The organism is Psychrobacter sp. ANT_WB68, assembly GCF_008369115.1.
GTDB lineage: Bacteria > Pseudomonadota > Gammaproteobacteria > Pseudomonadales > Moraxellaceae > Psychrobacter.
On record NZ_VOAZ01000005.1, the window covers coordinates 1 to 56,585 of the forward strand.

63 protein-coding genes (1 of these 63 running past the window's edge) are annotated in these 56,585 nt (G+C 42.1%); 15 read left to right on the forward strand and 48 right to left on the reverse strand.

Annotated features, from left to right (window positions below):
- Window positions 1–185: 185 nt before the first annotated feature.
- The 3 genes from FQ084_RS12020 to FQ084_RS12030 form a co-directional block, all read right to left on the reverse strand.
- Window positions 186–737 carry a hypothetical protein gene (locus tag FQ084_RS12020; protein ID WP_262880773.1) on the reverse strand — a complete coding sequence of 184 codons (552 nt, stop codon included), beginning with the start codon at window positions 735–737 and terminating at the stop codon, window positions 186–188.
- 289 nt (window positions 738–1,026) lie between these two features.
- Window positions 1,027–1,944 (reverse strand): CDP-diacylglycerol--serine O-phosphatidyltransferase, encoded by a 918-nt coding sequence (gene pssA / locus FQ084_RS12025; protein WP_149490882.1) that lies wholly within the window; start codon window positions 1,942–1,944, stop codon window positions 1,027–1,029.
- A gap of 10 nt (window positions 1,945–1,954) precedes the next feature.
- Window positions 1,955–2,830 carry a 23S rRNA (adenine(2030)-N(6))-methyltransferase RlmJ gene (locus tag FQ084_RS12030; protein WP_149490883.1) on the reverse strand — a complete coding sequence of 292 codons (876 nt, stop codon included), beginning with the start codon at window positions 2,828–2,830 and terminating at the stop codon, window positions 1,955–1,957.
- 140 nt (window positions 2,831–2,970) lie between these two features.
- Here FQ084_RS12030 and FQ084_RS12035 point away from each other — a divergent pair, with 140 nt between their 5' ends.
- The 3 genes from FQ084_RS12035 to dapE all read left to right on the forward strand — a co-directional run bounded on the left by FQ084_RS12035 (window position 2,971) and on the right by dapE (window position 5,555).
- Window positions 2,971–3,726 carry a 2OG-Fe(II) oxygenase gene (locus FQ084_RS12035; protein WP_149490884.1) on the forward strand — a complete coding sequence of 252 codons (756 nt, stop codon included), beginning with the start codon at window positions 2,971–2,973 and terminating at the stop codon, window positions 3,724–3,726.
- A 57-nt stretch (window positions 3,727–3,783) separates the two neighbouring features.
- Window positions 3,784–4,248 (forward strand): hypothetical protein, encoded by a 465-nt coding sequence (locus FQ084_RS12040; protein WP_149490885.1) that lies wholly within the window; start codon window positions 3,784–3,786, stop codon window positions 4,246–4,248.
- A 107-nt stretch (window positions 4,249–4,355) separates the two neighbouring features.
- A complete protein-coding gene (dapE, locus tag FQ084_RS12045; protein ID WP_149490886.1) occupies window positions 4,356–5,555 on the forward strand; it encodes a succinyl-diaminopimelate desuccinylase in 1,200 nt (399 codons plus the stop codon).
- A gap of 101 nt (window positions 5,556–5,656) precedes the next feature.
- Here dapE and FQ084_RS12050 read toward each other — a convergent pair whose 3' ends face one another.
- The 7 genes from FQ084_RS12050 to FQ084_RS12080 form a co-directional block, all read right to left on the reverse strand.
- The gene (locus tag FQ084_RS12050) at window positions 5,657–6,118 is read right to left on the reverse strand and encodes a GNAT family N-acetyltransferase (RefSeq protein WP_149490887.1); all 462 of its coding nucleotides are present in this window, start codon (window positions 6,116–6,118) and stop codon (window positions 5,657–5,659) included.
- A gap of 39 nt (window positions 6,119–6,157) precedes the next feature.
- Window positions 6,158–6,658 carry a GyrI-like domain-containing protein gene (locus FQ084_RS12055; protein WP_149490888.1) on the reverse strand — a complete coding sequence of 167 codons (501 nt, stop codon included), beginning with the start codon at window positions 6,656–6,658 and terminating at the stop codon, window positions 6,158–6,160.
- Between the two features lie 78 nt (window positions 6,659–6,736).
- Window positions 6,737–6,946 (reverse strand): Fe-S cluster assembly protein IscX, encoded by a 210-nt coding sequence (gene iscX / locus FQ084_RS12060; RefSeq protein WP_149490889.1) that lies wholly within the window; start codon window positions 6,944–6,946, stop codon window positions 6,737–6,739.
- 129 nt (window positions 6,947–7,075) lie between these two features.
- Window positions 7,076–7,648 carry an acyl-CoA thioesterase gene (locus tag FQ084_RS12065; RefSeq protein WP_149490890.1) on the reverse strand — a complete coding sequence of 191 codons (573 nt, stop codon included), beginning with the start codon at window positions 7,646–7,648 and terminating at the stop codon, window positions 7,076–7,078.
- A gap of 147 nt (window positions 7,649–7,795) precedes the next feature.
- Window positions 7,796–9,193 carry an NAD(P)(+) transhydrogenase (Re/Si-specific) subunit beta gene (locus FQ084_RS12070; protein ID WP_149490891.1) on the reverse strand — a complete coding sequence of 466 codons (1,398 nt, stop codon included), beginning with the start codon at window positions 9,191–9,193 and terminating at the stop codon, window positions 7,796–7,798.
- Window positions 9,190–9,537 (reverse strand): proton-translocating transhydrogenase family protein, encoded by a 348-nt coding sequence (locus tag FQ084_RS12075; RefSeq protein ID WP_149490999.1) that lies wholly within the window; start codon window positions 9,535–9,537, stop codon window positions 9,190–9,192. The genes FQ084_RS12070 and FQ084_RS12075 overlap by 4 nt, the downstream gene beginning before the upstream one ends.
- A 116-nt stretch (window positions 9,538–9,653) precedes the next feature.
- Window positions 9,654–10,811 carry a Re/Si-specific NAD(P)(+) transhydrogenase subunit alpha gene (locus FQ084_RS12080; RefSeq protein ID WP_149490892.1) on the reverse strand — a complete coding sequence of 386 codons (1,158 nt, stop codon included), beginning with the start codon at window positions 10,809–10,811 and terminating at the stop codon, window positions 9,654–9,656.
- Window positions 10,812–11,291: 480 nt separating this feature from the next.
- Here FQ084_RS12080 and yaaA point away from each other — a divergent pair, with 480 nt between their 5' ends.
- Window positions 11,292–12,092: a peroxide stress protein YaaA gene (gene yaaA / locus FQ084_RS12085; protein WP_149490893.1), complete on the forward strand. Its 801-nt coding sequence runs from the start codon at window positions 11,292–11,294 to the stop codon at window positions 12,090–12,092.
- Window positions 12,093–12,189: 97 nt separating this feature from the next.
- Here yaaA and groL read toward each other — a convergent pair whose 3' ends face one another.
- On the reverse strand, window positions 12,190–13,836 hold the full coding sequence (gene groL / locus FQ084_RS12090; RefSeq protein ID WP_149490894.1) for a chaperonin GroEL: 1,647 nt from the start codon (window positions 13,834–13,836) through the stop codon (window positions 12,190–12,192).
- Between the two features lie 111 nt (window positions 13,837–13,947).
- Window positions 13,948–14,241: a co-chaperone GroES gene (locus FQ084_RS12095; RefSeq protein ID WP_223144876.1), complete on the reverse strand. Its 294-nt coding sequence runs from the start codon at window positions 14,239–14,241 to the stop codon at window positions 13,948–13,950.
- A gap of 567 nt (window positions 14,242–14,808) precedes the next feature.
- Between FQ084_RS12095 and FQ084_RS12100 the strand changes: the two genes are divergently transcribed.
- On the forward strand, window positions 14,809–15,579 hold the full coding sequence (locus tag FQ084_RS12100; RefSeq protein WP_149490895.1) for a DUF3108 domain-containing protein: 771 nt from the start codon (window positions 14,809–14,811) through the stop codon (window positions 15,577–15,579).
- Window positions 15,580–15,689: 110 nt separating this feature from the next.
- Here FQ084_RS12100 and FQ084_RS12105 read toward each other — a convergent pair whose 3' ends face one another.
- Both FQ084_RS12105 and wrbA read right to left on the reverse strand, forming a co-directional pair.
- Window positions 15,690–16,181, reverse strand: coding sequence for a hypothetical protein (locus FQ084_RS12105; RefSeq protein WP_149490896.1), 492 nt, complete (start codon window positions 16,179–16,181; stop codon window positions 15,690–15,692).
- Between the two features lie 54 nt (window positions 16,182–16,235).
- Window positions 16,236–16,853 (reverse strand): NAD(P)H:quinone oxidoreductase, encoded by a 618-nt coding sequence (gene wrbA / locus FQ084_RS12110; protein ID WP_149490897.1) that lies wholly within the window; start codon window positions 16,851–16,853, stop codon window positions 16,236–16,238.
- A gap of 418 nt (window positions 16,854–17,271) precedes the next feature.
- On the opposite strand from wrbA, the gene FQ084_RS12115 reads away from it, so the two are divergent.
- From FQ084_RS12115 to FQ084_RS12130, 4 genes are all read left to right on the forward strand, one after another.
- Window positions 17,272–18,819: a YihY/virulence factor BrkB family protein gene (locus FQ084_RS12115; protein WP_149490898.1), complete on the forward strand. Its 1,548-nt coding sequence runs from the start codon at window positions 17,272–17,274 to the stop codon at window positions 18,817–18,819.
- Between the two features lie 220 nt (window positions 18,820–19,039).
- Entirely contained in the window at window positions 19,040–19,417 is a 378-nt protein-coding gene (locus tag FQ084_RS12120; RefSeq protein ID WP_410477345.1) for a ricin-type beta-trefoil lectin domain protein, read from the forward strand.
- A gap of 204 nt (window positions 19,418–19,621) precedes the next feature.
- Window positions 19,622–21,250: a DUF2254 domain-containing protein gene (locus FQ084_RS12125; protein ID WP_262880774.1), complete on the forward strand. Its 1,629-nt coding sequence runs from the start codon at window positions 19,622–19,624 to the stop codon at window positions 21,248–21,250.
- Window positions 21,251–21,395: 145 nt separating this feature from the next.
- Window positions 21,396–22,670 carry a cation:proton antiporter gene (locus tag FQ084_RS12130; protein WP_149490900.1) on the forward strand — a complete coding sequence of 425 codons (1,275 nt, stop codon included), beginning with the start codon at window positions 21,396–21,398 and terminating at the stop codon, window positions 22,668–22,670.
- Window positions 22,671–22,774: 104 nt separating this feature from the next.
- On the opposite strand, the gene FQ084_RS12135 is transcribed toward FQ084_RS12130, so the two are convergent.
- The 3 genes from FQ084_RS12135 to FQ084_RS12145 are packed head-to-tail and all read right to left on the reverse strand — an operon-like array spanning window position 22,775 to window position 25,670.
- Window positions 22,775–23,332, reverse strand: a complete 558-nt coding sequence (locus FQ084_RS12135) for a DUF2127 domain-containing protein (RefSeq protein WP_149490901.1) — start codon at window positions 23,330–23,332, stop codon at window positions 22,775–22,777.
- On the reverse strand, window positions 23,325–24,536 hold the full coding sequence (locus tag FQ084_RS12140) for a dihydroorotase (RefSeq protein ID WP_188032967.1): 1,212 nt from the start codon (window positions 24,534–24,536) through the stop codon (window positions 23,325–23,327). Before FQ084_RS12140 ends, FQ084_RS12135 begins: the two co-directional genes overlap by 8 nt.
- A 60-nt stretch (window positions 24,537–24,596) precedes the next feature.
- On the reverse strand, window positions 24,597–25,670 hold the full coding sequence (locus tag FQ084_RS12145) for an aspartate carbamoyltransferase catalytic subunit (protein ID WP_149490902.1): 1,074 nt from the start codon (window positions 25,668–25,670) through the stop codon (window positions 24,597–24,599).
- Between the two features lie 414 nt (window positions 25,671–26,084).
- Here FQ084_RS12145 and FQ084_RS12150 point away from each other — a divergent pair, with 414 nt between their 5' ends.
- Window positions 26,085–27,068 (forward strand): class 1 fructose-bisphosphatase, encoded by a 984-nt coding sequence (locus FQ084_RS12150; protein ID WP_149490903.1) that lies wholly within the window; start codon window positions 26,085–26,087, stop codon window positions 27,066–27,068.
- Window positions 27,069–27,167: 99 nt separating this feature from the next.
- Window positions 27,168–27,962, forward strand: coding sequence for a TrmH family RNA methyltransferase (locus tag FQ084_RS12155; RefSeq protein WP_149490904.1), 795 nt, complete (start codon window positions 27,168–27,170; stop codon window positions 27,960–27,962).
- Window positions 27,963–28,072: 110 nt separating this feature from the next.
- Here FQ084_RS12155 and FQ084_RS12160 read toward each other — a convergent pair whose 3' ends face one another.
- The 8 genes from FQ084_RS12160 to FQ084_RS12195 form a co-directional block, all read right to left on the reverse strand.
- Window positions 28,073–29,281 carry a cupin-like domain-containing protein gene (locus FQ084_RS12160; RefSeq protein WP_149490905.1) on the reverse strand — a complete coding sequence of 403 codons (1,209 nt, stop codon included), beginning with the start codon at window positions 29,279–29,281 and terminating at the stop codon, window positions 28,073–28,075.
- Between the two features lie 318 nt (window positions 29,282–29,599).
- Window positions 29,600–30,532: an electron transfer flavoprotein subunit alpha/FixB family protein gene (locus FQ084_RS12165; RefSeq protein WP_149490906.1), complete on the reverse strand. Its 933-nt coding sequence runs from the start codon at window positions 30,530–30,532 to the stop codon at window positions 29,600–29,602.
- 131 nt (window positions 30,533–30,663) lie between these two features.
- Window positions 30,664–31,413: an electron transfer flavoprotein subunit beta/FixA family protein gene (locus FQ084_RS12170; RefSeq protein ID WP_149490907.1), complete on the reverse strand. Its 750-nt coding sequence runs from the start codon at window positions 31,411–31,413 to the stop codon at window positions 30,664–30,666.
- A 707-nt stretch (window positions 31,414–32,120) separates the two neighbouring features.
- On the reverse strand, window positions 32,121–32,333 hold the full coding sequence (locus FQ084_RS12175) for a cold-shock protein (RefSeq protein ID WP_057758834.1): 213 nt from the start codon (window positions 32,331–32,333) through the stop codon (window positions 32,121–32,123).
- A 369-nt stretch (window positions 32,334–32,702) separates the two neighbouring features.
- Window positions 32,703–33,128, reverse strand: a complete 426-nt coding sequence (locus FQ084_RS12180) for a hypothetical protein (RefSeq protein WP_149490908.1) — start codon at window positions 33,126–33,128, stop codon at window positions 32,703–32,705.
- Between the two features lie 348 nt (window positions 33,129–33,476).
- Window positions 33,477–34,493 (reverse strand): ketol-acid reductoisomerase, encoded by a 1,017-nt coding sequence (gene ilvC, locus FQ084_RS12185; RefSeq protein ID WP_149490909.1) that lies wholly within the window; start codon window positions 34,491–34,493, stop codon window positions 33,477–33,479.
- A 178-nt stretch (window positions 34,494–34,671) separates the two neighbouring features.
- Window positions 34,672–35,169, reverse strand: a complete 498-nt coding sequence (gene ilvN, locus FQ084_RS12190) for an acetolactate synthase small subunit (protein WP_149490910.1) — start codon at window positions 35,167–35,169, stop codon at window positions 34,672–34,674.
- Complete coding sequence (locus FQ084_RS12195) at window positions 35,169–37,001, reverse strand: acetolactate synthase 3 large subunit (protein WP_188032971.1); 1,833 nt, start codon at window positions 36,999–37,001, stop codon at window positions 35,169–35,171. Before FQ084_RS12195 ends, ilvN begins: the two co-directional genes overlap by 1 nt.
- 847 nt (window positions 37,002–37,848) lie before the next feature.
- Between FQ084_RS12195 and FQ084_RS12200 the strand changes: the two genes are divergently transcribed.
- The gene (locus FQ084_RS12200) at window positions 37,849–38,349 is read left to right on the forward strand and encodes a DUF4124 domain-containing protein (RefSeq protein ID WP_149490912.1); all 501 of its coding nucleotides are present in this window, start codon (window positions 37,849–37,851) and stop codon (window positions 38,347–38,349) included.
- Between the two features lie 38 nt (window positions 38,350–38,387).
- On the opposite strand, the gene FQ084_RS12205 is transcribed toward FQ084_RS12200, so the two are convergent.
- The gene (locus FQ084_RS12205; protein WP_149490913.1) at window positions 38,388–40,163 is read right to left on the reverse strand and encodes an NAD(P)H-hydrate dehydratase; all 1,776 of its coding nucleotides are present in this window, start codon (window positions 40,161–40,163) and stop codon (window positions 38,388–38,390) included.
- 308 nt (window positions 40,164–40,471) lie between these two features.
- Here FQ084_RS12205 and queG point away from each other — a divergent pair, with 308 nt between their 5' ends.
- Window positions 40,472–41,635 (forward strand): tRNA epoxyqueuosine(34) reductase QueG, encoded by a 1,164-nt coding sequence (queG, locus tag FQ084_RS12210; RefSeq protein WP_410477346.1) that lies wholly within the window; start codon window positions 40,472–40,474, stop codon window positions 41,633–41,635.
- Between the two features lie 121 nt (window positions 41,636–41,756).
- Here queG and lysM read toward each other — a convergent pair whose 3' ends face one another.
- The 6 genes from lysM to FQ084_RS12240 all read right to left on the reverse strand — a co-directional run bounded on the left by lysM (window position 41,757) and on the right by FQ084_RS12240 (window position 46,377).
- Complete coding sequence (lysM, locus tag FQ084_RS12215) at window positions 41,757–42,266, reverse strand: peptidoglycan-binding protein LysM (protein ID WP_149490915.1); 510 nt, start codon at window positions 42,264–42,266, stop codon at window positions 41,757–41,759.
- A 355-nt stretch (window positions 42,267–42,621) separates the two neighbouring features.
- Window positions 42,622–42,858, reverse strand: coding sequence for an acyl carrier protein (gene acpP / locus FQ084_RS12220; RefSeq protein ID WP_025652201.1), 237 nt, complete (start codon window positions 42,856–42,858; stop codon window positions 42,622–42,624).
- A gap of 285 nt (window positions 42,859–43,143) precedes the next feature.
- Window positions 43,144–43,878 (reverse strand): 3-oxoacyl-ACP reductase FabG, encoded by a 735-nt coding sequence (gene fabG, locus FQ084_RS12225; RefSeq protein WP_262880790.1) that lies wholly within the window; start codon window positions 43,876–43,878, stop codon window positions 43,144–43,146.
- Window positions 43,869–44,837 (reverse strand): ACP S-malonyltransferase, encoded by a 969-nt coding sequence (gene fabD, locus FQ084_RS12230; protein ID WP_149490917.1) that lies wholly within the window; start codon window positions 44,835–44,837, stop codon window positions 43,869–43,871. The genes fabG and fabD overlap by 10 nt, the downstream gene beginning before the upstream one ends.
- A 380-nt stretch (window positions 44,838–45,217) precedes the next feature.
- On the reverse strand, window positions 45,218–45,400 hold the full coding sequence (gene rpmF, locus FQ084_RS12235; protein WP_079691010.1) for a 50S ribosomal protein L32: 183 nt from the start codon (window positions 45,398–45,400) through the stop codon (window positions 45,218–45,220).
- 383 nt (window positions 45,401–45,783) lie between these two features.
- A complete protein-coding gene (locus FQ084_RS12240; RefSeq protein ID WP_149490918.1) occupies window positions 45,784–46,377 on the reverse strand; it encodes a YceD family protein in 594 nt (197 codons plus the stop codon).
- Window positions 46,378–46,586: 209 nt separating this feature from the next.
- Here FQ084_RS12240 and FQ084_RS12245 point away from each other — a divergent pair, with 209 nt between their 5' ends.
- On the forward strand, window positions 46,587–47,333 hold the full coding sequence (locus FQ084_RS12245; protein ID WP_149490919.1) for an elongation factor P hydroxylase: 747 nt from the start codon (window positions 46,587–46,589) through the stop codon (window positions 47,331–47,333).
- 267 nt (window positions 47,334–47,600) lie between these two features.
- Window positions 47,601–48,221, forward strand: coding sequence for an L-threonylcarbamoyladenylate synthase (locus FQ084_RS12250; RefSeq protein ID WP_149490920.1), 621 nt, complete (start codon window positions 47,601–47,603; stop codon window positions 48,219–48,221).
- A 68-nt stretch (window positions 48,222–48,289) separates the two neighbouring features.
- Here the strand turns inward: FQ084_RS12250 and rplQ are convergent, their stop codons facing one another.
- The 16 genes from rplQ to rplX form a co-directional block, all read right to left on the reverse strand.
- Window positions 48,290–48,649 (reverse strand): 50S ribosomal protein L17, encoded by a 360-nt coding sequence (gene rplQ / locus FQ084_RS12255; protein WP_011279809.1) that lies wholly within the window; start codon window positions 48,647–48,649, stop codon window positions 48,290–48,292.
- A gap of 19 nt (window positions 48,650–48,668) precedes the next feature.
- On the reverse strand, window positions 48,669–49,676 hold the full coding sequence (locus tag FQ084_RS12260; RefSeq protein WP_068408445.1) for a DNA-directed RNA polymerase subunit alpha: 1,008 nt from the start codon (window positions 49,674–49,676) through the stop codon (window positions 48,669–48,671).
- An 81-nt stretch (window positions 49,677–49,757) separates the two neighbouring features.
- Window positions 49,758–50,399: a 30S ribosomal protein S4 gene (gene rpsD / locus FQ084_RS12265; RefSeq protein ID WP_011279807.1), complete on the reverse strand. Its 642-nt coding sequence runs from the start codon at window positions 50,397–50,399 to the stop codon at window positions 49,758–49,760.
- A gap of 48 nt (window positions 50,400–50,447) precedes the next feature.
- Entirely contained in the window at window positions 50,448–50,837 is a 390-nt protein-coding gene (gene rpsK / locus FQ084_RS12270; RefSeq protein WP_045454458.1) for a 30S ribosomal protein S11, read from the reverse strand.
- A 20-nt stretch (window positions 50,838–50,857) separates the two neighbouring features.
- Window positions 50,858–51,214, reverse strand: a complete 357-nt coding sequence (rpsM, locus tag FQ084_RS12275) for a 30S ribosomal protein S13 (protein WP_149490921.1) — start codon at window positions 51,212–51,214, stop codon at window positions 50,858–50,860.
- Between the two features lie 255 nt (window positions 51,215–51,469).
- Window positions 51,470–51,586 (reverse strand): 50S ribosomal protein L36, encoded by a 117-nt coding sequence (rpmJ, locus tag FQ084_RS12280; RefSeq protein WP_010196721.1) that lies wholly within the window; start codon window positions 51,584–51,586, stop codon window positions 51,470–51,472.
- Between the two features lie 31 nt (window positions 51,587–51,617).
- Window positions 51,618–52,949: a preprotein translocase subunit SecY gene (gene secY / locus FQ084_RS12285; protein WP_188032972.1), complete on the reverse strand. Its 1,332-nt coding sequence runs from the start codon at window positions 52,947–52,949 to the stop codon at window positions 51,618–51,620.
- A 19-nt stretch (window positions 52,950–52,968) separates the two neighbouring features.
- On the reverse strand, window positions 52,969–53,409 hold the full coding sequence (gene rplO / locus FQ084_RS12290) for a 50S ribosomal protein L15 (RefSeq protein WP_149490923.1): 441 nt from the start codon (window positions 53,407–53,409) through the stop codon (window positions 52,969–52,971).
- Complete coding sequence (gene rpmD, locus FQ084_RS12295) at window positions 53,409–53,588, reverse strand: 50S ribosomal protein L30 (RefSeq protein ID WP_068408453.1); 180 nt, start codon at window positions 53,586–53,588, stop codon at window positions 53,409–53,411. The genes rplO and rpmD overlap by 1 nt, the downstream gene beginning before the upstream one ends.
- Window positions 53,589–53,608: 20 nt before the next feature.
- A complete protein-coding gene (gene rpsE, locus FQ084_RS12300; RefSeq protein ID WP_010196711.1) occupies window positions 53,609–54,124 on the reverse strand; it encodes a 30S ribosomal protein S5 in 516 nt (171 codons plus the stop codon).
- 2 nt (window positions 54,125–54,126) lie between these two features.
- Window positions 54,127–54,477 (reverse strand): 50S ribosomal protein L18, encoded by a 351-nt coding sequence (rplR, locus tag FQ084_RS12305; RefSeq protein WP_149490924.1) that lies wholly within the window; start codon window positions 54,475–54,477, stop codon window positions 54,127–54,129.
- Window positions 54,478–54,488: 11 nt separating this feature from the next.
- Window positions 54,489–55,022 (reverse strand): 50S ribosomal protein L6, encoded by a 534-nt coding sequence (rplF, locus tag FQ084_RS12310; RefSeq protein ID WP_149490925.1) that lies wholly within the window; start codon window positions 55,020–55,022, stop codon window positions 54,489–54,491.
- Between the two features lie 175 nt (window positions 55,023–55,197).
- Complete coding sequence (gene rpsH / locus FQ084_RS12315) at window positions 55,198–55,596, reverse strand: 30S ribosomal protein S8 (RefSeq protein WP_149490926.1); 399 nt, start codon at window positions 55,594–55,596, stop codon at window positions 55,198–55,200.
- A gap of 11 nt (window positions 55,597–55,607) precedes the next feature.
- Window positions 55,608–55,913 carry a 30S ribosomal protein S14 gene (gene rpsN, locus FQ084_RS12320; protein WP_021813378.1) on the reverse strand — a complete coding sequence of 102 codons (306 nt, stop codon included), beginning with the start codon at window positions 55,911–55,913 and terminating at the stop codon, window positions 55,608–55,610.
- 12 nt (window positions 55,914–55,925) lie between these two features.
- Entirely contained in the window at window positions 55,926–56,462 is a 537-nt protein-coding gene (rplE, locus tag FQ084_RS12325) for a 50S ribosomal protein L5 (protein WP_102077550.1), read from the reverse strand.
- Between the two features lie 21 nt (window positions 56,463–56,483).
- On the reverse strand, window positions 56,484–56,585 hold the 3' portion of the coding sequence (gene rplX, locus FQ084_RS12330) for a 50S ribosomal protein L24 (protein WP_011279796.1). The gene runs 216 nt beyond the window's last position; 102 of the gene's 318 nt are visible here — the last part of the coding sequence; its start codon lies off the right edge, out of view; the stop codon is at window positions 56,484–56,486.

Genomic DNA, 56,585 nt, shown 5'->3' on the forward strand with positions numbered 1-56,585 from the left:
TTCATTGGTTGGATGATTTATTTAGTAGCTTAGCTATTAATAATCAGTGGTAAACCACTTTCCAATCCGCCTTCCCTTTCGACTGGGTGGCATTATACGCGGTTTAAGGTGGGGGTCAAGGGGGTTTGAAGATTTATTTTTAACTCTTTGATAATGCTAAATCTGTTTATCAATCTAAGACGCTATTAAGGGCAAAGATTCTTCGTCCATTTCCCTGCTTTGTTACCACGAACACATTGATATTGCACACCATACTGAACCCAGTGCCAACTTAATTCAGATGGCGTACCTTTCAAGGTAAAGCTAATACGATAACGTTCTGCGCTCACACTATCATCCATGAGACCAGAACGGGTAATGACAACAACTGCCGTCTTGGGCTCGGCTTTTGATGGAAAGAAGAAAGCTTGCGCCAAATCATAATCCGCAGACACTTCATTAATACTGCTATTGATGAGTTTGAGCTTTTCAAGACCACAAGCAATCACCCCTGTTTTAATAGGACACGGTGCTGATGCATAAGTCACTGCACGGCCATTAACGTTTAAATGCTTAAAGTTAGCTGGATTTGCAGCTTCAGCCCGGGATATTGGACTTATTGAGTTGCTAGTATTGGCATGTGAAGATGCTGAAACCAATGATATTGAAAGTAAAGCACTCGCCATCAAACCTCTTAACAAGTGCGTTGAGGTATTTGAGACAGGCAATAGATGATTAAAACTATTTAAGTTCAGCATAATAACCTCGACGTTTATTATCAAATCGCATTATAAAAAGGTCAGTCATATAATGTTTATATAGATATACCATACAATAACATATTAAAATTATTTAATATTAACTCCAATTAACCGTTATTTATATTTTTTATTATAACCATTTCGGTTGTTATGATTATCTCTATCAGAGCCTTATATTAGTATCCAACACAGCATCCTAGCATGCAAATAAAAACCGCCTATTAAAAAATAGGCGGTTCGTATGTGTATGTCTTAAGCTAACATCTACTATAAAGCAGTTATAGCGTTAACTGGTGGCTTTGGTTTGTAAGGTGGTAACAATACCTGACAAGGCATAAATAATACCAATCGCTAAGATGCCCACAGGAATATCATATAAAATGATACTCATGACCAATACGCCAATGATAAGCACCACGAAAGGCACTTTCTTTTTATCAAACTCTTTAAAGCTGTAGTATTTGACGTTACTGACCATTAATAAGCCGCAGATAACCACCCATGCGGCAAATAAGAACATGATAGCCGTATCATATTGTCCAACCCACTCGTTATGATCGACGGCAACCATAACCGCTGCTGTCACTAAGATAGCGGCGAGCGGACTTGCCAAACCGACAAAATACTTTTTATCGACAATACCAACTTGAACGTTAAAACGCGCGAGTCGGAAAGCGGCGCAAGCGGTAAAGACGAAAGCGCAACCAAGACCAATCCGACCTAAAGGCTCTAAAGCAAAGCTATAAATCAAAATCGCAGGTGCAACGCCAAAAGCCAGCATATCAGCGAGTGAGTCATACTGCTCGCCAAAAGGGCTTTGCGCATTGAGCATACGTGCAACCCGCCCATCGGCACCATCAAGAATGGCGGATAAGAAAATCGCCAGTGATGCTTTATAAAACTCGCCTTGGGTACTGGCTAAAATAGAATAGAAACCGGATAGTAACGATAAAGTCGTGATGAGATTGGGTGCTAAATACACACCGCGACTGACCACGCGCTTGCCTTCAGCAACTTCTGCTTCAATCACCTCAAAGGTTAAGCCATCATAATTGTCATTATCCGCTAGGCGAATATTGAACTCATGCTCATCGACAAAAGGCGGCTGAGTGGCAGCGCTATCTTGTAATAGTGGCTCTTTTACCAAACCGTCATTCATAACCTTGTCGGTTACTAAGCTATTTGATGATTGATCAGTCGTCATAACGATATCCTTATTCGCCAACCAGCCAGCGCACATTGGTCGCACTATCTGGAGACAAGTCTGGTGCATCTTCAACTTTTAATACTGGCTGTAAGAAACGTAGTATCTCACGCGCATGATTATCAAATTGCCAAGGCGGGTTGATAACCAGTAATCCAGTCCCGTTAAGACCGACCGCGATATCGTTAGGATAGATATTGAGCTCACAGACCAATTGACGTCTCATCTCAGTACGCTTAAGCTTTTTATAGAACAGCTCAACCGCTTCGATATTTTTAATCGGGAACCATAACGCATAAGTGCCTTGTGGCCACTTATTATAAGAATGCACCAACAGATCAATCAGACGGGTAAAGTCTTTGTGCTCTTGCTCGTAAGGAGGATCAAGGAAAATCAGACCACGCTTCTCTTTTGGCGGAATAACGGCAGCGATGCCCTCAAACGCATTACGATGATGAATACCAATTGGTAATTTATGCAGCTGATAGTTCAAAGCATCATATTCGCTGGCTTTGGCCTCAAACGCTTCAGCGCGTACGCCGGCATCAGGATTTTTTTCCACATGATGGGCAATCCACCACGGTGAGCCAGGATAGACTTTTTTGTCATAAGTGAAACGGGCTTGCTTAATGCCTTCCATATAGTCTTTGACCGCAGCCGGTGCTTTTTCGACGTCAGCTTTTACTAAAGCTTGGATGCCGCCTTTGGCTTCACCTGTTTTGCGCGCCTCTTCACTGCCGAGCGAATACAGTCCACGACCGCCATAAGCATCCAGCACATAAAAAGGTTTGTTTTTTTGCCCCATTTGATTCAGTAGTTGTACCAATAAAATGTGTTTAACAACATCGGCAAAGTTACCAGCGTGATAGGCGTGTTTATAATTCATAAGATCAAAAGTTTAAATAAGAAAAATTGCATCTATGGTAGCATAGACAAGGTAAAAGATAACGATGGTTTTGGTAAAAAGGCATGGATTGGCTGTGTATTGACAGCGAATGGCATGTTTATTGATAACGGCGAGACAAAATGATGCAGATTATTAGCAATCTTGAGGTTACACAGCTAGTCGTTGAGAATCCGATTGGACAAGACAATCCTCCATTACTGTTTACGCATAATGGCGACGACAGTCAAAAGCCGCCGACTCAGCACGTATTAGCGTTATCCGACTTTGATGTCGATTGGCAAAATAAGCTGACCGATGAACAGCTAGATAAATTTGTAGATGATGGCTGGATGATTATTGACGGGGTGTTTGAGAATAAAGCACTATTAGCCTTGCAGTCCGAGAGCGGTTTTATTGACTATCGTGACGCAGAGTTGACGGCTGGTATTCGGGTTAGCAATATTCGTGGTGATCAGATTCGCTGGATTACCGAAAACTTCTTTGCAGGGTTTTATTATCTGCAAAGTATCAATGCGCTTGGCGCTTTGTTTAATCGCAGTTTGTTTGCCGGTATTCGCCATAGTGAGGCGCATTATGCTTGTTATCCAGTAGGTTTTGGCTATCAATGGCATAGCGATAATCCGGCTGGACGTGATGAGCGCGTTATCTCGGCGGTGTTTTATCTTAATGATGATTGGAGTGATAGTGACGGCGGTGCCTTAGAAGTCGTCGATAAACATGGCGTTCATCATACTGTCATGCCTGTTGCCAATCGGCTTGTGATATTTGATAGTGACCTACAACATCAAGTACAAATCGCTCATCGTCAGCGTTATTCTATCGCGACTTGGATGCGCCGTGATGGTCTGGTGCCTTTTGTTGAAGACAATATTTAAAATTCATCAACTATTACTTTTACTTTAAATAAGTCTTGTTAATTAAGGATAATGACAATGCATAAAACCTTATTTAGAAGCTTTCTTTTAACTATTATGTTTCCTCTAATTGTGAGCTGCGAGACGCTTAATCATCAAGCCACTACTCAACCACACAATGAGTTCTTTTTTACCTATTATTTGCCAAAATCCACTCCTGAAAAACCTCTAATAGTTAGTCCGACCGTTATTACTACTGAATTCAAATATGAGGACGGGTGTCTACTTGCATTTGACGGAAGCAGATGGATGACACCCGTATTCCCCGAAGGACAAGCAACTTTTGATAGTCATCATAAGACTTTAAAATTATTAGGAACAAGTTATAAAATGGGTGATGTCATTTCTGCAGGTGGCTATGTGCGTGCTTACAAAAGTGACAAAGTTAAAAACTATAGTAATACCCCAGCCGAAAAGTGCATTACAGAGTATCTAGCAATATATTACGGCGATTATGAGAAAATTTACTTGGATAAAAACTAAAGTTATTTTGACCATCAGAGTTGATAAACATCAGCATTAGACAAATCTTATAAAAATAAGCCAGATGTTATCACAAGAAATATTAAATCAACTTATCTAGGACTGTCATGAGTTTAGAAAATAATAGTAAAACCCATCAACAACAAACTTTAGAATTAAGTATCGCCCTACTTGAGCGTCCTTCGGTCACACCAGATGATGATGGCTGCCAAGATATATTGTCAGAGCGCCTGCAACAAGCAGGGTTTGACTGTGAGTTTATGTATTACGGTGATAGACAGGCGAAAGGCGAACACGCTAAAGTCAAAAACCTTTGGGCGCGCCGTGGCACCACTGATCCAGTTATTTGTTTTGCTGGTCATACCGACGTTGTGCCTACGGGTGATGAAAATAATTGGACTTATCCGCCATTTACGCCAACCATTGCCGATGGTTATTTATGGGCGCGCGGTGCAGCTGACATGAAAACCGGTATTGCTGCTTTTACCATTGCCGCCGAGCGTTTTGTTGCCAATTATCCTGAGCATAAAGGCTCGATAGCATTTCTAATCACATCAGATGAAGAGGGCCCGTCCATCAATGGTACGGTCAAAGTCATTGAAACCTTAGAAGCGCGCAATGAAAAAATCACCTATTGCCTTGTTGGTGAGCCATCAAGTACCGACACGCTTGGCGATATCATTAAAAACGGTCGCCGCGGCTCATTGGGCGCCGAGCTTACCGTCACTGGCAAACAAGGTCATGTTGCCTACCCGCATCTGGCTTGCAATCCTATTCATGCAACGATGGCAGCATTAGCAGAGCTTACGGCGGCGACTTGGGATAATGGCAATGAGTACTTCCCTGCAACTTCCCTGCAAATCTCTAATATCAATAGCGGTACGGGCGCAACCAATGTCATTCCTGAGACGCTAAAAGTTATCTTTAATTTCCGCTTTTCTACAGAAACAAGCGAAGATGAGCTAAAAGCAAAAACTCATGCTATCTTTGATAAATATTTTGATAACAGTAAAGCCAGTTATGATATTCATTGGAAATTATCCGGTCAGCCGTTCTTAACCCCTGAAGGCAAATTGGTCTCGGCATGCCAACAAGCAATCAAATCGGTGACTGGTATTGATACAACATTATCAACTTCTGGCGGCACATCCGATGGACGCTTTATCGCGCCAACGGGTGCACAAGTGGTTGAATTGGGCGTGCGTAATGCGACGATTCATCAAGTCGATGAAAAGGTAGAGGTAGATGACTTGGGCAAGTTGGCGCAGATTTATGAGGGGATTTTAGAGAATTTGCTACTTGATTAAGCATAAGTGATAAAAAAAGCGCCATCTAAGTCAGATTTGGCGCTTTTTTATTATGATTTTTTAATGAAAGGCTTTTAATTAATATTCACTTCAAACTCTTACTACTCTACCACCTTAACCCAAGCACTTTCATGTTTGATAAAGCCAATCTTAGGATAGTATTCACTCGCTTGCGGCGCAGATAATAGAATAACTTTACAGTTTGGTGGTAATTGCTGTTCAATCTTTCTGATCATCAATTTACCAATACCTTGATGTTGGTATGCTTCATCGACAGCGATATCCGATAGATAGCAACAATAGCTAAAGTCAGTAATACAGCGTGCGATACCTATTAGCTGTTTATCACTATTGGTATCATTTACTGCCTCAATGTGAGACTTATCATGATCTTTATCGACCCAAGCAGTCACTAACAAGTCAGCATTATCTAGCATTGCTTTAATAATGAAAGGACTATCTATGGGACGGCGCTCGCCTAAACTACACTTCTTTAGCACATCAATAAATTGAAAAGGCGTGATTGGCGTATTTATTTGATAAGTCACTTGAGGCGTCGCCATAGACTGTGCTTCTATATTATTTATTTATGATTTTATGACTTACTCAATACCAATATAGAGATCCACTTGACCATACTCTAAGTTGCCACCGATATAATGCTCAAAATCAACATTGTACGTTCGTACATGCTCACAACTTCGGTCATTAAAATATGTCCACGCTTTTTCCCAAGCGTTCATGACAGTGTTAGGCATTCTACCTTCTTCAGAAAACACTAAATACTTCCCTGCAGGAATATCTACGCTGACCAAGTTGCCATTCTTAGCATTAGCGCCATTACCTGACTGCTCCTGCTCGCTATCTACTTTCCAACCGGCCACAACATCAAAAGCACCGACCAAGTCATCGCTCTCATAGTTATGATAGATACCATAAATATCTTCACCCTCAGGAAGATTGCCAGCATGATTTTGATAAAACTTTTGCCATAAGCGACCTAACTTGGCTGTTTCATGGCTAATTTCAGCATTATTGGTGGTGCGAACGCTGATGCCTCTGCACGCTATCGCTTCGGGTAGTTCTTTGATTTGTGATGTCATAATGCGGTATGTCCTATATATTGATGCGACTTTTTTATTTAAAATTGTGTTCAAACCAATTAACGTTGCAGCGTGAATCTAATCAGCTTCATCAATCCAGTTCATCTGAATGGCTTCTAAGATACCTTCGTTTGATCTTTGCGGATCGTCATCAAAGCCTTTAAGCTCAGTCACCCAGCGATGCAAATCAGTAAAGCGAATATACTGTGGATCGGTCTCTGGGAATTTTTCGTAAAGCTCAATAGCTATATCTAAGCTGTCTGTCCATTTTAGTTTTTGTGGGGTCATGATGGCTCCTTAACTTGTAATCATTTTATTAATATCAGCGAATAGATGGTCAGCGTAACTGGTCATTTGAGTGGCAATTTAATAATCCCTATCCTACCAAAATTCGCCAGCTGATTATAGACAAGTTCGTTATGCAGCCTTTGTTGACTTAACTGTTTTTTTTGATTCAGCAGATTTAGCGGATTTAATCGCTACTTGATGCTGATTCCAAGAATCAATGACCTCATTTGTCTGCTCGCCTGTCATATCCAATATCTCTGGCGCACATTTACCCTTTTTATTGGTCAATACAAACTTGGTCATACCCACGCCCATCAACTGATTTTTTACAAAGAATCGCGTTTCAAAGTAAACGTATTTTTTCTCCCAACCGACCAGCGTACTATTTACCGTCATTTTACTCAGAAACTTAATCTCTTTGAGATAGACCATTTCTTGCATGGCAATAATCCAGCCGAGATTTTTAATGCCTTTTTGATGACAGCGCGCCATGAGCCAGTTGGTGATATTTAATTCTATAAAAGATAAGTAGCGGTAGTTGGGGAGATGATCACGAAAGCCCATGTCGTGCGGTAATACTCGGTAGTGGCGCACAATTGGTGCGGTCAATGTCTCAATACTCAGGTGCTCGCTAACCGATTGCTGCTTAAACTGCTGCTTTAATAGGCTGACCATAATAAAAAAACGTATCAACATGTTCATAACTGATTCTCTTCATTGTTATTTTGTATAAATTCATTGGGTATACATCATGACAGACTATAAATGTGGCACACTTTAACGCAAAAAAGCCACTATAGTGACTTTTTATACCTTATCGTTTGCGTTTGGCTCGTATAATATTAGAGATTAATGAGCACCATTGATACTACGTACCATCTCTTCAACCATTTTCTTAGCATCACCAAAGATCATCATGGTTTTGTCCATATAGAACAAGCTGTTATCGAGTCCAGCATAACCGGTACTCATCGAACGCTTAATGACCATCACTGTTTGCGCTTTAGTAACCTCTAGAATCGGCATACCAAAGATTGGCGACGATGGATCGTCTTTTGCAGAAGGGTTGACCACGTCGTTGGCACCGATCACTAACACCACATCGGTACTCGCGAAATCAGAGTTAATCTCATCCATCTCAAAAATGTCATCATAAGGCACATCCGCTTCCGCCAATAGCACGTTCATGTGTCCTGGCATACGGCCAGCGACGGGATGGATCGCAAAGCGAACGTTGACGCCTTCTTCTTTTAACAGCTCATACAATTCTTTAACCGCATTCTGTGCGCGACCTTGCGCCATTCCGTAACCTGGGACAATCACCACACTACTGGCATTGGCCATAAGAAAACCGGCATCTTCTGCTGAACCGGCTTTGTAATTCTTTGGTGCGCCTTCATCGCCGCCCGCTGTGGCAGCTGTTGTGCCCATACCGCCAAATAAGACGTTCAGTAATGAGCGGTTCATGGCTTTACACATGATATAAGATAAAATCGCACCTGATGAACCGACTAGCGAACCTGCGATAATGAGCATCGAGTTGCCAAGGGTAAACCCAATACCGGCTGCCGCCCAACCTGAGAATGAGTTCAATAGTGACACAACCACTGGCATATCACCGCCACCGATTGGAGCAATCCACATCCAACCAAAGATGACCGCAATCACTGCCATCGCATAAAATGCTGGCAACGAATCGGTCATAAAGTAGACGATACCAAAACCAATCATGGCAATAAATAACAGTGCCTGTACTGGTTTTACCCAGCTACCAACCAAGGTTTTTGCCCAGCTCTTTGCTGCCAATTTACCAAAGGCAAAGACCGACGCTGAGAAAGTAATCGCACCGATGAAACAACCGATAAACAATTCAACACGAGCAACTGCGCCATGTGATTGCTCAGTATGCAGTACGGTTGCTAACGCAATTGCAACCGCTGCCAAACCGACAAATGAATGCATCAAAGCCACAGTTTCTGGCATTTGGGTCATCGCGACCGTTTTTGCTTTCCACATACCGACGATAGCACCTAACACCATCGCACCGATAATCAACCAAAGCACAGGGCCTTCCGCTAAGAAGAATGTGGTTGCTACCGCAATCGCCATCGCCACCATACCAAAGCGATTACCGCGAATAGCGGTTTTTGGACTAGATAAACCCCGTAAGGTTAAGACAAAAAGAATGGCACCGATTAAATAAAACCAATCCGCATTTGCCGCAATCATATTTGTTAAATCGCTCATGCATCGCCTCCGCTTTCAGTCGTCCCAGTTTCAAGAGCGGGTGCTTTTTTCGCTTTAGGTTTAAACATCGCAAGCATCCGCTCAGTTACCGCAAAACCACCGAAAATATTGATACTGGCTAAAAATACCGCAAAGGCACCCAGCAAGCTGGTCGGGGTGAACATTGAACCATCGATCGTGACGGTCTGTAGCATCGCACCGACGATAACAATACTTGATAAGGCGTTGGTGACCGCCATCAATGGCGTATGCAGTGCTGGCGTGACGCCCCAAACGACGTAGTAGCCGACAAAAATAGCGAGCACAAATACGGTAAAAATCGCTACAAACGGTGTGCTAGTCATGGCCGCACCGGCTGGCGCTGCCGCTAAAATACTGGCAATCATCTAATCCTCCTAAAAATTTGTTCGTGTCTGGCAAATGTATGGTAATGAGGTAGTCGAGACTTGATATTTAAGGCTTAGCGTTTAGCAAGGCGTACTTGGTGGTCATGCGTCACCGCTAACGCCCCCTGAATCTCATCATTCATATCTAAATTCAGTGCCAGTGTCTTCGCTGACGCGTCGTCTGTAGCTGCAGGAGCAATTAAGGTCGTGATAAAATTAACCAGATTATTGGCATATAAGTCTGAAGACTGCGCCGCAAGCATGGACGGAATATTGGCCGCCCCAACGATACGTACGCCATTTGGCGTAGTAACAGTTTCATCAGGCACACTACCTTCGACGTTTCCGCCCGTTCCAGCAGCCATATCAATCAGCACTGAACCTGCCTTCATTTTGGCAAGCGTTGCTTGATGTACCAATCGCGGTGCTTGACGACCAGGAATCTGTGCCGTGGTAATAACGATGTCAGCGTTGCTCAAGGCTTTGTCCACGACAGCCGCTTGGTCTTTGACATATTGCTCTGATGGTGTCCAAGCATAGCCACCTGTAGACTTAGCTGTTTCTGCTTCCTCTGCACTCATCGGTACATCAAGCCATTTACCACCTAATGACTCTACTTGCTCACGAGCGGTCGGACGTAAATCACTGGCTTCAACGACGGCGCCTAAACGCTTCGCTGTGGCAATCGCTTGCAAACCTGCAACACCGACGCCTAGAATGACCACTTTGGCAGGTTTAACCGTACCGGCTGAGGTCATAAACATGGGGAAAGGGCGCGAATATTCGTTAGCGGCGAGCAACACTGCTTTATAACCGGCAAGGTTGGCTTGTGATGACAAGACGTCCATATTCTGTGCGCGTGATAATGTACGTGGCAATAACTCCATTGCAAAGACGGTCGCACCTTTTGCCGCGTAAGTATCTAGCTGGCTATTGCGATACGGGTCAAGCATCCCAATGACCACTTGACCAGACGTTAAATGCTCAGTCGCCGCTGGTGGTAAGTCGTTGACGGTAGTAATAATCTGCGACTGGGTGACGACCTCGGCACTACTGTTGGCAATGTCAGCACCCGCGGCTTGATACAATTCATCAGCATAATAAGATGCTTGACCTGCACCTGACTGGATGACGACTTCAAACCCAAGTTTAAGTAATTTCTTTACCGCGTCAGGGGTTAGCGCGACCCGACTTTCACTTGCGCTATCTGCACTAATAACACCGATTCTCATACCGTCTCCTTACTTACGTCTAATGACTACTTTCAATACCCTCAACGCACATTTAAAAAGCACAGGGGACAAAAAAACCTTTGGTCGTGGTTGGTTTAACACTTAAGACCAAAGATTATCAATTTAATAAATGATGACTGCTTTGCCATCATGCCTTTTTATTATAGAGATATCGTTTGCTAACTTTCATTGTCTAATGATGACCCACAAGTAAAATAAAAAGTTAGGTATTTACACCACCATCATAACTTTTATTGTTATATTAAAAACTTTTATTTTTTCCAAAAGCACGCAAAGCCTGTAAGCTAGTAGCTCACAACCAACGCACCTATTGTTTTAATATTTGACATATGTCTACAACAACGCTTAAAAATACAAAACAGCCACGACTAAGTCAAGATAAAATACTACCTACCGTATAATAAGAAAACTTGACAGCTAAATAGAACGCCCATTGAATCACGATAATAAGGAAGAACGATGTATTTTTTACTCTCCCCTGCCAAATCTCTCAATGAGAAAGATGCTGTACCAGTCAATCTAGGTAACTACTATAGTCAGCCTGAGCTGATCGAACACTCGCAAGCCTTGATGAAAAACTTAAAAGCAAAAGAGCCGATTGATTTACAAGAACTGATGAGCATCTCTGACGATTTGGCGCAGATGAATGCCGAACGCAACCAACAATGGCGCTGGAGCAAAAAACAGCACTTTACCTTAGACAATGCCAAACCTGCGGGCTATTTATTCGATGGTGATGTTTATACCGGTCTTGATATGTATCATATGGATAAAGACACCGCTATTTATGTCAATGAACACTTAGGAATTTTATCTGGCTTATATGGGGTGCTTAAACCGTTAGATTTAATTCAACCCTATCGCTTAGAAATGGGCACCAAACTGAAAAATGCGCGCGGTGATAATCTCTATGAATTTTGGGGCGAGGAAGTGACCAACGTTATCAATGCGCGCATGGCTCATAGCGATGACAACGTATTAATTAACTTAGCCTCTAATGAATACTTTAAAGCGGTAAAGAAGAAAGCATTGAATGCGGAAATTATCACCCCACGATTTGAAGATGAAAAGAATGGTCAATATAAAGTAATTAGCTTTTATGCTAAAAAAGCACGCGGGCTGATGGTGAAGTATGCTGCTGATAATAAACTGAACAATGCGGAACAATTAAAACAGTTTGATTTGGCGGGATATTATTATGTTAATGAGCTATCTGATGATAAGAATTGGACGTTTAGACGCGATACAGTGAATCAGTAGTTTTTAAAAAAAGATATTTAATTCACATAAAAAAACCCCGATAAGCTTAGCCTATCGGGGTTTTATTTGAACTAGGTTTAATAAGTGTTAGCGCAGCTTACATCATGCCGCCCATTCCACCCATACCGCCCATTCCAGCGCCGCCCATACCAGACATACCATCATCACCTTGCGGTAAATCAGTAATCATGACTTCAGTTGTTAGCATTAAGCCTGCAACAGAGGCTGCGTTTTCTAGTGCTGAACGTGCTACTTTTGCTGGGTCAAGAATACCCATGTCAAGCATATCGCCGTATTCTCCAGAAGCGGCGTTGTAGCCATAGTTACCACTACCGCTCTTCACTTCGTTAACTACAACTGAGGCTTCTTCGCCTGAGTTGGTGACGATTTGACGTAATGGGGCTTCCATTGCGCGGCGTAAGATATTGATACCAGCGTTTTGGTCGTCGTTATCACCACGTAGCTCAGACAATGCATTCATTGCACGAACTAGGGCAACACCACCACCAGGGACAACGCCTTCTTCAACCGCTGCACGAGTGGCGTGTAGTGCATCATCAACACGGTCTTTCTTCTCTTTCATTTCAGTTTCAGTCGCAGCGCCAACTTTGATAACGGCAACGCCGCCAGCAAGTTTCGCCATACGCTCTTGAAGCTTCTCTTTATCGTAGTCAGACGTTGATTCTTCAACTTGACGTTTGATAGATTCAACGCGGTTTTCGATGTCAGCTTTGTTACCAGCGCCATCAACGATAACGGTGTTTTCTTTACCGACAGTGACTTTCTTAGCGGTACCCAATTGCTCAAGGGTCGCGGTCTCTAAGCTCAGCCCAATCTCTTCAGAAATAACCGTACCGCCAGTCAATGTTGCGATATCTTCTAGCATAGCTTTACGACGATCGCCAAAACCTGGTGCTTTTACGGCACAAGTTTTTAAGCCGCCACGCATGTTGTTGACTACTAACGTTGCTAGGGCTTCGTTTTCGACGTCTTCAGCAATGATTAGCAAAGGTTTGCTCTGCTGCATGACTTGCTCAAGTAATGGCACGATTTCGCGGATATTGCTGATTTTTTTGTCTACAAGCAAGATGTATGGATTTTCAAACTCAGCGGTTAGGCTGTCTTGCTTATTAGCAAAGTACGGGCTGATATAACCACGGTCAAACTGCATACCTTCTACGACTTCTAAGGTATCTTCAAAGCTTGAACCTTCTTCAACAGTGATAACGCCTTGCTTACCGACTTTTTCCATCGCTTGCGCAATCAACTCACCAATTTTGGTGTCTGAGTTGGCAGAGATAGAACCAACTTGAGCAATCGCTTTTGAATCGTCAGCTGGGGTTGATAGCAAATGGATTTGCTCAACAGCCGCGCGAACCGCTTTATCGATACCGCGTTTTAGATCCATTGGGTTCATGCCAGCGGCAACTGACTTCATGCCTTCTTGCAAGATTGACTGAGCCAATACGGTAGCAGTAGTCGTACCATCACCAGCGACATCGTTGGTGCGGCTAGCAACTTCACGGACCAATTGAGCGCCCATATTTTCAAATTTGTTTTCAAGCTCGATTTCTTTGGCAACTGAAACACCATCTTTAGTGATGGTTGGTGCGCCAAATGATTTATCGATAACAACGTTACGCCCTTTAGGACCTAAGGTTACTTTTACTGCGTTTGCTAGAACGTTTACGCCGTCCATCATTTGTTTACGGGCATCAATGCCGAATTTTACGTCTTTTGCCATGTTAAATTACTCCACTATTATAAGTATGAGAATACAATTGAATGATTCTTTAATATTGTTATAAATGCGCTTAGCCAGCAATTTGCTTAGCTAAAACAGCCATGTGAGCAATTAGCCCTCTAGCACGCCTAATACATCAGATTCTTTCATAATCAATAGTTCTTCGCCGTCAACTTTCACGGTTTGACCAGCATATTGACCGAACAAGACTTTGTCGCCAACTTTTACATCTAACGCGCGAGTTTCACCGTTGTCACGAATCTGACCGTTACCGGTTGCTAGCACCTCACCTTGTGAAGGTTTTTCTTGAGCAGAACCAGGAAGCAAGATACCACCAGCCGTTTTTGTTTCTTCTTCTATGCGGCGGACAACAATACGATCATGTAAAGGACGAATATTCATCAATATGTCTCCAATGAGTTGGTTATTAAAATTAAAAGTTTATTTGAATTAATGGTCTCAATACCAAGACCTATCAGAATGACTGCTTAAAAACAGTATTCTTCAGATAAGCTTTGAGCTTGTATCAAAAAGTGGGGGCAAGGTGAGTTCGGTTCAAGTGTAAAGAGCAAAAATTCACAAGAATTTTGTACATCGTCACTTATTCAGTAGTGAATATCAGGGATTAAAAGTGATTTGTTTAGAAAACCCTGCCTTAAAGGCTTTAGCGTGATTTTAAAAGCATAGATTTGAATGGTACATTGCAATACTTATAATTTACACTATATCGTTTATACCTAGTCGATAACTGACCAGTGCTTAATAAGCTTACAGCACGTTACTGCTCGTGCGCTGTTTAGCAAAACCAGCAACATTAACTACAATAGCCAAACGCTTGACACTATTGCTGCTCTTGAAAATGTAACAGAGTATGACAATATATAAGGTTGAGCACATAATAAGATTTATAAAAATACAACAGTTACTGATGACAGCTGATATCACAGCCTGTAATCAAATTAAGGAATATCCATGAGTTTTTTATCAAATAATACACAATCCCTAGCAACCGATGCTAACAACGCGAAACGCAACCGTTCTAAGTTTTTAACCGCATTAACCACGGGAGCGAGTATTGCTGCGATTGGAGCTTTAAGTATGACCGCACCTACCCTTGCCAGCGCCAAGAACATTGAACCGTCAAGCGCCAACTACAGCTTTACCGTTGAAGACAAATATAAAGGGACTGCTACCCGTACGTTGAATAAATCGGGCAATACTTGGAAATACAATGTCAATGCTCGAGTTGCTGGTGTTGCCAGTGCCGCGCAAAACAGTACCTTTACCATTAATGGTAATAATGTTATCCCAACCCAAGCAAGTACGACTTATAAACTATTAGGCGTTGGTCGCACACACAAATTGGACTTTAACCCAAGCACTAAAAAAGTAGTGAGTAACTATAAAGGCAAATCAACAACCCTGAACATGACGCAACAAGCCTTTGATGATTTGAGCCTTGAGGTACAAATTCGCCAAGATTTATTAAACGGTAAATTCTCTGGCAACTATTACATGGCGAAAAAAGATAAGATTGAGAAAACGCCATTTAAAAAATCTGGTAACACTAAAATAACCGTGCCAGCGGGTACCTTTGACACCGTACGTGTCGACCGTGTGCATGATGATAACAGTCGCTCAACCAGTTTTTGGTTGGCGCCAAGCTTAGATTACTTACCAGTAAAAGTAACCCAAATTAACGATGGTAAGAAGATGGATTTAGAATTAACCAACGTTAATTAATAGCCTGATTGGTAGAAAATACTATCGCTAAAAATTAATAGGCTATAAAAAAGCGGCACTCTATGTAGAGCGCCGCTTTTTTCTGTCTTAAACTTAATTAAACGAATTGATTAACGTGGTTGTTTGACAACGTTATTCATTGAAGGCAAGCGTTTTAGTAGGATGAACAACCAAACATTGATTGCCAACAATAAGACAAAATCAAACAGATATACGACTATCTCTGCCCAACTACTGCCATAGATGCGCGTAAATAGCACCACACCACTTGCCCCAAGATAAACCAAGGTAAACATACTGCCTATCAATAGCGCATAAGGCGAACGCCCGCGTAGTATCGATGGCGTTAAGACAAACGCCGGTACCAACCATAGCGCTTGCCAAGCAATACCGCCGATAATATCTGGATTACTAGGATTAAAGATACTGATTAAAATGGGCAGTCCAAGCAATCTAAAAACCAACCAAACCAACCACGTCACCATCAAACGCTGACGAATAGGTGTTATCGGTTTTTGAGCCTTCACAACATTAGTAGCCTGAGCTGTTTTTTCTGCAGAGGTTTGAATGTCTCTGTCCTCATTGGAGCGGTTAGTAGCCATAAGAGATATTTATTTCCTAATTGATAGCATCAAGCGGCAATAAGTAGAGGTCTGTTAGCGATTCCAATTGGCTTGTGCTAAAGCAGAAGCCGTAATCGCCAATCGACGTCCTAGGGCAATCGCCAGTTCACGCTCATCGTTAGAGACTGGTTGATCATGTAAGGCACCGCTGACATGACTGGCGCCATAAGGTGAGCCGCCACGACTGGTACGATTTAGAGCTGGCTCGGCGTATGGTACGCCCACAATCATCATGCCATGATGTAACAGCGGCATCATCATGGTCAGCAAGGTCGTCTCCTGTCCGCCGTGCATCGAACCGGTGGCGGTAAATACGGCTGCTGGCTTGTTTTGTAGATTGCCAGCTAACCATAGTGTGACGGTATTGTCCCAAAAATACTTCATGGGTGCTGCCATATTTCCAAAGTGCGTTGGGCTACCAAGGGCAAGACCGCTGCAATCTTTTAAATCATCCATGGTGCAATAAAGGTCGCCTTCATCAGGAATAGCAGGCTTACTTGCCGTGGTTTCAGGCGCGACTGTCGGTACCGTACGAATACGCGCCGTCATACCAGCGTCTTCAATACCTTGGGCGATGGCGTATGCTAATGTCTTAGTCGTACCATAATTTGAATAATAGAGCACCAAAACATAAGGGGCGGTCTGACTCATTAGCAAAACTTCCTTCTAAAACATTGATGTTGTGGATATTGATAAATATCGCCGCTTTATACCATAGTCTCTTTTGGCTAGAGCAGGTATTGAGGTGGGCAATTAAAGCCGTTAATTAAAACGTGAAATTAAAGCAAGCCATGAAAAAAGGCAACTAAAAGCCAATCAGCAATATTATAAATGGTTACTTGATAGATGTGCACATTATGCCCGACTCATTCACTGACATGCAAACAAACCGCATTTGACACCATATATTCGCCCAATACTGCGGTCATCACTGGCATGCTAGATTGAGAGAGCCGTCGGTTAAATCTGCTCATAGTGGCTTAATGCATTTTGACACAATTAAGTGGCAGATTCTGAATAGCCATTTTTGCTACACTATTCGCAATCTTCTCCCCGTTAAATGGTTGTCATGGAAAACTTATTAAAAAAAATCCCTTTTTTACACCAACGTTGGTTTCAGTTTGTGCGTTTTTTGACTCGGCACTTTTTTGAGGACAATTGCCAGCAAAAAGCGGCGTCGTTGACCTATACCACCTTATTATCAATTGTGCCTATTTTAACAGTGCTCTTGATGATTTTGTCTTCAGTGCCAGCACTAGCCTCAGTTAGAGCACAGATTTATGAGGTGATCTATAGTCACTTGCTGCCACAATCAAGCTTGCAAGTCAGTAAATATATCAACAACTTTGCTGAGAATTCATCCAATCTAACCATTATTGGGGCATTGGTTTTATTTTTTACCACCATCATGACCTTGACGACCATTGAGCGCGCTTTTAACCAAATTTGGCGCGTAGAAAATCGCTCCGGTGGCATGAAAAGCATGTTGCGTTACTGGACCATCGTCACGTTAGGACCGTTAGTGTTGGGTACGGCATTTCTGGCCTCAAGTGCGGTACAAAGTCTAAGTTTTTTAAACCGACAAATTGCTGGTTATGGTATCGATTGGGCATTTTGGGTACAAATCGTCTCCTTTGGCATCACGGTAGCTGGTTTTATCAGTATGTATTGGTTCATTCCAAAAGCACGTGTTCCTGTAAAAAACGCCGCCATTGCAGGTATTTTTGTGGCCATCATCTTTGAGCTGATGAAGAATCTTTTCGGTACTGTCATGGCAAACTTTACCAGCTATGAAGCAATTTACGGCGCATTTGCCGCATTGCCCATCTTCTTATTATGGATATATCTGTCGTGGAATTTAATTTTATTGGGCGTTGAGATTAGCTATACCTTGACTATTTTTGAGACCAAAGAAGTCTATCCGCGCCACCCACTTCTGAGTTTGCTCGACATGTTAAACCTCGTTTATACCCACCATTTAAAAGGTGAAGCGGTGAGTGAACAAGCTCTACGCAATGTATTGGGGCGTAAAGAGCTGCCAAAATGGTATGTTTATATTAATTATTTACAAAACAGCAATTTGATTACCATGACAGAAGAAGAAGATTATGTGCTGAAAAAAGATTTAGGCAAAATGACCTTGTGGGACTTTTATCGCACTCTTCCTTATCCCTTACCTATCAAGGACGAGCTTAACGAAATGAGCCCAGAAGACCAAAAACCATGGTTAAGCTTATTGGTCAATCGCTTTGAAAATACAGAAGCCTATGCCAGACAGCAATTGAATGTGCCACTAAATGCTATTTTTGCTCATAGTGAACCAAGAAAAAAATCAGGGGCAACTGAAGAAGATTCCGCTAAAAGCAATCGCTCTAAACTCTTTAGAGAGTCTGGCGCTGCGACCTCTAATCACGTGTCTAAGGAAGATAATGATAATGTCACACCACGTTTTGATCCTGTTGCTTATGATAAAGACAGCGACATAGAATACGATGAGCATAATAACGAGATCATTCTTCCTAAAGATGTTAGCGATGATAAAGCGAATACTGATAGTAAGCACGCTACCAATAGAGGTGATATCATTACTGAAGCGGATAATCCTACAACGAAATAATAAAGAGCTGCTGCTATAATACGAAACATTATCGATAACTATATCTATGAACTTAGAAATCTATTACAAAAATATAGTTATATATTAAACAAATGTCGTACAATATACTAACATAGCTGTTATATTGCCCACATTATATTAATGAGGGGCAATAATTGAAGACAATAATAGCATTTCCAGTAAAGGCGTTAAGTATTGGTGTCATGATAGTGGTAATGTTATCAATCTTGCCCCTTGTAACGATCAAGCAAGCTCACAAGTTTGGCAAATGGATGTAACGGCCAATGCCATCAAGCAGGGTAATCAGTGCTTTGACTTAGAAAATGGTTATCTGAATAATGATCGAGCACGTCTCATTCGCTATGGTTGTAGTGGTGGTGGTAATCAGAGATGGACAATGTTAACTCAGAATCCAAGTCTGATATTATCGTCAGCTGGCAAAAACCTCTCTTTAATTGTGGAGAGTATGCAAAAACAACCAGTAACGATGGCTAGTAGGCAAATGCGGTCATTAAGTGTGGATAGCATAGAAGAGCCGTCAGTTTTAGAAAAACTAAGCATCGCGATAAGCACTTGGATTAACGACCTAGTCAGTTAATAAAGAACGCAGAAGCTTTATCAGGTTAAAAATAAGCTCCTACTATAGGGGCTTTTTTTTACTAAATTTTTAATCTTTATGGCTTATATGGTAAGGTAATTTACTTCTAAGCGTTTTTTCTAGCCAAATAAAATCACGGTTTGTTGAGAAAAAAGTTGATTGTTCCTTAGATCGCTTTTTAAGTAATTTGTGGAGCGCATAATATTGAATAAACACCCTGAAAATGGCTGGCTTAAATCGGCATGGCTCGCAATCATGCACAGGTTAAGGCGATTTACCCAGCTCTGGTCGCTCCAGACACTGACTGACTTACCCGATCGCCTAAGAAATTTATGGCAACAGCTTATTGGCTCTTATTGGTTTATTCCAACCGCTTGTGTGGTGGTAGGTATTCTACTGGCGCCTTTATTGGTGACCATTGATGAACATTTCGACCGCGAGACGGTCAGAGAACTTACCTTTGCTTTTACGGGTGATGATGAGGCCGCTCGCGCTATTATGACCACCATTGCTGGCGCCGTACTCGGTGTCGCCGGTACCACTTTTTCGATTACGATCGCCGTATTATCGATGGCATCTTCACAATTTGGCCCCCGGTTGCTGCGTAATTTTTTGACAGATACGCCCAATCAGTTTGTTCTAGGCGCGTTTATTGGCACCTTTAGCTATAGTTTATTGGTGTTAAAAGCGATTCATAAATATGATGTTGGTTTTGGGGTGCCACAATTGGCGGTGACCTTTGCCATTATCATGGCGATTATTTGCGCTTTATTACTGGTGTACTTTGTTCAACATATGGTGCATGCGATTCAGGCATCGCATGTGATTCAAGGCGCAAGTAATGAGGCGATTAAAAACATTCACTACTGGTATAAAGACCGCTGCGATATCGAGCATCAACGTGACGTTAAGCATCATGATGTTGAACAATTCCATACTTGGTCTGCCACGCCGATTTATCCACCAAGCTCAGGTTATATTCAGCAAATCTACTTTGAGTCCCTTATTACCCTAACCCAAGATTATGGCGGTGTGGTGCAAATAAAGGCTAATCTTGGTGATTTTGTCACTGATAGAAATATTATTGGCTATTTTTATAAGCGTCCAGCCGCCCATTCAGACAATCGCCATAAAACCAACACACCAAAGCTTGCTATCGTCCCACGTGCACCTGACGGCTTATTTTGGCAGCGTTTTGCTGGCTGTATACGTATCGAGCAACGCTTAAGCCACTCCAACGATATCGCTTATAGCTTAGGACAAATGACTGAAATTGCGGTACGCGCCCTATCGCCAGGGATTAACGATCCAAAAACAGCGGTCAATTGCGTTCAATCACTGACTACCTGCTTAAGCATTATGATGCATCGTCAGCCACCCAGTCCCTATCACTTCTATATACCAAGCCCAGATAAATCAAACTCAGACAACAGCAGTGTTGAAAGCGTAAACAATAAACCACGCGTCGCCATATTGGCCGTCGTGACTCATACCCCTAAGATATCCGACTTTATCGATGCCTCGCTTGGCGAGATACGCCATTATGCAACGGCTGATTTGATGGTATTAAAGGCACTCTGTCAAGCAATGGTTGATCTCAACTATGCCAAAGTCAATAAAGCCCAACAGCAAACGCTACTACATGAGCTGACATTGATTGAACATGCAGGACAAGACAATCTCAGCTACCAAGAATTGGTCGATGACTTAATCGCCATGTGCCAACAAGCCAAACAATTTATTCTCGACGATGATGCCCAGCATCGATACTTTGCTTATGTATCTAAGTTTGACGCTACTATTCATCAAGCACTAAAACTACAAGCAAGGTAACTTATAAAGCAAATTCTATTGCCAAAAATAAGTTTACTATTCATCGCTGGCATGCAAGGGTGAAAATAACTAAAATAAAAACCCTGTTAATCCTCGTAAGCACTAAGCTTAGGACGATTTTTTATCATTACTTGAGAATTTTTTCATGTCCCCTACCAGCAGCCTGACCATACTTGAAATCAGCGCCATTTTTTTATCCATCACCGCCTTACTGACTTATGTGAATCATCGCTTTATAGGTCTACCAACGACGATTGGCGTGATGGTCATCTCCATCTTATTATCTATTGGCGCCATATTTCTAGGCTTTTTAGGGTTTGATCAGCTTATTGATTATGAGGTTAGCTTATTAGAGCAGCTTGATTTTACTGAAGTCTTATTAGACGGTATGCTCTCTATGCTGCTATTTGCCGGTGCTTTACATGTCAATATTAACGACTTAAAGCGTTATAAACTGCCCATCGGCATTCTTGCTTGTATCGGTACCATCGCATCAGCGTTATTAATTGCCGCCGCCCTGTACTTTATGCTACCGCTCTTTGGTTTTGGCTTGTCGTTTCTTTGGTGTTTGTTGTTCGGCGCTCTGATATCGCCGACCGATCCTATTGCCGTGATGGGTATCCTCTCATCCGCAGGTGCACCAAAAAGTATTGAAACCGTCATCGCAGGTGAGTCATTATTTAATGACGGTATCGGTGTGGTTATTTTTGTACTGCTGCTGGGTATTTTATCAAGTGGCGATATCCCAACGGCCAATTACGTGGCACATACTTTAGCCGTTGAAGCCGGTGGCGGGATTATCTTTGGTCTGGTACTCGGGGCAATTTTGTATTACATGCTCAAAAGCATCGACAGCTACCAAGAAGAAGTCTTATTAACGCTTGCAGGTGTGATAGGTGGTTATGCGCTGGCTAGCCACTGGCATTTATCAGGTCCACTTGCCATGGTAATGATGGGATTAATGGTTGGTAATCGTGGACGAGCATTGGCAATGAGCGATAAGACGCGTCATTATATTGATTTATTTTGGGAGTTAATCGATGAGATTTTAAACGCAATTTTATTTGTGTTAATTGGGCTTGAAGTAGTGATGATTGCTTATTCGGGCAACCTATTTATCGCCGCTGGTTTGACGATTATCATTGCCCTACTTGCGCGCTTTATTGTCGTCGGCATGACCACCAAAACCTTTCATCGTCAGCTCGATTTGCCGACAGGCGCTTGGAAAGTGCTGACATGGGGCGGATTACGTGGTGGTATCTCCGTTGCTTTGGTCTTGCAGCTACCGTTGGGAACCGAGCGAGATATTTTATTGGCGCTCACTTATGCAGTGGTGATATTTTCTATTTTGGTACAAGGGTTGAGCGTTGGTAAAGTGGCGAAAAGCATTCGTGCGGATGAGAAAGTAGCAAAGATATAAGTTTTAAATAGTAGTGTTGTAGTCATTTTAATAAAACAAAAGCCAGTATAAGCATCATCGCTTATACTGGCTTTTTTATGTCTGTTTAACTTTTACTTTCGTCTTTATATCAAACCTTTACGTTTCATATTACGATAAACCACGATCACAATAATAATATTTGATACTAAGATGGCAAGTTTAAACCAGTCAAACGGGCTAGCAAACAGATAATAGAGTTCGATAGGAATAAATATCCCATAGCCTAACACCCCAAACCAATAAGCCCACGTTTTGTCTTGCCACAAACCATAAGCTTCAAGGAAACGCAGACTGGCATAAGTAAAAATTATCAACAAGAATACTGGCCAATTTTTACTTGCCTGCTGTGCAATACGTACCGCACTATCAACTTGCGGTGCCAATAGCTGACCAAAGGTCTGTTGCCAAGAAGTGGTCGCCGTCGTTAGCCAATGCTCAAGGTCGCTATGCCACGACCATAAAGCGCCTGCTCCTAATAGCGCACCAACGCCTTTGATTACTTCATATATGGCGACCGCTTTGATGGATTCGCTAGAGGTACTAGCGCTACCACGCGGTATATGCTGCTGTCTGACTATATCTAGGTCTTTATCCTTCGAGGACGGCGGCAGACTGTCATCCTGTCGGGGCAAGTTAGCCAAAGAAAGTCTCCACAACGCGACCTTTCAACTGCTGATTAAAGAATGGCGTATTTTTACCACTTGACAGCATAGATTCTGTGGTCACTTGCCACTCAAGATTTGGATCAACCAGTACGGCGCCGCCAATGCTTTCATACTGCTCGCTAATACCCGCAATTTTTGCCGGATTGAGGCAGATTTTATCGACCAGTTGCTCTAAGGTTAACACCTCATCACGTACCAACTGACACGCCAGCGCCATAAACGTATCAAAGTTTGAGATACCGGGCGTACTTTCAGCAAACGGTGCTTTTTTAGCGGTACTGTTTAGCGGCTCATGGTGGCTACAAATCGCATCAATGGTACCGTCTTTTAAACCGCGGCGGATGGCTTGCTGATCGGTATTACTACGCAATGGTGGTAGCACATAGGCTTGGGCATTAAAGCCTTTTAAATTATCATCGGTTAAGTACAGCTGATGCATCGCCACATCACAAGTCACCGGTAGGCCTTTGTCTTTAGCCCAGCGCATCAGCTCAATTGAAGACTTACAAGATAACTGGCTAAAATGCGCCGCAATACCCGTTTCTTCCACCATTAATAACTGCGTTGACAAAGCAACCGTTTCTGCAATCCAAGGAATCCCTTGCAGACCATGATATGACGCGATATAACCCTCATGTGCTACGCCATCACCAGATAGACTTGGCTCGTCAGGATAAAAGAATACTTTCATATTAAAAGTCGCCGCATATTCCAGTGTACGCAGTAATACTAGGTCATTGCGGAAAGGGCGACGCGCGTTTGAAACGGCAATGCACCCTCCTTTCTTTAATCCAGCAATATTGGAGGGATTCTCTCCACGAAGTCCTTCTGTCAACGCACCTAAAATATGCAAATAAATACCGCCATCACCAAGCGCGCGCTCACGTAAGCCTTTCAATAGCGAGCCGTTCTCTAAAATAGGATTAGTATCAGGAGGAATCACCACATGCAAAAAACCATTGCCACGGGCAGCGCGCCCTTCTGACTCTAAGGTGCCGTGCTCTTGTTGACCCGGCTCACGTAGGCGTGCGCACAAATCAACCAAGGGTGGTAATAGCCACATTTCACGCCCCGCTTCGAGTGAAACTAACTTTTCTGTCGCAGCGCTTGGTAGTGATTCTTTAAATGATTGAGGAAGGTGGTGAATTATCGGTGCATCCGTATTTAACATAGTAGACATGAGCGTTATTACCGTATCAATAAAATGGGATAAATAAATATAAAAAAGCGAGAAAACGTGTTATTTACTCACCGCTTGATGAGCGCGCTGACCTTCCATTGCCAGTGATAATACAGCCATACGAATAGCGATCCCGTTGTTTACCTGCTTTAAAATTACAGATTGGGCACCATCGGCTACGCTTGAGGCAATCTCAACACCGCGGTTCATCGGCCCAGGATGCATCACTAGTGCATCAGGCTTAGCCAGAGCCACCCGTTCAGGGGTAATACCATAGTGTTTATAGTATTCACTCGATGACGCCAGCAGCGGCGAACCGATACGCTCGTTTTGTATTCTTAATCCCATAATGACATCACAGTCCGTGACACAGTCATTCATATCTTCATAAACTTGTACGCCGAAACGCTCAATGCCTTTCGGTAATAAGGTACGCGGTGCACAGACACGGATGTCTTTAACACCTAAGGTTTGCAGCGCACTGATATCAGAGCGTGCTACCCGTGAATGCTTGATATCACCGACGATAGCCACTGACAATTCTTCAAATGGGCGCGGCGCTTCACGGTGAATGGTTAGCATATCAAGCATACCTTGAGTCGGATGTGCATGCCAGCCATCACCGCCGTTGATAATGGCAATATCGGGTGTCACTTCTGTTGCCATAAAATGGGCAGCACCTGACGCCGAATGCCGTACCACAAAGATATCTGCCGTCATGGCTTGTAAGTTCCACAAGGTATCACGCAAACTTTCACCTTTTTTAGTGCTAGAGCGTTCGATATCAATGTTTAATACATTGGCCCCAAGACGCTTTTCAGCGACTTCAAAGGTTGTGCGCGTACGCGTTGACGGTTCAAAAAACAAATTCATCACCGTGTAACCTTCAAGCTCAGGCCGATTAATCAGTTGCCCATTTTCATCAAAGAATGTCTCTGCTTTGGCAATAATTGCTTGCAACTGCGCTTTATTAAGACCTTCTACCCCCAAGAAATGGCGAATACTACCATCGCTATTGAGCTGCGGACGACTTAACGAGGTGTTGAGCTTTTGATGAATAGTATCAGGGTCGAATTTAGTATAATCCGTTGGCGAGACTGTCTGGGCTGAGCGGCTATCGATAGAATTTGACATAATGGCACGTCTTTATTGTTGGTTTATATGATTTGATAAGCATCATTGATGCGTTTCTTGGCGATTTATAATCGATAAGCACAGAGACAAGGACATTTTGGCACTTATTTGCTACAATTTACCCCAGTGGCATTGATAGACATAACACCGTAAAAAACAGAATTCGTCTTCCTCTTGGGCAATAGCCATAGAGCTGTCACAACCATCATTAAAAAATCCGCTTATCCAAACGATAAATAAATAATAATAGCGATAGTGTAGCTGATTTTGTGGTCAGGACAAAGATGCCTTACTGGGTATTTAAAAATTTATCCGATTTAAGATTCTTAAGTGCGACCTAACTCATTTCTTAAACACCCATTTTCTCTTTAACTTTAATAGCATTTATTTCAATAGCATTCATTAGGAAGCATTATGACAACCTTAGCAAACTATCTAAACGCGCATGCAAACAACCCTGCACTCAATGAGGTGATAACTACCGTCACTGATGTCGGTAAGACCATCTCACAGTTATTGAGAAAAGGCGCGCTAGCAGATATTCTTGGCGAAGCGGGCAATCAAAACGTCCAAGGTGAAGAGCAGAAGAAATTGGACGTGTTGGCTAACGACTTGTTATTAGACGCTTTGGCAAATAACAGCCATTGTGCGGGTGTTGCTTCAGAAGAGCTCGATGATGCTACCCCTGCCAATGCTAACGGTAGTTTGTTAGTATTATTCGATCCGCTTGATGGCTCATCGAATATCGATATTAATATGGCTGTCGGTACTATCTTTTCTATTCTACCGTACCAACGCCAAGGTCAAATCAGTGAGAATGCTGATTTTTTACAAGCGGGCAATCAGCAGCTGGCAGCCGGCTACTTACTTTATGGCACATCTACTGTTCTTGCGCTAACGATCACCGATAATGTCGTGATGTTTAGCCTAGACCCTGATACCAATGACTATGTATTGATAGAAGAAAACGTCACCATCGATGTTGATACTAGCGAATATGCCATCAACGCGTCAAACTATCGCTATTGGCGCGCACCGATGCAGCAGTATATAGATGAACTCGTTGCTGGCAAAACTGGCGTTCGTGGTCGCGATTTCAATACACGCTGGGTTGCAGCCATGGTTGGCGATGTCCATCGTATTTTATGTCGCGGTGGTCTCTTCACTTATCCCTTTGACACTAAGTATGCGAATAAAGCTGGCAAACTACGTCTCATGTACGAAGCCAACCCGATGAGCCTATTGATTGAGCGTGCAGGCGGTGCTGCCACTGACGCAGTCAATCGTATCTTAGACATAGAACCAACTGATATTCACCAACGTGTCCCCGTAGTACTTGGCAGCAAAAATGAAGTTGATTATGTGAAGAATCTACATCTAAATTATGTTGAGAAATAAATAATCCAATCAGCCTTTGATGATTCGTATAGAGCCAAATCAATAGCAACTTTGTACGAGCCATTCATATTTTCTATATTTTTCTCTAAGCGAACTATTATGGTAGCAAATCCCACCGAGCTTATTACCTCAGATAAAAATACGATGGTCAAGCTAGTAAAGGGCTTGTTGATGCAAGCTCGGCAACGTAAGAAACATGGTCAAACTGTGATTGAGGGCGTTCATCTGATCGATGCAGCGCTTCGTAGCGACTATCCGTTTGTTCAAATATTGGTTTCTGAAGCCGCACAGCAGCATCCTGAAGTGCAGCAAGTTCTCACTCGTCTGCCGACTTATACGCCTATCTTAACCTTGTCAGATGCACTCTATGAAAGTATTCGTAGCTTAGGCACTGGGATTGATATTATGGCGATTATAAAAGTCCCCACGCCAAGCTTGTCGATAATTAACGACGACTGCTTGATTCTTAATGATGTCCAAGACAGCGGTAATGTCGGCACCTTGCTACGTACCGCAGCAGCTGTTGGTATTAAAAACATACTCTGCACCAGGGCTACGGCGCAAGCTTGGTCACCGAAGACGCTAAGGGCTGGTATGGGCGCGCAGTTCGCGCTGACGATATATGAAGGTTTAAGCGTGCAAGATATTTTGGACTTTGTACAAACGCCGTTATTTGCGACCAGTTCACATACCGATACCGTCATTTATCAACATGACTTAAAAACGCCAATCGCCTGGATTATGGGACATGAAGGCCAAGGCGTTTGTGATGAGCTGATGCAGTGCGCCACCCCTATCGCTCTACCGCAGCCTAATGGGCAAGAAAGCCTTAATGTCGCCATTGCGGGTTCACTATGCTTATATGAGACCTTGCGTCAGAGGAAGTATAGTTAGCTTTAATGTTGAAAATATTGATAAGCGCCTATTAAGAAATGACTGACAGCACTATAGCAGTATCAGTCATTTCTTATTTAAGAGCAAGCTAAGTTCTTTAATCCTATACCTCAGCCTTGTGCTTTTTTGAAACTTTCAGCATAGTTATTTGGTGCGTTAAAGTTTGTGAAGCTGATGCTAATCGATTTATCCAACCCTTCTACGCAATGCCACCAAGCAATGGGAATGAACAAAGCATCACCTGCTTCAATAGTCACTTCAATTGGTGTGACATGCTGCATTAATGGATGGGTTTTTATATCAAAGTTAGGGAAATCCACTTCGCTGTACACATGCAAGTCGTTATAGATCCAAGGCACTTGCCAAGCTGGAATCAACGTGACTTTTTTACGACCATAGACTTGCACCAACATGTTATTAGTCAAATCATGATGTAGCGGCGTAAAGGTGCCTTTGGGTCCCATCCAAAAATACGTACTAAAAGCTGCATCATCATCTAACAGCTGTCGGTAACCTTGACCAAAATCACCTATGTCATCAAGTGCTGGTCTAATAGTTTCCACGTTTTGTTGCGTGTTATTAGCAGTCATATAATAGTTATTACTTTCACCGTCATTTTCTATCATATTGACAAATTCAGACATCAGCATCGATTTGCGATACTTATCAGAGTGCCGTTCAAAAAGCGTATCACTCTCGCGATCAAACTGTACCTGAATTTCTGAATCTCCTAAAATGTCAGCGAAGTATTGTGGATTCCATTTTTTTAGAGCTGGCCAATGATCGATTCCTTTTCTAAGTACGACTGGCTTATGTTTACTATAGTAATCTTTAATAAATACATCAAAAGATGGTGTGTCGATTACATCGATTTTTTGATTATATCCAGGATCCAATCTAGCTAAGTCATCACAGGTCTGTAGAAGCCATTCCCGCTTATTCAGAATTTGGGAAGATTTAACTCCTGCTTGCAAATAAGGGCTTTTACATGCAGTTTCTAGTTCTAATAAAACCTCTGCATGAGTATAACCTTGTTGCAGCAATACTTGCGCTATACTATCTTTGCTAACTCCTTGCAATAAATTAGCTCCTACCCATTGCTTTACCTTACTTGGCAACTTTCTAATATTCTGCTTATTTTCATTTGCATCTATATTTAAGCCGTTATTCAAAGCTATCTGAATTTGAGTATCCGAAAAATTATTAGCTTTTAGTGTCTGTATAATTACCTCCTTTGAAATGCCACGCATAATATTTGTGGCAACCCAATCACTCCATTCTTTAGGCAACTGTTCGGTAAAATTCATTGCTACACTCATTTCTTTCTCCTAACTGTTTAACAAAGTAACTAGCATATTGATTAGTTTGTAAGATAAGTTTTTATTAGTAAAGTCCATCTCTTACCTAGGTTCTTAATTTCGTCCATATAAAATAGATGATAATAATCTTATTTTCACATAACCTATTAAAGATTAGCTAGATATTACTTTAGTTTACTATAGAAGAGTCTCTTATAAAACAGTATCAACAAGTCATAAGCATACATGTTCTCATAATATTACAGACTAGATATAAAAAAACCCGCTATCAATAATAGCGGGTTTTTTGTCCTTCGTTACTGATGAAGTAAGTAATGATTAAATCTTACTAGTCAGCTCAGGCAACGCCTCAAATAAATCAGCTTCTAAGAAATAATCAGCGACGCTAGCAATAGGTGCTTCTGGGTCATTGTTGATCGCAACGATAACTTTAGAATCTTTCATACCCGCTAAATGCTGAATAGCGCCTGAAATACCTGCTGCGATATATAAATCTGGTGCAACGATTTTACCCGTTTGACCAACTTGCATATCGTTTGGCACATAGCCTGCGTCAACTGCGGCACGTGATGCACCAACAGCCGCACCAAGTTTATCAGCCAATGGTTCAATGTACTTAGTGAAGTTCTCGCCATTTGCCAGCGCACGACCGCCAGAAACCACGATACTTGCTGACGTCAATTCTGGACGGTCAGACTTAGCCATCTCCTCACTTACGAAACTTGCTTTGCCAAGCTCTTGCACATTATCAAGAGTCTCAACAGTCGCTGAACCACCTTCATTTGCTACTGGATCAAAAGCCGTAGTACGTACGGTTAATACCACTTTGTCTTCTGATGTTTTAACGGTTGCTGTCGCGTTACCAGCATAGATAGGACGCTCAAACGTTTGCGCATCTACCACATCAGAGATTTCTGACAGCATACTAACGTCAAGTAAAGCGGCAACGCGTGGTAAGAAGTTCTTACCAGTCGTCGTAGCAGGTGCAAGGATATGGCTATAATCACCAGCAATATCAGCGACCAATAATGCGATGTTGCCAGCCAATTGGTGCTCATAAGCGGCATTGTCTGCTAACAATACTTTAGTCACGCCAGCCACTTTAGCCGCTTCATCAGCGACCGCTTGGTTACCACTGCCAGCGACCAATACATGGATATCGCCGCCAATTTTCTGAGCGGCAGCGATTGTATTCAAAGTTGCCTTTTTTAGACTGGCATTGTCGTGTTCTGCATATACCAAAATTGCCATTATTTTTATCCTTTATTTATTCGTATCATCTATACATGCGGTTGTGGGTATACAAAGACACTTTATGTCCAACTTCAATAAAAACTGTTTAAGACATCATGACTTTGTACTAGATAGGCGCTAGCAAAGTATTAAATGACTTTTGCTTCATTTCTTAGCTTATCGACCAACTCGTCAACTGAACCCACCTTGATACCAGCTTTACGCTCAGCGGGTGGCACAACTTTAATGATTTCTTGCTTAGAGGCCATATCAACACCGAAATCCGCTGGCGTTTTTTCATCAAGCTGTTTCTTTTTAGCTTTCATGATGTTAGGTAATTTTGCATAACGTGGCTCATTCAAACGCAAGTCAGTAGTAATGACTGCTGGTAAATCAAGTGCAACCGTTTGCAAACCACCATCGATTTCACGCGTTACATTAACTTTATCACCTTCAACCTTCACTTCTGACGCAAACGTACCCTGACCAATACCCATCAATGCTGCTAGCATTTGACCTGTTTGGTTATTATCATCATCAATCGCTTGTTTACCCAGTAAAATAATATCTGTAGCTTCAGACTCAGCGATGTTTTTAAGGATTTTAGCGATTTGTAGAGGATATGGCTTGTCGTCAGTCAACACCAAGATACCACGATCAGCGCCTAATGCTAAAGCCGCACGAATCTGCTCTTGTGATTCTTTTGGACCAATTGACGCAACAATAATTTCATCAATCACACCCGCTTCTTTGAGACGAACCGCTTCTTCTACTGCAATTTCATCAAAAGGGTTGATTGACATCTTAGTGTTAGATAAATCTACTCCAGAGTTATCAGCTTTTACGCGAACTTTTACGTTGTAATCAATGACACGCTTGACCGCTACTAATGCTTTCATACGTTCCTCGTTTATTAATGTTATGAATTAAAAATTGCCAGTTAAGAACCAAAGGTTCATCTTTTTCAAACTGTTGTTCAAATTGTCGTTCAAAATACCACTAAAGGTTATTACTACATTAACAGAAATTTTAACTAAACACTCATAAGCCAATCACCAAAAGTGTACTGGCATACTACTTGCTTTTTACTAATAATCAAAATTTAGAAGTAAAATATTAAAACCTGCTAAAGCTAAGCCAACCGTAATTATCACACCCATCTATCTTGCGTGAGCACAGGGATAAGGTCAAGACAACGGCGTGAATAATGCGTCATAAATTTGTCACCATTGTTGCAAAAAGCGTCTATAAGCGCATACATTAACGATTTATTTTATTGAAATGCCTAATTTGGTCAATCTTTATCGCACTTTCAATCCTTGATTGGCCGACTGCTTTGTGATTATCTTTCCAGATAGACTTTCTTTACTTCCAGAGTATGTCATTCTGTTTAAAATCAATGATAACAATTTTGATAACTCAAGCAATTTGGCCTGCTTTTACAAGGAAAAAACTTCATAAAAAAAGCAACCTTATAAGAGGTTGCTTTTTTTTAAAGTCTAAACAGTATTTTTATTGTTTTAACAAACAAAGGAATCAATGCTTATTAATAATCTTGTGGTATTAAGTATACTGATAGATCAGTATGACTCAATAAGCACCTAGATTAGATAGCTTCGATTTGCTCAGCTTGTGGGCCTTTTTTGCCATCACCTAAGATGAAAGACACTTTTTGGCCTTCGGCTAGAGTTTTGAAACCGTTACCTTGGATAGCGCTGTAGTGAGCGAATACGTCTTGTCCGCCGTTGTCTTGAGCGATAAAACCAAAACCTTTAGCTTCATTAAACCACTTTACAGTGCCTTCAACTTTATCTGACATAAATTTTCCTAACTCTTTAACTGTTGGCGAGACGTGTGTCATCACCGATTAATTGATATATACTCAAGTATTTTCTGCTGAATGCGACGGCTTAAACCCTTGATATATCTACAAGATATACTATCTGCTCTTGCCTCAAATCCTTTAAGTACAAGCTGATTATAACAGCTTTTCTCAACTGCAACAGGTTAAATTACTTTTTTTTGTAAATAACTACCTTGTTATGTAAATGCCATCATTGACACAACACTATTCCATCTAAGATGTTGATTTACATAGATATTATCAATAATTTAGTAAAGAGTAATTAAAACTGATTGCCTTTTTTCTCAATGATAATATCAACAGGATAAATATTTGTCCCTATGTCTATTGAGGCAGCGGTAACCATGGTGACGATAATACCAGCAGACATAATGCAAAAAATATCAAGGAAAACGATTGGCTGTAGGCAATGTACTTAGCGGGAACAACCAAGTCTTTCGGTGAAGCGGGTATACCTTTGCGCTTGAGAAGGCGTGTGCCGTATATCCAACCATATATTGTGTAGATACTATAAGCCACAGGAACCGCAATCGCTAATGGTGCTAGATCGATGACGTATAACGCCACTGTCGAGACAAAAAACCAAGCGGTATCAATTAATGAGCTGATTTGGAAGAACTTAGACTTTGGTAGCTTACCCTGATTACTTTTGAGTATCTCCCCTTCTATCCATATCAAAACAGCCACGACAGCGCTCAAAATAATATATGCGAATTGCGGCGTTAGCCAGTTAGGATTTGGTATTTGCACAACATACAACCTGTAATCAATAAAAAAGTAAGAAGAATAAAACCAATCGCTTTAGTACTTAATAGCCGATTGCTTCCACCAAGAGTAGTTTAAATAAGACAAGAGGCGAAATTAAATGACGCTTTAAGTAATAAAAAGTCATCTATAAAAATTATGAAGGCTTTCTATATGAGGCAGAGATGATGTGTTTTCAACCAATCTCAAAGCAATTGACATGAAAACCTTACTTAGCTTATTGAAATAATAGCCATTAAAAAACCCGCGCCATCAAGTGATAACACGGGTTTTGGATTCTAGATGATTAAAATGATAGACAGTTGATTAATCGCTTAATCGCCTTCTAGCAAATTAGTTTTTGTCTTTATCAATGATTTTATTGCCACCGATCCAAGGCATCATACCACGTAGCTTAGCGCCCGTGATTTCGATTTGATGCTCTGCGTTGTTACGACGGCGAGCCGTCATTGATGGATAGTTGGTTGCGCCTTCACTGATGAACATCTTCGCGTATTCACCAGACTGAATGCGTTTTAGTGCATTACGCATGGCTTCACGTGATTGCTCATTGATGACTTCAGGACCAGTCACATATTCACCGTATTCAGCGTTGTTACTGATTGAGTAGTTCATGTCAGCGATACCGCCTTCATACATCAGGTCTACGATAAGCTTTAGCTCATGTAAACACTCAAAGTAGGCCATTTCTGGTGCATAGCCTGCTTCTGTTAGGGTTTCAAAGCCCATTTTTACTAGCTCTACTGCGCCGCCACAAAGAACCGCTTGCTCACCGAATAGGTCGGTTTCAGTCTCATCTTTAAACGTGGTTTCAATAATACCTGAACGACCACCACCAACACCAGCAGCATAAGACAATGCTAACTGTTTGGCTTGACCTGATGCATCTTGGTAGATAGCGATAAGATCTGGGATACCGCCGCCTTTAGTAAATTCTGAGCGTACGGTATGACCTGGTGCTTTAGGCGCAACCATAATAACGTCAAGATCGCTACGTGGAACGACTTGGTTGTAATGAATCGCAAAACCATGAGCAAAAGCTAAGGTTGCACCTTGTTTAATATTTGGCTCAATCACGTCACTGTAAAGCTCTTTTTGGAACTCATCAGGCGTCAAAATCATGATGACGTCAGCGGCTTTGACCGCTTCTTCTACTTCAGCAACTTTTAGACCAGCGTTTTCCGCTTTTTTCCATGAGCCAGAGTTGGCACGTAGACCAACGGTCACATCAACGTCTGAATCTTGTAGATTAAGCGCATGTGCATGGCCTTGTGAACCGTAACCAATAATCGCAACTTTCTTGCCTTGGATAATCGATAAATCACAATCTTTGTCATAATAAACGTTCATAAATAGAGTCCTTTTCCTCAATCATGGCGGGCCATGGATAAATAAACGCTTAGATTACAGTCACTATCATAAAGTGATTTGCCATATAAGCGTTATGTTAAGTGTTGAATAACGAAGTTTGAAACCATATATGTTGAAATACGAAGCTTGAAACTATAAATTTTGCAATAAACGCTGATTACAAGCTTAGCGTTTTTTCACCGCGTGCAATACCTATTACACCAGAACGCACCACTTCCATGATACGTTCGCGACCAATCACATCGATAAAGCCATCAAGCTTGGCTTTATCACCGACGATTTGAATGGTATAAAGATTTGAATTCACGTCAACGATTTGGGCACGGAAAATATCTGCACTGCGTTTAATCTCTTCACGTACACCGCCTGTCGCCCGTACTTTAATCAGCATCAACTCGCGTTCGACGTGTACGTTATCTGATAGATTAAGCACTTTAACCACTTCAATCAATTTATGCAATTGCTTGGTGATTTGTTCTATTTTTTCAGGTGACGTAATAGTGGTTAACGTTAAGCGAGAAATACTCGAATCATCAGTAGGCGCAACGTTCAAAGTTTCGATGTTGTAGCCACGTTGGGAGAACAAACCGACCACTCGCGACAACGAACCCGCTTCGTTTTCCATCAATACCGAAATCAGATGTTGTTGTTGCATTAGGTACGCTCCCCTTTTGTTAACCACATATCACGCATCGCTTGCCCAGCAATTTGCATCGGATATACATGCTCGTTACGATCGACATAAACGTCAATAAATACCAATCTGTCTTTTATTGCCATGGCTTCAGCCAACTGTGCTTCCATGGTCGCAGGATCGGTAATCTTAATGCCGACGTGACCATAGCTTTCAGCCAATTTGACAAAATCTGGTAGTGAATTCATATAAGAATGGGCATGACGGCCTTCATACAGCATGTCTTGCCACTGTTTTACCATGCCTAATTGGGCGTTATTTAGGTTCAGGATTTTAACCGGCAAATCATATTGCAAGCAGGTTGAGAGCTCTTGGATATTCATCTGAATGGAGCCTTCACCGGTAATACAAACCACATCACGCTCAGGGTTCGCAAGTTTCGCTGCCATCGCATACGGCAAGCCAACACCCATCGTACCTAAACCACCTGAGTTCAGCCATTGACGCGGCTCATTATAGGTATAGTAAAGCGCCGCAAACATCTGATGCTGACCGACGTCACTCGTGATAATCGCGTTACTATTAGTCACTTTATCTAAAGCTTGCACGACCGCTTGTGGCTTAATACCATTATCGGTACTGGTGTCATAGCGCAAACCATGACGCTTACGCCACTCATTAATCTGTGACCACCAATCTAACAAGGCATGTTGGTCTAGCTCTTTATCTTCACCGACAATTTCTATGATATCGGTAAGGACAGATTTGACATCGCCTACGATCGGAATATGCGCATTAATCGTTTTTGAAATGGAGGTAGGATCAATATCAATATGAATAATCGTCGCATTCGGACAGAATTTTTTGACGTTATTGGTGACACGGTCATCAAAACGTGCACCAATTGCCAAGATTACGTCGGCATGATGCATGGTCATATTGGCTTCATAGGTGCCATGCATACCAAGCATACCTAAGAACTGCTCGTCAGAACCAGGAAAAGCGCCCAAACCCATTAAGGTATTGGTTACGGGTAAGTTTAAACGGTGCGCAAGATTAGTGAGCTCTTTATGTGCATTACCCAAAACAACACCGCCGCCAGAGTAAACAATCGGGCGCTTAGCAGCAAGCAGCGTTTCAACCGCTTTTTTAATCTGACCACTATGACCTTTTAATGACGGCTGATACGAGCGTATAAACACCTCTTTTGGGTATTCATAAGCAAATTTTTCGCTTGGCGCCGTCATATCTTTTGGCACATCGATGACCACAGGACCTGGACGTCCAGCCTGCGCAATATAAAATGCTTTTTTGACAATCATTGGAATTTCGCTAGCATGGCGTACTTGAAAGCTATGCTTGACGATAGGACGCGACACACCAATCATATCGGTTTCTTGGAAAGCATCTTCACCGATTAGGCTGCTAGGTACCTGTCCTGCGATGACGACCATCGGCACAGAATCCATAAACGCTGTGGCAATAGCTGTCACCGTGTTGGTGGCACCAGGGCCTGACGTCGCTAAGACCACACCAGTCTGACCTGTGACTCGCGAATAAGCATCGGCCATATGACCGGCTGCTTGCTCATGACGTACTAAAATATGCTCGATATTCTCTTGTTGGAATAAGGCATCATAAATATGCAGAACGGCGCCGCCTGGGTAGCCAAAAATATATTTGACCCCTTCATCCGTTAGTGCTTGCACCAACATCTCAGCGCCAGATAGCATCACAGGCTGCTCGCTACCTTCAGCAAGGCGTTGTTGCTTCTCTCCAAAGTTTTTGGCGGCATTACCCGTTTGGGTATGTCCAGTCATATTAGGACTTTGCGTGGTTTGCGTCACTGTCATCACCTTTTTTTGTGGCAAGGATTGGAGTTCATTCGTAAGAGAAAACAATGCTATTTACACAGGGTTGTTCCTCTCATAAAAATAACTACAAATCCTTGTCCATATCAAGAATGTGTGCCCACCATATCTAAGCAACGCTGTTTTATAAGACAGCAAGCCACTCAAACACAGCAATATATGTAAGGTCAGTGTTGTGACAGGATTTTATCGATAGACAGTGACAAGATGCGAGTGCATCTATAAAAGAAGCTTATTATTTGTGATGAATACGAGCTTACGCTAGTAATAAATAAATCGATACAGCATGAAAAAACAAATCTCAAAATGATTACAACGTTATAGGATAGTTAAATCTTATAACCTGTTTGATGAGTAGATGTTACAACCACACATTGCGCCCTATTTTTTATTACAGCCAAATCTTATTAAACACAATCATAATAAGTTTATCTTAGTCATTGTAGACAGATAAGTCCGGAGACAACAAATATAACATTTGACAACCATTGCGATAATGACCATCTATTTTATATTCTTGTCACAAAGAAAATAAAGCTAAGCGAGCTACTGATAAGCAACCCATAGTCATCATTTTCAAGTGCCACGGCAATATCATAAAAGCCGCTCACTGACCAATCAACTGCTATTATATTCGATGGTTTAAGCACCATTGTCAAGAAAAACTTCTAAACCCCATCCCTAACTATTAGTTATTAAATAATGTACATTTATAAGTATTATTTGCTAAAATCAAACACTAGTGTATTTATATTGTTATCAAGACGTTTAAATATTATCCTTAACTGATAAATACATCCGTTTTTTACCTATTAAGAGGATTGTTACTATGGCATATGCGTCTACAATAAATACCGCTGCCAAACTGCTTATGAGTATCAGTGCGGCGTGTATGCTTATGCTGCCAATCAATGCCAGTCATGCCATTCAGGTTTATAAGTCTATCGGCGCGCATGGTGAGGTGAAATACAGCCAGCATGCCCCACAAAATGGTAAAAATATTGAAGTGATTGAATTTCGTAGCGACGGCAGGCAAAGTAACGCTGGACAGTTAGCTGGAAAGACCGAAGCTAACCAAGCTGCACCACAAAGCGCAGAAGAACAGCGCGTTGCTCAGCTAGAAGCACGTATCAAAGAACAAGAAGCGCAGGCCAATGCCCAGCGCTGTCAGTCATTACGTAATAACTTGACCAACTTAAATGTTGGCGGACGTATTTATGAAATGGATGCCAATGGTAAACGTCAATACTTAGATGGCCGTGAGATTGAGCTCAAGCGTGAGCGCGTACAGCAAGCCATCAATCAATATTGTAATGGCGCTAAGACCTAATCTTAAGCATGTTCTACTGAATGCTTGTCCGTAGTTAACTACTCAGTCATTAATTGCATAATATGACGAATAGCAGCGGGCATATCTTGCGCTTGTAAGCCTCGTTGACCGACCAATAATGACTTTTCATTATTGGTAAAATTGCTTAATTTTCCCATCTGTTTGACTAAGCAGTCTCCTGCCAGTCCATGAAGAAGAGCCGCTTGGTGTAAACTACGCGCTTCTTCTTTTAAATCCTGCTGGGCTAGCAGACCTGCAATCACACCTGATAGCACATCACCCATGCCCGCACTGGCCATGCCTGCATTGCCCACGCCGCAAACATAAACACGATTGCCCTCTTGATCCTGCTTCAAAACCAGCGACCCTGCACCCTTTAACACCCAATCCCCACCATACCTCTCTGCGCACTGTTTTATCGCTAATAACCTATCAGCCTCTACTTCACTGACCTCTTTATTTAGTAATCTAGCCGCTTCACCACTATGCGGTGTTAAAGACACCCGATGCTTAACGCTATGCGCTTTTAATTGTGCGACCAGTTGATGCTCATCGCGCTGTAATGATGCCAAATGATAAAGACCGTCAGCATCAATGATTATCGGTTTATCTTCTGCTATAGCTGCTTCAATATAAGTGATAAACAATGCTTTTGCTTTTTCATCACGACCCAGCCCCATGCCGATAGCTATAACACTGGCGTCTATAATAAGAGCTTTCACTCCACTCATATCATGTAAATTAATCGTCATCGCATCTGGTAGCGAGGTTAAGAGCGCTCCATGAAATGCCTCATGACAGGCGACGGTTATTTTACCTGCCCCTGTTGCCATCGCACTCGAGGCAGAAAGGATAGCAGCGCCGCCCATCCCTTGAGAACCATCGATGCGATTACCACCAATGACCAATACGTGTCCATAACTGCCCTTATAGCTATTCTGTCGACGGGGACTTAAATGATGCGCAGTCGTCGTTAATGTGGCAGCTGGCTCAAATGCTTTATTACCGACTTGATAAGGTATCAGCGGTATATCAATCACCTCTCCACTGTAATCCATACCATCCTTAGTATGTAAACCAAATTTGCGCGCAATTAAACATAGAGTCGCATCAGCTTGTACCGCTATATGGTCGAATACTTGGCCAGTTGAAGCAACCAATCCGCTAGGAATATCAACCGCAATCACCAAAGCGACGTTATATTGATCGGCATGATTCAGGGCGCAAATTGCCTGCTTAAAAACACTTGTAGGCGCACGATCCAGACCGATACCAAATAGCGCATCAACATAAACATCCGCTCGCAACTGTTTGTCTATTTTTTCATTGGCATGATAAGCGCCATCTTCAAAGCGCTGATAAGGGCAATTAGCAGATAATGCCACCTGTAGAGCCCTTGCTGCATCAGATAGCATATTTGCCTTGTTAGAATTTTGCGTTGTATCCTCTATCTCAAAATCGTGACTATCAAAACCGACGGTTATTACCTCTACCTGCCAGCCCATTTGCTGCAAATAGTAAGCAATCAGCCAACCGTCGCCACCATTATTCCCCCGCCCGACCCAAATACTCGCTCGACGCTTATAAGTAAGGTGACGGTAAAATTTAACGTTAGCTACTGCATGAGTATTGAGCATTTTTTGCTCATAAAGCGCCGCAATATACTGTGCCATATGCCATGCTGCTTGTTTCATTAATCCAAAACTGTCATTACCTTCGTCAAACCATGCCTGCTCCATTGCATAGAGTTGCCCACTGCTATATAGCGCCACTGGCATGGTCGTGTTTGCTAATAAATTGGCTGGTACTGGCATGGCTGATTCTCGCTTATTTTTATTGGATAGGCTTATTGTTTTAATAATTAGATAACGTGTCATTTATATAAGCTTAGTTAAATTCTACGTTGGCTTATATCTCAGTATAAATCCAGATTTATTTGTTTTGGTACTTGCGCTCTTGGCTCACTGGCTTATCATACTGCTATTCACATTATCATTTATAGCTAACTATGAATAGCAAATTCAAACCTACCCTGTTGACGCCATCAACTACGCAGATATCCAATGAGCAGACGTTAGTTGATCCTCTGTCAGCTGCCTCTAATCATCTACCCAAAGCGAAGATAGCCGCTAATACTGTTAATAATATCGCCGTTAATAATACGCTGACATTTGCGACAGCAGTAGACGTTAAGCAATGGATTAAAGCCCAAGCACAAGCCTTAGGCTTTGCTGACTGTGGGTTTTTATCGGTGCATCATCCTTTATTTATTCAGCAGACCGAACGACTACAACAATGGTTAGCTAAGGGTTATGAAGGTCAGTTGCAGTTTATGCATAACAACCATCAGCTACGCGCCCATCCCGAACAGCTGGTAGAAGGCGCGAAAACCATTATCAGCGTACGCATGGATTACTTAACCCAAACCCCAACTCCGCGAGCAGTCACTGATTATCATTATCCCAATCAAGGTATTATTGCCCGTTATGCTAGAGGACGCGATTATCATAAAACAATGCGTAGTCGTCTCAAGCAATTGGCATTAAGAATTGAAGCCATGCTTCCTGAATGGCAGCATCTTAATATCGGCTCAGAGCAAGATTTTATTTTTAGACCCTTTAGTGATTCGGCACCTATCTTTGAGCGCCCTATTGCCGACGCAGCAGGTCTCGGCTGGACGGGCAAACATACATTGCTCATCAACAAGCAAGCCGGCTCATTCTTTGTACTGGGTGAGCTGTTTATGAGCCTCGAGCTGCCCGATGATGCACCTGTCAAAGAGCATTGTGGTAGCTGCAGCGCTTGTATCGACATCTGCCCTACCCAAGCTATTGTCGCGCCCTACGAGCTCAATGCTTCTGCCTGTATCTCTTACCTCACTATTGAGCACGATGGTGTGATTGATAGCAAATACCGCCGCGCTATTGGTAATCGTATCTTTGGCTGTGATGACTGTCAGCTTATTTGTCCATGGAATCGCTATGCCAATTTAGCGTCGGTAGACGATTTTGCGCCAAGGCACAATCTTGATAGCAGCAGTTTGCTTGAACTATGGCAATGGCAAGAAGCGGAGTTTATGAAGAAGACTGAAGGCAGTCCACTTAGACGCACAGGTTACGTGAATTTTTTACGTAATATTGCCATTGCTCTCGGCAATGCGGATGGAAGTAAAGAGATAATAACTCACCTTCGTACAAGATTGGCCATACATAGTGCCATGCTGGATGAACATATTACTTGGGCTATCAAAGAGCAGCAGGACAAACTAGAAAGCTTTGAGCCATAACCTCTATATTAAATATACCAAACAAAAAAAATGCCTCTTATTAAAATAAGAGGCATTTTTATTAGCATGTAACTTTAAGTATTTATGTTTAAAAGTCTATCTTTTAATATTTAAAATCATCTTATGGCTTAGGGATACGTAGTACTTGACCAGGATAAATCTTATCAGGCTCAGAAAGCATCGGCTTATTGGCTTCGAAGATTTTCATATAATCATTTGCTGAACCATAAACTTCTTTTGCAATTTTAGATAAGCTATCACCAGATTTTACCGTATACATAGTAGATTCAGGCGCATCTTCTTCAATATCGATATTATCGATGACTTTAGCAACGTTTTGTACGTTACCAATCGCAATAATAGCTTTTTCACGGTCTGCTTGCGTTTTCGCTTTACCGCTGATTTCAGCAGTATCGGTTGAACCATTATATTTAACTTTTAAGTCACTGATATTAAGATTCTGCTGCTGAATGCGACGAAGTAAAATATTGGCAACAGACTGAGCTGAAGGCTCACTACTTTGTACTGGGGTATTGGCATCTGCTTTGGTTTCTGCTTTAGCGTCATGCTTGGCATCATCACGGTTAAAGATTTTATCACCGATATCTTTTGCAAAACTGAACATACCCATATAATTGCTCCTTAAAATATTGTTATTTATTATTCATCGTTATTATCGTACTGGCTAATGGATTCAACCGTTTCGTCAAGTGATCTATTAATCAGTACATCTTTATTACCGCTTACCGTTTTAATTATAGACAAAGGTAGGTGGCATGAATAGTAATAGTATGTTGAGTAATGTTGATTTGGCGTAGCTTATGTTAACGCAATCGTTAATAGTAGAATTCATATTTAAGAATAATGTCAAAAAAGTAAGATATGCCACTATAGACAATCAAAGGATATATATAAAAAATCAGCAAAAAAAACCGCTTATCTATTAAGATAAACGGTCATATCAAACCTATTAAGCCAATCGCTAATTATAGCTGTGCTTGAACATAATCAATGGCTTTTTGAACCGTTGTTAGTTCTGCTGAATCTTCATCAGGAATAGTGATGCCAAAATCGCTTTCAAATGACATAACCAATTCAACTAGGTCTAATGAATCAGCGCCTAAGTCTTCCATAAATGATGCATCATTGTTGATGTCTTCAACATTCATACCTAATTGTTCCGCTACTGCAGCTTTAACTCTTAGCTCGGTATCATTACTCATGTAGATTTCTCCTTTTTGATCTATTATTTTGACAAATTGCTATAATCCCGTGATTGGACGCTATAGCAGTGTATATAAAATGGGATGGTCAGATTAATATGGATGTCTGAGTGCACTATAACCAGTTATACGTTTTGACTAATGTCTGGTAAAGCCTTGCTATCATACAGGGCTTTGACAAAAAAGTATCCGCCATTATAACACCCTTTATTATAGTTTACACTCGTTCACAGAGATTTTTATTATAACTATGTAACGCTTAATCAGGATGATAAATCCTAATGACTACATGTACATGCCACCATTAACAGGAATCACCGCCCCTGTAATATAGCTGGCTTCATCACTCGCTAGGAATGAGACCGCCGCTGCAATATCTTCTGGCTGACCAAGACGGCTAATCGGTACCGCATCGAGCATTGAGTTGAGTAAGCGCTCATCGAGCTCATCGGTCATATCTGTTTCAATCAAACCGGGGGCCACACAGTTAATGGTCACCTGTCGTGAGCCTATTTCACGCGCCAAAGTACGGCTAAAACCCTCTACACCGGCTTTAGTCGCCGCATAGTTAGATTGACCTGCGTTACCCATTTGAGCGACGACAGAGGTAATATTGATGATACGACCACGGCGTGCTTTCATCATACCGCGTACCGCACGTTTACTCATACGATAAACTGAGGTTAAATTGGTATCAATCACATTGTCCCAATCTTCATCTTTCATGCGCATCAACAAGCCGTCTTGGGTAATACCCGCATTATTGACCAATACTTGTACCGCGCCATAGACGCTTTCAATCTCTTCAAACAGTTTATCAATCTGCGCAGTATCACGCACATCTAATACTCGACCAATACCGCCACTATCGTGTAGATATTCGTCAATAAGTGCCGCGCCTTTTTCCGTGGTCGCTGTACCAATAACAAAATGTCCTTCTTTTGCAAAACGTTTGGCAACGGCTTTGCCAATACCGCGGCTAGCACCAGTCACTAATGTAATCGTACGGCTCATGATAATACCTCCATTAACTTATCTAGACGGGCGGGCTTGTCAGTAGGATAGCTAGTAATAGGATGCGCTTGACGCTTCGCCAAATTACTCAGGACATTACCACTGCCACACTCAATTAAAATATTAATTTGTTTGTCCGCCAGCTCCTGCATGGTTTTTGACCATAAGACAGGTTCACTTAACTGCTCAGTCAATGCCTGCTTGATGCCTGTTGCACTGGTTTCAACGCGCGCATGACGGTTCTGAATCACTGGAATGGTCGCTTGATCAAATTGAATAGCCGCCAACTCTTCAGCCAGTGCACTGGTCGCGGGCGCCATAAGGGCACAATGTGACGGTACACTGACCTTTAATGGAATGGCTTTTTTGCCGGTATTTTGTACTTTATCAATCACCGCAGTGACGCCTGCCGCATTACCTGAAACCACCACTTGTCCTGGACTATTAAAGTTTGCTGCCCCGACAATGGCATCATCAACATGCTCGGCGGCTTGTTCACACAAGTTTTCAACCCGGTGGTCTTCTAGACCTAATACTGCTGCCATCGCGGTATCAATACCAACCACTGCTTCTTGCATCAATTGGCCACGTTTATGCACCAGCTTGACGGCATCCGCAAGCGTTATCACACCAGCGGCACAGAGGGCGCTATATTCTCCTAGAGAATGACCCGCTAGGTAACAAGGCTTGTCTTCTATTTTTTGTTGTAAAATGCGCCAAACGGCGATGCTAGCGGTCAATAACGCCGGCTGAGTATATTGGGTTTGATTAAGCTTGTCTTCATCCTGACAAATTGCCCATAAATCTTCGCCAAGCGCTGTACTCGCCTCAGTAAAGGTATCACGAATGTCAGGATATGCTTCAGCAAGCTCGCCCATCATACCAACGACTTGCGAGCCTTGTCCTGGGAAGATGACCGCAATGCGAGTGGGTTGTTTCTTTATCATATCGGGTACAGAGGCCATAACCAATATTCCTTATTTAATTGGCAATACCCCTAAATTAATGGGGTGCATTATAGAATTAGAGAATAATTAGAAGGTTTATTATATAAAGTAATTGCTATCCTTATTCCTTTAAGACAGCTGACTGCTATTAAACTATACACTGACGCAGGCTATTAGCATAGCTGCCAAAAAGCCGATTGCTTAAAATGATTCATTTATAACATTTACTGATAAAAAATGAATAGCAAAAAGCCAAGTTATCTAGCCACATAATATATGATAGCGAAATAACTTGGCTTTCGTTTGCTCAAACTGCTTGCCCAATAACAACTGTGTAAAATCATAGATAGTTATCGGAACTATCATCATTTTGCATCAACCATCAATTAGCAAATAACTTAAGCGTCTTGACTAACTTTAAACAGCTGGCGACCACGATAGAAACCATCTTTAGTCATGTGATGACGACGATGCTTTTCGCCAGTGGTGGCGTCGATGCTTAACTCAGCGATTTCCATACGATGATGTGAACGGCGCATGTCACGACGAGAACGACTTTTACGACTTTTTTGAACAGCCATGATATAGCTCCTATACTTAAAAGGGATAAGCTTGAAATTCAGCTTTAATCGATACTGACAGAGGCTATATAATCACAACAACCTAAGTCTTACGCATCATTAGTTAAATAGATTGCCACACGTATTGAAGTGCTGACTACGTCTAAAATCTATAGTTCGTTTGCGAGGCCAGCTTCTCTCTGCCAGCGGCAGATCGCTAGAATGCAATAAACGGGACATTATACGCATGTTTAGCGAATTAATAAAGCCCTGCTTGCCACTCTTCTGCAGAAAGCCGATAAAAGATATGAAGTCGCCTTTAATTACGTCTAGCGTTATGATGAAGCATAACTACGGTAAAGGCTAAATGGAACGGCTTATACCTATAATATGCACTGATACGACTACAACTTACCTTTTAACGATGCTAACGCCGCAAAAGGATTTTCTTTTTCCTCTTCTTCTGGTATCTCACCAAACTGCTCAACACTCATTTCACAATCATCATGCTTTGGTGCCATAGGTGTTTTCAGTAAGATTTCATCTTCGACCAATTTTTTAAGCGGTAATAAGCGCTCAGGAGCCGGCTCAGTGATAATTTCATCAAGCAATAGATAATCCTGCTCTTCACCAACTAAGCGTACTTGGCTTTCATTATCGAGTAAGGCAATATCATAATCATCGGTCAAATCGATAACGATAGGTTGCAAACAACGCTGGCAAGTTAACCATATTTCACCCGTTAAGGTAAAAGAGAGATGCAGTACATTATTACGGCGATAGAGATTGGCTTTGATCTGAAGCTCCGACTGTAAATGTTCAGTCGTCAGTAGAGCATTAAGACGCTCAAAAGAGCGGGGTGCCACTTGCCCTACCCATTCAAAACCACTGTCTTCCCATTTACTTAAAGAGATATGCTCTGGCAAGTTAGCTGGCGTAGGTGCTGATGCTTTATCAGCCTGAAGCGCTGACGGCTTGTTTGTTGGGGTGCTTGACATGCGCGGCCTCATTGATCAAAAACGGTGTATAATATTGCCTGCTATACTAACGGAAAGCACTGATTAGCGCTAGCGCTAGTATGTTAAGATTTTTTGGCACTGGTTTTGATACCAACTCTCGCATTCGGTTGGTATCTACTTTTAGGCTATTTTCTTATTGCATACCGCGCGACGAATCTCTTATATTTTATTTGGTTAATATTTTACTTATGATATCGCCTACTATTGACCCTGACTTTTCTCACTTACTCTCTGCGCTTGACGCCAAACGATTACTACAACGTCTCAATGCATTGGACAGTAAAAAAACCAATAATCATTTGAATGCTAAAATGAAAGCGCAATTGGAAGTATTATCAAAACAATGGCTGCAACTTATTCGTACTCAACAGATAAATATCTCTTCTGATAAGCCCAGCATAGATGCGGCAGATGAAAATATTTATGATGATAATGAAAAAACAGCGACCGACTGGCTTATAAGCTTATTCAATACCCTATTTTCTGAGCAAAAGGTTATTTTAGTTCGCGGTAATGGGGAGCCAGAATATTTCCCCGCTAAAGACAATCAGCCAGCACGTATTGAATTTGCACATGGTTTTTTTCAAAGTGCCTTACATGAATGTAGTCACTGGAGCCTAGCTGGTAAAGAGCGTAGAAGCTTGAGCGACTTTGGCTACTGGTATGCCCCTGATGGGCGCACAGCAGCTCAGCAGCAAGCATTTGAGCGTGTAGAAATCAAACCACAGGCGCTAGAGTGTTTATTTAGCTTAGCTTGCGGTCGTAATTTTCGAGTATCACAGGACAACCTATTTGCAAACTTTGACACTAGTGGCAGCACCTTTGCTCATGATGTGTGTCAACAAGCGAAAGAGTATATTGTTGACCCTCAGACGCTACCGCGTGATGCCAAAACGTTATTGCAGGCATTACTGAGTATTTGCAGTAGTGATTAGCTGCAAGACCTTACTCACCGCTTATTCATAGTGATTAAGAATCATCATATTTTATTATGTTAACGTTTCCCTACTCATAGTAACGCCTTGTCAATAAACTTATATTTGCTTTGCGGTATAGTGGATATGTAAGTTTGATTTTTTATATCTATCTGGTTAGAAAAAACTCTGATATTAAAGCTGTTCAATTCAATCATGATTCATTAAATTCACCATATTAGAAACCCTCGTATTAAGTAATCTATAATTATAAAATAAGGAATGACTATGCAAGTATTCTACATTCATCCAGAAAATCCGCAGCCGCGGCTGATTGAACAAGTGGCAGAATTATTGCGTAAGGATCAATTAATCATTTATCCCACTGACACCAGTTATGCTTTTGGCTGTCGCTTAGGCGCAAAAGATGCATTAGAGAAGCTTAAACATATTCGTGAGCTTGATGATAAACATCAATTTACCTTACTTTGTCGTGATTTAAGTGAGATTGCCAATTACGCCGCAGTAGACAATGTTCAATTTAAACAGCTTAAAGCGCATACCCCCGCGCCTATTACCTTTATTTTAAACGCCACCAAAGATGTACCTAAGAAACTGGCTCATGCAAAGAAAAAAACCATTGGTATTCGTGTGCCAAGTAATGCTATTGCTCAGGCACTGTTAGAGGCGATGGATGAGCCTATTTTGACCAGCTCATTAATACTACCAAATCGCGATGATATATTGGATGATCCCTTTGAAATCGAAGACTTGCTGGGTAATCAAATAGATGGGCTCATCAATGCTGGTATCAAAACCACCAAGCTGACTACCATTGTCGATATGACTGACGGTCAGCCTGAAATTATCAGACAAGGTGCTGCTGACGTCAGTGACCTACTGCTATAAATAAAAAATGCATAAAAAAAAGCTCCAATTAATTGGAGCTTTTTTTATCTTACGATTAGCGTATAAAATTAGTCGCGATCAACCAATTCTACATAAGCCATAGGCGCATTGTCACCATCACGGTAACCGCATTTTACGATACGCAAATAACCACCTGGACGAGCTTGGTAACGAGGACCAAGAGTGCCAAATAATTTGCCTACCATAGCTTTGCTACGCATACGGCTAAATGCCAAGCGACGGTTAGCAACGCTGTCTTCTTTAGCCATAGTGATTAATGGCTCAGCAACGCGACGTAACTCTTTTGCTTTTGGTAAAGTTGTTTTGATCAGTTCATGCTCAAATAATGAGTTGGTCATGTTCTGAAACATTGCCTTACGATGACTGCCGGTACGACCCAGCTTGACTCCACTCTTACGATGGCGCATAGTCAAAAATCCTTAAAGTTTAACGGCTACGATAAGAAAAGCGATCATCAACACGAAGGTCAGCTGGCGGCCAGTTATCTAGGCGCATACCGAGCTCTAAATCTTTAGACGCTAATACGTCTTTGATTTCCGTTAATGATTTCTTACCAAGATTTGGGGTTTTTAGTAGTTCAGTCTCTGAACGCTGTACCAAATCACCGATATAGTAAATGTTTTCAGCTTTCAAGCAGTTGGCTGAGCGAACCGTTAGTTCAAGATCGTCCACAGGGCGTAATAGCACCGGATCGACCTCTTCTTTTTCTTTCACAGGCTCAGGCGCTTCTTCAGCTTCTAGGTCAACAAAGATAGAAATCTGTTGTTGTAAAATAGTGGCTGCTTTACGAATTGCTTCTTCTGGATCTATAGTGCCATTAGTTTCAAGCTCAATGATAAGACGATCAAGATCCGTACGTTGTTCTACACGTGCGTTCTCAACCTGATAAGCAACACGAAGTACTGGACTAAAACTTGCATCAAGCTTCAAGCGTCCAATCGCTTTAGTGTCACCGTCTTCACGGCGCTGGTTTGCTGGCTCATATCCACGACCCATTACTACACGCAAACGCATCTTAAGATGACCACGATCGCTTAATGTACCTAATACCAATTCTGGATTGATAATATCAACATTATGCGGCAAGGTGATGTCTGCAGCAGTAATAGTGCCTGGACCTTGTTTATCCAAGGTCAAAAATACTTCATTTTGGTCATGAAGGGTGATTGCTAAGCCTTTTAGATTCAAAAGCAAATCAAGCACGTCTTCTTGTAGCCCTTCAAGCGTTGAGTATTCATGGTCAACACCATCAATCTCAGCTTCAATGACTGCAGCACCAGGTAATGAAGATAACAAGATGCGACGTAAGGCATTACCTAAGGTATGCCCAAAGCCGCGTTCTAACGGTTCGAGCGTGACTTTCGCAATCGTTTCATTAACCGTATCCACGTTAATGGCGTTCGGCGTTAGAAACTCAGTTGCACTTAGCATCATGATGTCACCTCGATTTATTAAACTGGTTTAATTAACGTCAATTGCTCAATGCTATTTTCATAACATCGAGCATCACGTTACTTACTTAGAGTATAGCTCAACGATCAAGCTTTCGTTGATTTCAGCAGGTAGATCAATACGATCAGGCGCTTTTTTAAACGTGCCTTGTAGTTTGCTGTGATCAACATCTAGCCATTCTGGAATACCACGTTGTGTTGCTAGTTCAATAGCGTTTTTAATACGTAGTTGTTCGCGAGACTTCTCTTGGATAGCGATGACATCACCATCTTGCAACTGAATTGATGGAATGTTCACACGAACAAACTCATCACGACCAGCTTTTTTTACCATCACAGTGCGATGGCTCACTAGCTGACGCGCTTCAGCGCGAGTCGAGCCGAAGCCCATGCGGTATACTACGTTATCAAGACGACTCTCAAGCATTGCTAACAAGTTTTCACCAGTAGCGCCACGCTTACGAGCAGCTTCTTTGTAGTAGTTTGCAAACTGACGCTCTAATACACCGTAGATACGCTTAACTTTTTGTTTTTCGCGTAACTGTAGAGAGTATTCTGAACTTTTATTACGGCTAACACCATGTTGACCAGGTGGACGAGCCGATTTTTTCGTTTTTACGTCGTATGGTTTAACACCAGACTTAAGGCCTAAGTCTGTACCTTCACGACGTGATAATTTGAGTTTTGGTCCAATATAACGGGCCATTGTTATGTCTCCTATAAGCTCTTATTGTAAAAAGCTTCGTCTTTAATATTAGACGCGGCGCTTTTTCGGCGCACGGCAACCATTGTGTGGGATTGGGGTTACATCAGAGATGCTGTTGACTTTATAACCCAATGCACCTAGTGCTCTTACCGCAGACTCACGACCCGGTCCTGGTCCTTTGACCAAAACGTCGATATTCTTAACACCGTATTCTTGAGCCGCTTTACCAGCGACTTCAGCTGCAACCTGAGCTGCAAATGGTGTAGATTTACGTGAACCACGGAAGCCTTGTCCACCTGAAGTGGCCCAAGCCAATGCATTACCCTGACGATCGGTAATCGTAACAATGGTGTTATTAAAAGACGCATGGATATGGGCAATGCCCTCCGATACTGAACGACGAGTCACCTTTTTGCGACTGCGAGTGTCTTTTGCCATCTTTTAGCTTCCTAAGTTAATTATCTTTTGAGAGGGCGTGTCGGACCCTTACGAGTACGAGCGTTGTTCTTGGTGTTCTGACCTCTAACTGGTAGGTTACGGCGATGGCGGATGCCACGGTAACAACCAAGATCAACCAAGCGCTTGATATTCATTGACACTTCACGACGAAGATCGCCTTCAGTCATGTATTCTGCAACTTGTGCACGGATAGCATCTAACTGTGTATCATCTAACTGACTGACTTTAGTAGTAGGGGCAATGCCAACTGCTTCTAAGATTTTCTGAGCAGTGGTACGACCTACACCAAAGATGTAAGTTAGTGAAATAACAGCATGCTTATTATCCGGAATGTTTACGCCGGCAATACGAGCCATTGATTTCTCTCCATTAAAGAAAAACAAGCCTTATCTATTGATAATGCATTATTTTTCAGATTTGTTGCTGTCAATACTAAAGCTTTTATAATTATTATCGCTGTTTTGACTTGGTAACCAAGCCCATTCGTTGACTATTTTATAAAAGATTTTGCATAAACTACGGCAAGTGGCGGATGATATCCCATCCGCCGTCATTTTTCAAGTATTAATTTAGTTAATAGTACAAGCTTAGCGCTTTGTTCTATTAAAATATTAACCTTGACGTTGCTTGTGGCGAGGTTCTGCGGTACAAATGATATGTACACGGCCTTTACGGCGCACAACTTTACAGCTACCACAAATCTTCTTAACTGATGCTTGAACTTTCATAGCATACTCCTTGAAATATCGTACCGCTCATTTAAGGTTGAGTGGGCGATTGAATTAACGTCTGATCATGATATTGATGGGTCATCAAATGCGCTTGGATTTGCGAAATGAAGTCCATCACCACAACCACCATAATCAGTAACGACGTACCACCAAGTTGAAACGGTACACCAAACGATGACTGGACGATCATTGGCATTAAACAAATAACCGTCATATACATCGCGCCAATAAAGGTCAGTCGGTTTAATACATGATCGAGGTAACGCTGAGTTTGTTGTCCGGGGCGAATACCTGGGATATACGCACCACTACGTTTAAGGTTTTCAGCTACTTCACGTGGACTAAATACCAGTGCCGTATAGAAGTAACAGAAGAAAATAATCATTGCGCCAAACAGAACCAAATATAGCGGCTGTCCTGGAGACAACACCAATGCCATATTCTGTAATATCTTTTGCGTAAAGGTAGGATCAGCTGATTGACCAACCCATTGCCCCAAACTTGCTGGAAACAACAATAACGAGCTAGCAAAAATGGCTGGGATAACCCCTGCCATGTTCAGCTTCAACGGCAAATGTGACTGCTGCTGAGCATATATCTTGCGACCTTGTTGTTGTTTCTGCGCATAGTTGACGGGTACACGACGCTGAGCACGTTCAATATAAACAATACCCGCAGTAACCGCGATACCTAGCAACACAAAGATAAAAAGTACAATCAAGTTCATCTGCCCTTGATTGACCTGTTCAATAGACTGCGAAATCATACCTGGGGTACCAGCCACAATACTCGCAAAAATGAGCATTGAGATACCATTACCTACACCGCGCTCCGTAATCTGCTCACCAAGCCACATTAAGAACATAGCGCCAGCTACCAATGAGGTAACCGCTGGAATATAAAAGGTCAAGCCAGAAGATAAGGTAAGATTTTGACTGATTAAGCCAGCACACATTCCTAATGACTGTACTAGCGCTAAAGCAAGTGTACCTTGACGGGTATACTTATTTAGCTTACGTCGTCCCGCTTCACCTTCTTTTTTGAGGGCTTCAAGCGATGGCAATACTGCAGACATCATCTGTACAATAATCGATGCTGAAATATATGGCATGATGCCAAGCGCCATAATGGACATACGCTCTAGTGCACCACCTGAGAACATGTTAAACATACTCAGAATGGTATTTTCGTTGCGCGAAAACAGATCAGCCAAGTTAACCGGATTGATACCCGGCACTGGAATATGTGACCCTAAACGATAAACAATCAATGCGCCGATTAAAAATAATAAACGCGTCCATAATTCATCATACTTACGTATAAATGCAAATGGATTGAGCGGTATACCAGCTGATGACATTGATTGTTTTGACACGTTACTACTCCTCGATGCTACCACCAGCAGCTTCGATTGCTTGCTTGGCGCCTTTAGTCACTTTGATACCTTTAAAAGTATAAGCTTTAGTGACTTCGCCTGACAACATAATACGAACGCGCTTCATGTCATGACGGATAAGGTTGGCAGCTTTTAATGTTTCAATGCTAACCACATCGCCTTCAATTTTATTCAGTTCAGACAGACGCACTTCAGCAGTCGTCATTGCCATTTTACTGGTAAAACCAAATTTTGGTAGGCGACGATATAAAGGCATTTGACCACCTTCAAATCCTGAGCGAATGCTAGAACCTGAACGAGATTTCTGACCTTTTACACCACGACCACCAGTTTTACCAAGACCTGAACCGATACCGCGACCACGACGTTGGGCAGTTTTCTTTGCGCCAACACCTGGTGATAATTCATTTAATCTAAGTCCCATTACGCTTCCTCCACTTTTACCATGTAGTTAACGCGATTGACCATACCACGAGTTGAAGGAGTATCTTCTACTTCAACAGTATGACCAATACGGCGTAAACCCAATCCTTTCAAGCTCGCTTTGTGGCTCTTGAGGCGATGGGCACCCGATTTAAATTGAGTGACTTTCATTTTTTTCATCGTAACTCACCTAGTCTAAGTTAACCCAAGATTTCGTCTACAGATTTACCACGTTTCGCTGCCATCTTTTCTGGAGTTGACATATCACGTAAACCATTGAACGTTGCGCGAACAACGTTAGCGGTATTGGTAGAACCATAACATTTAGTCAAAACATCTTTGACACCAGCAACTTCTAATACAGCACGCATTGCGCCACCAGCGATTACGCCAGTACCTTCAGATGCAGGTTGCATATAAACTTTACTAGCACCATGACGTGCTTTGATTGGATGATACAAAGTTGCATCATTAAGCTCAACAGTAATCATATTACGTTTGGCAGCTTCTAGTGCTTTCTGGATAGCAGCTGGCACTTCACGTGCTTTACCGCGACCAAAACCAACACGACCGTTGCCATCACCCACTACAGTTAGTGCGGTGAAAGAGAAAATACGACCACCTTTAACAACTTTTGCAACGCGATCAACGGTAACTAAGCGTTCTACTAGACCGTCAGTCTGTTCATTTTTATCATTTTTATCATTTCTAGCCATGATTAAAACTCCAATCCGTTTTCGCGAGCAGCTTCAGCTAAAGCTTTTACTCGACCATGATATTTAAAACCACTACGGTCAAAGGCAACTTTAGTGATACCAGCTGCTTTTGCGCGTTCTGCGATCAATTGGCCCACAGACGTCGCTGCATCAGCGTTACCAGTTGCGCCTGAACGCAAACTGCTGTCTAAGGTAGATGCCTGAGCAATCACTTCACCACCGTTCGGAGAGATAATCTGGGCATAGATGTGTTTCGGCGTACGGTTAACCGTTAGACGATGAACGCCCAAGAAACGGATATGTGCGCGGGTTTTCTTAGCTCGACGTAGACGAGCTGCTTTTTTATCAAACATTTCAACTCACCTTATTTTTTCTTGGCTTCTTTGCGAATCACATGCTCGTCACTATAACGAATACCTTTACCTTTGTAAGGCTCTGGTGGGCGGAAAGCGCGGATATTAGCCGCTGCTTGGCCAAGCTGCTGCTTATTGTTTGATTTCAAAACAATTTCAGTTTGCGTTGGTGTTTCAGCCGATACACCTTCAGGTAACGTATATTCTACTGGATGTGAGTAACCAACGTTTAACGTTACTTTATTACCAGCAGCTTGAGCGCGATAACCAACACCAATTAGTTGAAGACGTCTTTCAAAGCCTTCGTTAACGCCTGTAACATAGTTGTTAAGCAGGGCGCGCATGGTGCCAGTATGCATCATGGCTTCTTTTGAATCGACTGTAGGTGAGAAAATGATTGCATCATCTTCCTGTTTCAGCTCGACCAAATCATGCAGGCGTAAAGACAAATTGCCGTTCTTGCCTTTAACTTCGACCTGCCGATCGTTCAAAGTAACGCTTACGCCGTTTGGCAGCGTCACTGGGGCTTTAGCCACACGAGACATAGGAATATTCCTTAAAAAATTAACTTCTTTATATTAGCGAAAAAACTAACAGGCTAAAAAGCGTGTTAGTTTAGCATAGTTGACCGCGTTAGACACCTACCAATGTGAAATAATTCATCATTATTAGATTGCTAGACGTCTAACAAACGTCAAATAGACTTTGTCGTCGTATAGCTTACGCTACAAATGCAACGACTTCACCACCAATACCAGCAGCACGTGCAGCACGATCAGTCATGATGCCTTGGCTAGTTGATACGATAGCAACGCCCATACCTTGTTTAACGGTAGGGATAGCGTCTTTACCGCGATGCTGGCGTAAACCAGGACGGCTAAAACGTTGAATCGTTTCGATAACAGCTTTGCCTTCGAAATATTTCAATTCGATAGATAAAGTTGCTTTGTTATTGTCTTCTTCAGTAACAACGGCGCTAGCTACATAACCTTCACTAACCAATAAGTCAGCGATTGATTTACGTAGTTTAGAGCTCGGCATTGCTACCGATACTTTATTGGCCATTTGTGCGTTACGAATACGGGTTAGCATATCCCCAACGGTATCTTGCATACTCATATAGTTACTCCTTACCAGCTTGCTTTACGAACACCAGGCACATCGCCTTGCATGACACGCTCACGCAGCATATTGCGTGATAAGCCAAACTTGCGGAAGTAACCGTGAGGACGACCTGTGATAGCACAACGATTGCGCAGACGTACTGGCGATGAGTTACGTGGTAGAGCTTGTAGCTCTAACATCGCTTCCATACGAGTTTCGTCACTTGCAGTCATATCACTGATAGTTTCTTTTAGCTTGATACGCTTGTCAGCGTACTTAGCAACCATTTTTTCGCGCTTTAATTCGCGGTTAATCATGCTCTTCTTTGCCATAACGTCTTTACCTTATTTAAATGGGAAGCCGAATGCTTTAAGCAACGCACGACCTTCTTCATCAGTACCAGCTGACGTGGTGATTGTCACATCCATACCGCGGATACGATCAATCTTGTCAAAGTCTACTTCTGGGAATACGATTTGTTCTTTGATACCCAATGAGTAGTTACCACGTCCGTCAAAGGCTTTAGGTGAAAAACCGCGGAAATCACGAATACGAGGAATTGCAATGGCAATGAGACGATCTAAAAATTCGTACATTTGCTCACCGCGTAGCGTTACTTTACAGCCAATTGGCCATTCTTCACGAATCTTAAAGCCAGCAACTGATTTACGCGCTTTGGTGACGACAGGTTTTTGACCAGCAATCGCGGTCATGTCAGCGACTGCACCTTCAAGCAATTTCTTGTCTTGAGAAGCGCCGCCTACACCCATGTTTAGTGTGATTTTAGTGATTTTAGGCACTTGCATCACATTCGCCAAACCAAGTTCTTCTTTGATTTGCTGCTTTAATTCTTCGTTATATAAAGATTTTAATCTTGCCATTACCATTACACCCTTAGTGTCTTACGCAGTCGCCACTACTTCACCGTTCGAACGATAGACGCGTTGTTTCTTGCCGTCTTCGCCGAATTGATAAGTAATACGATCAGCTTTTTGGGTTTGCGC

What these genes read in the sequence shown, in the direction of transcription:
- FQ084_RS12155 (WP_149490904.1), top strand. Translation starts at nt 27,168, where the DNA reads ATGGTAGCAAATCCCACCGAGCTTATTACCTCAGATAAAAATACGATG.
- FQ084_RS12105 (WP_149490896.1), bottom strand. Translation starts at nt 16,181, where the DNA reads ATGGCTACTAACCGCTCCAATGAGGACAGAGACATTCAAACCTCTGCA.
- FQ084_RS12150 (WP_149490903.1), top strand. Translation starts at nt 26,085, where the DNA reads ATGACAACCTTAGCAAACTATCTAAACGCGCATGCAAACAACCCTGCA.
- rpsH (WP_149490926.1), bottom strand. Translation starts at nt 55,596, where the DNA reads ATGAGTATGCAAGATACCGTTGGGGATATGCTAACCCGTATTCGTAAC.
- FQ084_RS12040 (WP_149490885.1), top strand. Translation starts at nt 3,784, where the DNA reads ATGCATAAAACCTTATTTAGAAGCTTTCTTTTAACTATTATGTTTCCT.
- FQ084_RS12175 (WP_057758834.1), bottom strand. Translation starts at nt 32,333, where the DNA reads ATGTCAGATAAAGTTGAAGGCACTGTAAAGTGGTTTAATGAAGCTAAA.
- FQ084_RS12080 (WP_149490892.1), bottom strand. Translation starts at nt 10,811, where the DNA reads ATGAGAATCGGTGTTATTAGTGCAGATAGCGCAAGTGAAAGTCGGGTC.
- ilvC (WP_149490909.1), bottom strand. Translation starts at nt 34,493, where the DNA reads ATGAACGTTTATTATGACAAAGATTGTGATTTATCGATTATCCAAGGC.
- rpsN (WP_021813378.1), bottom strand. Translation starts at nt 55,913, where the DNA reads ATGGCAAAGAAGAGCATGATTAACCGCGAATTAAAGCGCGAAAAAATG.
- FQ084_RS12075 (WP_149490999.1), bottom strand. Translation starts at nt 9,537, where the DNA reads ATGACTAGCACACCGTTTGTAGCGATTTTTACCGTATTTGTGCTCGCT.
- rpmJ (WP_010196721.1), bottom strand. Translation starts at nt 51,586, where the DNA reads ATGAAAGTTCAAGCATCAGTTAAGAAGATTTGTGGTAGCTGTAAAGTT.
- dapE (WP_149490886.1), top strand. Translation starts at nt 4,356, where the DNA reads ATGAGTTTAGAAAATAATAGTAAAACCCATCAACAACAAACTTTAGAA.
- FQ084_RS12030 (WP_149490883.1), bottom strand. Translation starts at nt 2,830, where the DNA reads ATGAATTATAAACACGCCTATCACGCTGGTAACTTTGCCGATGTTGTT.
- rpsD (WP_011279807.1), bottom strand. Translation starts at nt 50,399, where the DNA reads ATGGCCCGTTATATTGGACCAAAACTCAAATTATCACGTCGTGAAGGT.
- rpsE (WP_010196711.1), bottom strand. Translation starts at nt 54,124, where the DNA reads ATGGCTAGAAATGATAAAAATGATAAAAATGAACAGACTGACGGTCTA.
- FQ084_RS12055 (WP_149490888.1), bottom strand. Translation starts at nt 6,658, where the DNA reads ATGACATCACAAATCAAAGAACTACCCGAAGCGATAGCGTGCAGAGGC.
- FQ084_RS12260 (WP_068408445.1), bottom strand. Translation starts at nt 49,676, where the DNA reads ATGATGCTAAGTGCAACTGAGTTTCTAACGCCGAACGCCATTAACGTG.
- FQ084_RS12200 (WP_149490912.1), top strand. Translation starts at nt 37,849, where the DNA reads ATGGCATATGCGTCTACAATAAATACCGCTGCCAAACTGCTTATGAGT.
- rplE (WP_102077550.1), bottom strand. Translation starts at nt 56,462, where the DNA reads ATGGCAAGATTAAAATCTTTATATAACGAAGAATTAAAGCAGCAAATC.
- rplO (WP_149490923.1), bottom strand. Translation starts at nt 53,409, where the DNA reads ATGGGACTTAGATTAAATGAATTATCACCAGGTGTTGGCGCAAAGAAA.
- rplQ (WP_011279809.1), bottom strand. Translation starts at nt 48,649, where the DNA reads ATGCGCCATCGTAAGAGTGGAGTCAAGCTGGGTCGTACCGGCAGTCAT.
- groL (WP_149490894.1), bottom strand. Translation starts at nt 13,836, where the DNA reads ATGGCAAAAGACGTAAAATTCGGCATTGATGCCCGTAAACAAATGATG.
- FQ084_RS12140 (WP_188032967.1), bottom strand. Translation starts at nt 24,536, where the DNA reads ATGTCTACTATGTTAAATACGGATGCACCGATAATTCACCACCTTCCT.
- FQ084_RS12130 (WP_149490900.1), top strand. Translation starts at nt 21,396, where the DNA reads ATGTCCCCTACCAGCAGCCTGACCATACTTGAAATCAGCGCCATTTTT.
- yaaA (WP_149490893.1), top strand. Translation starts at nt 11,292, where the DNA reads ATGTATTTTTTACTCTCCCCTGCCAAATCTCTCAATGAGAAAGATGCT.
- rpsK (WP_045454458.1), bottom strand. Translation starts at nt 50,837, where the DNA reads ATGGCAAAAGACACTCGCAGTCGCAAAAAGGTGACTCGTCGTTCAGTA.
- pssA (WP_149490882.1), bottom strand. Translation starts at nt 1,944, where the DNA reads ATGACGACTGATCAATCATCAAATAGCTTAGTAACCGACAAGGTTATG.
- FQ084_RS12065 (WP_149490890.1), bottom strand. Translation starts at nt 7,648, where the DNA reads ATGAACATGTTGATACGTTTTTTTATTATGGTCAGCCTATTAAAGCAG.
- rpsM (WP_149490921.1), bottom strand. Translation starts at nt 51,214, where the DNA reads ATGGCTCGTATTGCCGGCGTAAACATTCCGGATAATAAGCATGCTGTT.
- rpmD (WP_068408453.1), bottom strand. Translation starts at nt 53,588, where the DNA reads ATGAAAAAAATGAAAGTCACTCAATTTAAATCGGGTGCCCATCGCCTC.
- FQ084_RS12035 (WP_149490884.1), top strand. Translation starts at nt 2,971, where the DNA reads ATGATGCAGATTATTAGCAATCTTGAGGTTACACAGCTAGTCGTTGAG.
- FQ084_RS12160 (WP_149490905.1), bottom strand. Translation starts at nt 29,281, where the DNA reads ATGAGTGTAGCAATGAATTTTACCGAACAGTTGCCTAAAGAATGGAGT.
- iscX (WP_149490889.1), bottom strand. Translation starts at nt 6,946, where the DNA reads ATGACCCCACAAAAACTAAAATGGACAGACAGCTTAGATATAGCTATT.
- FQ084_RS12050 (WP_149490887.1), bottom strand. Translation starts at nt 6,118, where the DNA reads ATGGCGACGCCTCAAGTGACTTATCAAATAAATACGCCAATCACGCCT.
- FQ084_RS12115 (WP_149490898.1), top strand. Translation starts at nt 17,272, where the DNA reads ATGGAAAACTTATTAAAAAAAATCCCTTTTTTACACCAACGTTGGTTT.
- FQ084_RS12100 (WP_149490895.1), top strand. Translation starts at nt 14,809, where the DNA reads ATGAGTTTTTTATCAAATAATACACAATCCCTAGCAACCGATGCTAAC.
- FQ084_RS12165 (WP_149490906.1), bottom strand. Translation starts at nt 30,532, where the DNA reads ATGGCAATTTTGGTATATGCAGAACACGACAATGCCAGTCTAAAAAAG.
- FQ084_RS12205 (WP_149490913.1), bottom strand. Translation starts at nt 40,163, where the DNA reads ATGCCAGTACCAGCCAATTTATTAGCAAACACGACCATGCCAGTGGCG.
- acpP (WP_025652201.1), bottom strand. Translation starts at nt 42,858, where the DNA reads ATGAGTAATGATACCGAGCTAAGAGTTAAAGCTGCAGTAGCGGAACAA.
- FQ084_RS12240 (WP_149490918.1), bottom strand. Translation starts at nt 46,377, where the DNA reads ATGTCAAGCACCCCAACAAACAAGCCGTCAGCGCTTCAGGCTGATAAA.
- wrbA (WP_149490897.1), bottom strand. Translation starts at nt 16,853, where the DNA reads ATGAGTCAGACCGCCCCTTATGTTTTGGTGCTCTATTATTCAAATTAT.
- FQ084_RS12250 (WP_149490920.1), top strand. Translation starts at nt 47,601, where the DNA reads ATGCAAGTATTCTACATTCATCCAGAAAATCCGCAGCCGCGGCTGATT.
- rplF (WP_149490925.1), bottom strand. Translation starts at nt 55,022, where the DNA reads ATGTCTCGTGTGGCTAAAGCCCCAGTGACGCTGCCAAACGGCGTAAGC.
- lysM (WP_149490915.1), bottom strand. Translation starts at nt 42,266, where the DNA reads ATGGGTATGTTCAGTTTTGCAAAAGATATCGGTGATAAAATCTTTAAC.
- rpmF (WP_079691010.1), bottom strand. Translation starts at nt 45,400, where the DNA reads ATGGCTGTTCAAAAAAGTCGTAAAAGTCGTTCTCGTCGTGACATGCGC.
- ilvN (WP_149490910.1), bottom strand. Translation starts at nt 35,169, where the DNA reads ATGCAACAACAACATCTGATTTCGGTATTGATGGAAAACGAAGCGGGT.
- secY (WP_188032972.1), bottom strand. Translation starts at nt 52,949, where the DNA reads ATGTCATCAGCTGGTATACCGCTCAATCCATTTGCATTTATACGTAAG.
- fabD (WP_149490917.1), bottom strand. Translation starts at nt 44,837, where the DNA reads ATGGCCTCTGTACCCGATATGATAAAGAAACAACCCACTCGCATTGCG.
- rplR (WP_149490924.1), bottom strand. Translation starts at nt 54,477, where the DNA reads ATGTTTGATAAAAAAGCAGCTCGTCTACGTCGAGCTAAGAAAACCCGC.
- FQ084_RS12145 (WP_149490902.1), bottom strand. Translation starts at nt 25,670, where the DNA reads ATGTCAAATTCTATCGATAGCCGCTCAGCCCAGACAGTCTCGCCAACG.
- FQ084_RS12170 (WP_149490907.1), bottom strand. Translation starts at nt 31,413, where the DNA reads ATGAAAGCATTAGTAGCGGTCAAGCGTGTCATTGATTACAACGTAAAA.
- FQ084_RS12245 (WP_149490919.1), top strand. Translation starts at nt 46,587, where the DNA reads ATGATATCGCCTACTATTGACCCTGACTTTTCTCACTTACTCTCTGCG.
- FQ084_RS12020 (WP_262880773.1), bottom strand. Translation starts at nt 737, where the DNA reads ATGCTGAACTTAAATAGTTTTAATCATCTATTGCCTGTCTCAAATACC.
- FQ084_RS12070 (WP_149490891.1), bottom strand. Translation starts at nt 9,193, where the DNA reads ATGAGCGATTTAACAAATATGATTGCGGCAAATGCGGATTGGTTTTAT.
- FQ084_RS12195 (WP_188032971.1), bottom strand. Translation starts at nt 37,001, where the DNA reads ATGACAGTGACGCAAACCACGCAAAGTCCTAATATGACTGGACATACC.